Source organism: Tolypothrix sp. FACHB-123, assembly GCF_014697075.1.
In the GTDB taxonomy this organism is placed as follows: Bacteria; Cyanobacteriota; Cyanobacteriia; order Cyanobacteriales; family Nostocaceae; genus Aulosira.
Genome location: NZ_JACJRE010000040.1, coordinates 1 through 57,671 on the forward strand (window position 1 = coordinate 1; position 57,671 = coordinate 57,671).

At 40.6% G+C, this 57,671-nt stretch carries 44 protein-coding genes (1 of these 44 running past the window's edge); 21 read left to right on the plus strand and 23 right to left on the minus strand.

The window, feature by feature from the left end; all coding sequences use genetic code 11:
* The coding region (locus H6G41_RS23080; RefSeq protein ID WP_190748994.1) for an S-layer family protein at positions 1-4,542 on the plus strand (4,542 nt) is incomplete at its 5' end.
* 169 nt (positions 4,543-4,711) lie between these two features.
* Here H6G41_RS23080 and hpnH read toward each other — a convergent pair.
* The 3 genes from hpnH to H6G41_RS23095 all read right to left on the minus strand — a co-directional run bounded on the left by hpnH (position 4,712) and on the right by H6G41_RS23095 (position 9,517).
* Positions 4,712-5,728, minus strand: coding sequence for an adenosyl-hopene transferase HpnH (hpnH, locus tag H6G41_RS23085; RefSeq protein ID WP_190748996.1), 1,017 nt, complete (start codon positions 5,726-5,728; stop codon positions 4,712-4,714).
* A gap of 118 nt (positions 5,729-5,846) precedes the next feature.
* Positions 5,847-6,830, minus strand: a complete 984-nt coding sequence (hpnA, locus tag H6G41_RS23090) for a hopanoid-associated sugar epimerase (protein WP_190749086.1) — start codon at positions 6,828-6,830, stop codon at positions 5,847-5,849.
* Positions 6,831-6,838: 8 nt separating this feature from the next.
* Positions 6,839-9,517 carry an efflux RND transporter permease subunit gene (locus H6G41_RS23095; RefSeq protein ID WP_190748998.1) on the minus strand — a complete coding sequence of 893 codons (2,679 nt, stop codon included), beginning with the start codon at positions 9,515-9,517 and terminating at the stop codon, positions 6,839-6,841.
* A 186-nt stretch (positions 9,518-9,703) separates the two neighbouring features.
* On the opposite strand from H6G41_RS23095, the gene H6G41_RS23100 reads away from it, so the two are divergent.
* Positions 9,704-10,426, plus strand: a complete 723-nt coding sequence (locus tag H6G41_RS23100; RefSeq protein WP_374939443.1) for a phosphorylase — start codon at positions 9,704-9,706, stop codon at positions 10,424-10,426.
* Between the two features lie 1,959 nt (positions 10,427-12,385).
* On the opposite strand, the gene pstS is transcribed toward H6G41_RS23100, so the two are convergent.
* The 5 genes from pstS to xseA form a co-directional block, all read right to left on the minus strand.
* Positions 12,386-13,438, minus strand: a complete 1,053-nt coding sequence (gene pstS, locus H6G41_RS23110) for a phosphate ABC transporter substrate-binding protein PstS (protein WP_190749000.1) — start codon at positions 13,436-13,438, stop codon at positions 12,386-12,388.
* 289 nt (positions 13,439-13,727) lie between these two features.
* Positions 13,728-15,128: a cytochrome c biogenesis protein gene (locus H6G41_RS23115; RefSeq protein WP_190749002.1), complete on the minus strand. Its 1,401-nt coding sequence runs from the start codon at positions 15,126-15,128 to the stop codon at positions 13,728-13,730.
* A gap of 3 nt (positions 15,129-15,131) precedes the next feature.
* A complete protein-coding gene (locus H6G41_RS23120) occupies positions 15,132-15,872 on the minus strand; it encodes a cytochrome c biogenesis protein CcdA (protein WP_190749004.1) in 741 nt (246 codons plus the stop codon).
* 527 nt (positions 15,873-16,399) lie between these two features.
* Complete coding sequence (gene xseB / locus H6G41_RS23125) at positions 16,400-16,633, minus strand: exodeoxyribonuclease VII small subunit (RefSeq protein WP_190749006.1); 234 nt, start codon at positions 16,631-16,633, stop codon at positions 16,400-16,402.
* The gene (gene xseA, locus H6G41_RS23130) at positions 16,630-17,862 is read right to left on the minus strand and encodes an exodeoxyribonuclease VII large subunit (protein ID WP_190749008.1); all 1,233 of its coding nucleotides are present in this window, start codon (positions 17,860-17,862) and stop codon (positions 16,630-16,632) included. The genes xseB and xseA overlap by 4 nt, the downstream gene beginning before the upstream one ends.
* Before the next feature lie 172 nt (positions 17,863-18,034).
* Here xseA and H6G41_RS23135 point away from each other — a divergent pair, with 172 nt between their 5' ends.
* Both H6G41_RS23135 and H6G41_RS23140 read left to right on the plus strand, forming a co-directional pair.
* Positions 18,035-18,187, plus strand: a complete 153-nt coding sequence (locus H6G41_RS23135) for a hypothetical protein (protein ID WP_190749010.1) — start codon at positions 18,035-18,037, stop codon at positions 18,185-18,187.
* Entirely contained in the window at positions 18,114-19,667 is a 1,554-nt protein-coding gene (locus tag H6G41_RS23140) for a YcjF family protein (protein WP_190749012.1), read from the plus strand. Before H6G41_RS23135 ends, H6G41_RS23140 begins: the two co-directional genes overlap by 74 nt.
* A gap of 180 nt (positions 19,668-19,847) precedes the next feature.
* Here the strand turns inward: H6G41_RS23140 and H6G41_RS23145 are convergent, their stop codons facing one another.
* The 4 genes from H6G41_RS23145 to H6G41_RS23160 all read right to left on the minus strand — a co-directional run bounded on the left by H6G41_RS23145 (position 19,848) and on the right by H6G41_RS23160 (position 21,863).
* On the minus strand, positions 19,848-20,177 hold the full coding sequence (locus H6G41_RS23145) for an SH3 domain-containing protein (protein ID WP_190749014.1): 330 nt from the start codon (positions 20,175-20,177) through the stop codon (positions 19,848-19,850).
* A 197-nt stretch (positions 20,178-20,374) separates the two neighbouring features.
* Positions 20,375-20,701, minus strand: coding sequence for an SH3 domain-containing protein (locus H6G41_RS23150; RefSeq protein ID WP_190749016.1), 327 nt, complete (start codon positions 20,699-20,701; stop codon positions 20,375-20,377).
* An 81-nt stretch (positions 20,702-20,782) separates the two neighbouring features.
* Positions 20,783-21,094, minus strand: a complete 312-nt coding sequence (locus tag H6G41_RS23155) for an SH3 domain-containing protein (RefSeq protein WP_190749018.1) — start codon at positions 21,092-21,094, stop codon at positions 20,783-20,785.
* Positions 21,095-21,137: 43 nt separating this feature from the next.
* Positions 21,138-21,863, minus strand: coding sequence for a L,D-transpeptidase (locus H6G41_RS23160; protein ID WP_190749020.1), 726 nt, complete (start codon positions 21,861-21,863; stop codon positions 21,138-21,140).
* A 917-nt stretch (positions 21,864-22,780) separates the two neighbouring features.
* On the opposite strand from H6G41_RS23160, the gene H6G41_RS23165 reads away from it, so the two are divergent.
* Entirely contained in the window at positions 22,781-24,508 is a 1,728-nt protein-coding gene (locus tag H6G41_RS23165) for a serine/threonine-protein kinase (RefSeq protein WP_190749022.1), read from the plus strand.
* A 94-nt stretch (positions 24,509-24,602) separates the two neighbouring features.
* On the opposite strand, the gene H6G41_RS23170 is transcribed toward H6G41_RS23165, so the two are convergent.
* Complete coding sequence (locus H6G41_RS23170) at positions 24,603-26,732, minus strand: tetratricopeptide repeat protein (protein WP_190749024.1); 2,130 nt, start codon at positions 26,730-26,732, stop codon at positions 24,603-24,605.
* Between the two features lie 408 nt (positions 26,733-27,140).
* Here H6G41_RS23170 and H6G41_RS23175 point away from each other — a divergent pair, with 408 nt between their 5' ends.
* Entirely contained in the window at positions 27,141-29,678 is a 2,538-nt protein-coding gene (locus H6G41_RS23175; protein WP_190749026.1) for a type II CAAX prenyl endopeptidase Rce1 family protein, read from the plus strand.
* Positions 29,679-29,891: 213 nt separating this feature from the next.
* Here the strand turns inward: H6G41_RS23175 and H6G41_RS23180 are convergent, their stop codons facing one another.
* Positions 29,892-30,935: an adenosine deaminase gene (locus tag H6G41_RS23180; protein ID WP_190749028.1), complete on the minus strand. Its 1,044-nt coding sequence runs from the start codon at positions 30,933-30,935 to the stop codon at positions 29,892-29,894.
* A 195-nt stretch (positions 30,936-31,130) separates the two neighbouring features.
* Entirely contained in the window at positions 31,131-33,665 is a 2,535-nt protein-coding gene (locus tag H6G41_RS23185) for a PAS domain S-box protein (RefSeq protein WP_190749030.1), read from the minus strand.
* A gap of 734 nt (positions 33,666-34,399) precedes the next feature.
* On the opposite strand from H6G41_RS23185, the gene H6G41_RS23190 reads away from it, so the two are divergent.
* The 6 genes from H6G41_RS23190 (at position 34,400) to H6G41_RS23215 (ending at position 39,941) form a co-directional block, all read left to right on the plus strand.
* Entirely contained in the window at positions 34,400-35,743 is a 1,344-nt protein-coding gene (locus H6G41_RS23190; RefSeq protein ID WP_190749032.1) for an adenylosuccinate synthase, read from the plus strand.
* A 217-nt stretch (positions 35,744-35,960) separates the two neighbouring features.
* Positions 35,961-36,257 (plus strand): 50S ribosomal protein L25, encoded by a 297-nt coding sequence (gene rplY / locus H6G41_RS23195; RefSeq protein WP_190749034.1) that lies wholly within the window; start codon positions 35,961-35,963, stop codon positions 36,255-36,257.
* A gap of 429 nt (positions 36,258-36,686) precedes the next feature.
* Positions 36,687-38,228 (plus strand): AAA family ATPase, encoded by a 1,542-nt coding sequence (locus H6G41_RS23200; RefSeq protein WP_190749036.1) that lies wholly within the window; start codon positions 36,687-36,689, stop codon positions 38,226-38,228.
* A 16-nt stretch (positions 38,229-38,244) separates the two neighbouring features.
* Positions 38,245-38,748, plus strand: a complete 504-nt coding sequence (locus H6G41_RS23205) for a hypothetical protein (protein ID WP_190749038.1) — start codon at positions 38,245-38,247, stop codon at positions 38,746-38,748.
* A 68-nt stretch (positions 38,749-38,816) separates the two neighbouring features.
* Positions 38,817-39,608, plus strand: a complete 792-nt coding sequence (locus tag H6G41_RS23210; RefSeq protein WP_190749040.1) for a YdcF family protein — start codon at positions 38,817-38,819, stop codon at positions 39,606-39,608.
* Positions 39,609-39,719: 111 nt separating this feature from the next.
* Positions 39,720-39,941, plus strand: coding sequence for a hypothetical protein (locus H6G41_RS23215; RefSeq protein ID WP_190749042.1), 222 nt, complete (start codon positions 39,720-39,722; stop codon positions 39,939-39,941).
* Positions 39,942-39,946: 5 nt separating this feature from the next.
* On the opposite strand, the gene H6G41_RS23220 is transcribed toward H6G41_RS23215, so the two are convergent.
* Together H6G41_RS23220 and H6G41_RS23225 are read right to left on the minus strand one after the other, a co-directional pair.
* Entirely contained in the window at positions 39,947-40,219 is a 273-nt protein-coding gene (locus H6G41_RS23220) for a ferredoxin-thioredoxin reductase variable chain (RefSeq protein ID WP_190749044.1), read from the minus strand.
* 633 nt (positions 40,220-40,852) lie between these two features.
* On the minus strand, positions 40,853-42,772 hold the full coding sequence (locus H6G41_RS23225; protein WP_242038021.1) for a PP2C family serine/threonine-protein phosphatase: 1,920 nt from the start codon (positions 42,770-42,772) through the stop codon (positions 40,853-40,855).
* A gap of 223 nt (positions 42,773-42,995) precedes the next feature.
* Between H6G41_RS23225 and H6G41_RS23230 the strand changes: the two genes are divergently transcribed.
* Complete coding sequence (locus tag H6G41_RS23230; protein WP_190749047.1) at positions 42,996-43,430, plus strand: NfeD family protein; 435 nt, start codon at positions 42,996-42,998, stop codon at positions 43,428-43,430.
* Between the two features lie 141 nt (positions 43,431-43,571).
* Positions 43,572-44,549, plus strand: a complete 978-nt coding sequence (locus H6G41_RS23235) for an SPFH domain-containing protein (protein ID WP_190749049.1) — start codon at positions 43,572-43,574, stop codon at positions 44,547-44,549.
* A gap of 151 nt (positions 44,550-44,700) precedes the next feature.
* On the opposite strand, the gene H6G41_RS23240 is transcribed toward H6G41_RS23235, so the two are convergent.
* The 3 genes from H6G41_RS23240 to H6G41_RS23245 form a co-directional block, all read right to left on the minus strand.
* Positions 44,701-46,512 carry an autotransporter outer membrane beta-barrel domain-containing protein gene (locus H6G41_RS23240; RefSeq protein ID WP_190749050.1) on the minus strand — a complete coding sequence of 604 codons (1,812 nt, stop codon included), beginning with the start codon at positions 46,510-46,512 and terminating at the stop codon, positions 44,701-44,703.
* A complete protein-coding gene (locus tag H6G41_RS35845; protein ID WP_277878177.1) occupies positions 46,505-46,636 on the minus strand; it encodes a hypothetical protein in 132 nt (43 codons plus the stop codon). Before H6G41_RS35845 ends, H6G41_RS23240 begins: the two co-directional genes overlap by 8 nt.
* 422 nt (positions 46,637-47,058) lie before the next feature.
* The gene (locus H6G41_RS23245; RefSeq protein WP_190749052.1) at positions 47,059-47,463 is read right to left on the minus strand and encodes a Fur family transcriptional regulator; all 405 of its coding nucleotides are present in this window, start codon (positions 47,461-47,463) and stop codon (positions 47,059-47,061) included.
* Between the two features lie 145 nt (positions 47,464-47,608).
* Here H6G41_RS23245 and purS point away from each other — a divergent pair, with 145 nt between their 5' ends.
* The 6 genes from purS to H6G41_RS23275 all read left to right on the plus strand — a co-directional run bounded on the left by purS (position 47,609) and on the right by H6G41_RS23275 (position 53,459).
* The gene (gene purS / locus H6G41_RS23250; RefSeq protein ID WP_096642903.1) at positions 47,609-47,887 is read left to right on the plus strand and encodes a phosphoribosylformylglycinamidine synthase subunit PurS; all 279 of its coding nucleotides are present in this window, start codon (positions 47,609-47,611) and stop codon (positions 47,885-47,887) included.
* A gap of 226 nt (positions 47,888-48,113) precedes the next feature.
* The gene (gene purQ, locus H6G41_RS23255; RefSeq protein ID WP_190749054.1) at positions 48,114-48,791 is read left to right on the plus strand and encodes a phosphoribosylformylglycinamidine synthase subunit PurQ; all 678 of its coding nucleotides are present in this window, start codon (positions 48,114-48,116) and stop codon (positions 48,789-48,791) included.
* Between the two features lie 133 nt (positions 48,792-48,924).
* Positions 48,925-49,179, plus strand: a complete 255-nt coding sequence (locus H6G41_RS23260; RefSeq protein WP_190749056.1) for a TIGR02450 family Trp-rich protein — start codon at positions 48,925-48,927, stop codon at positions 49,177-49,179.
* 1,082 nt (positions 49,180-50,261) lie between these two features.
* Positions 50,262-51,128, plus strand: a complete 867-nt coding sequence (gene bchL, locus H6G41_RS23265; protein ID WP_190749058.1) for a ferredoxin:protochlorophyllide reductase (ATP-dependent) iron-sulfur ATP-binding protein — start codon at positions 50,262-50,264, stop codon at positions 51,126-51,128.
* A 31-nt stretch (positions 51,129-51,159) separates the two neighbouring features.
* Complete coding sequence (locus H6G41_RS23270) at positions 51,160-51,903, plus strand: DUF5331 domain-containing protein (RefSeq protein WP_190749060.1); 744 nt, start codon at positions 51,160-51,162, stop codon at positions 51,901-51,903.
* 152 nt (positions 51,904-52,055) lie between these two features.
* A complete protein-coding gene (locus tag H6G41_RS23275) occupies positions 52,056-53,459 on the plus strand; it encodes a ferredoxin:protochlorophyllide reductase (ATP-dependent) subunit N (RefSeq protein ID WP_190749062.1) in 1,404 nt (467 codons plus the stop codon).
* A 263-nt stretch (positions 53,460-53,722) separates the two neighbouring features.
* On the opposite strand, the gene H6G41_RS23280 is transcribed toward H6G41_RS23275, so the two are convergent.
* A complete protein-coding gene (locus tag H6G41_RS23280) occupies positions 53,723-53,956 on the minus strand; it encodes a hypothetical protein (protein ID WP_190749064.1) in 234 nt (77 codons plus the stop codon).
* A 577-nt stretch (positions 53,957-54,533) separates the two neighbouring features.
* On the opposite strand from H6G41_RS23280, the gene H6G41_RS23285 reads away from it, so the two are divergent.
* On the plus strand, positions 54,534-55,523 hold the full coding sequence (locus tag H6G41_RS23285) for a cyanophycin synthetase (protein ID WP_190749065.1): 990 nt from the start codon (positions 54,534-54,536) through the stop codon (positions 55,521-55,523).
* Between the two features lie 208 nt (positions 55,524-55,731).
* Here H6G41_RS23285 and H6G41_RS23290 read toward each other — a convergent pair whose 3' ends face one another.
* Both H6G41_RS23290 and H6G41_RS23295 read right to left on the minus strand, forming a co-directional pair.
* Positions 55,732-57,114 carry a protein kinase gene (locus H6G41_RS23290; protein ID WP_190749067.1) on the minus strand — a complete coding sequence of 461 codons (1,383 nt, stop codon included), beginning with the start codon at positions 57,112-57,114 and terminating at the stop codon, positions 55,732-55,734.
* Between the two features lie 56 nt (positions 57,115-57,170).
* A protein-coding gene (locus H6G41_RS23295) for a serine/threonine-protein kinase (protein WP_190749069.1) crosses the window boundary here: on the minus strand, positions 57,171-57,671 show its final stretch. Its footprint extends 819 nt past the window's final position; the window shows 501 of its 1,320 coding nt (coding positions 820-1,320); its start codon lies beyond the right edge, outside the window — the gene reads right to left on this strand; its stop codon occupies positions 57,171-57,173.

Sequence of the window (57,671 nt, forward strand, 5' to 3'; positions counted from 1 at the left end):
ATAGCCGACTTGACAGCAACTAACGGCACATTGGAAGACAACGGTAATGGTAATTACACCTTCACCCCAAATGCCAACTTCAATGGTAGAGTTGACCTCACCTACAATGTAGTTGATGGTAAAGGTGGTACTGTTGCGGCAAATCAATCCTTTGAGATTACTGCTGTCAACAATGCACCCACAGGTACAGCCAGTGCAACCTTAGCAGATGGCACAGAAGATACCCCTTACCCCATTGGTATTTCAGATTTACTCCCAGGATTTAGCGATGTCGATGGCGACACTCTCTCAATAGCCGACTTGACAGCAACTAACGGCACATTGGAAGACAACGGTAATGGTAATTACACCTTCACCCCAAATGCCAACTTCAATGGTAGAGTTGACCTCACTTACAACGTAGTTGATGGTAAAGGTGGTACAGTAGCTGCAACTCAATTTTTCCATCTGGCTACGGTGAATGATGCACCCACAGGTACAGCCAGTGCAACCTTAGTAGATGGCATAGAAGATACCGCTTACACCATTGATGTTTCAGATTTACTCTCAGGATTTAGCGATGTCGATGGCGACACTCTCTCAGTAGCCGACTTGACAGCAACTAACGGCACATTGGAAGACAACGGTAATGGCACTTATACCTTCACCCCTGATGCCAACTTCAACGGCACAGTTAACCTCACCTACAATGTAGTTGATGGTAAAGGTGGTACTGTTGCGGCAAATCAATCCTTTGAGATTACTGCTGTCAACAATGCACCCACAGGTACAGCCAGTGCAACCTTAGTAGATGGCACAGAAGATACCCCTTACCTCATTGGTATTTCAGATTTACTCCCAGGATTTAGCGATGTCGATGGCGATAATCTCTCAGTCGCCGACTTGACAGCAACTAACGGCACAGTCGTCAAAGATAATGTTGGTAATGATTACACCTTCACCCCAAATGCCAACTTCAACGGTAGAGTTGACCTCAGCTACAACGTAGTCGATGGTAATGGTGGTACTATTGCGGCAACTCAATTTTTCAATCTGGCTGCTGTGAATGATGCACCCACGGGTGTTGCCAGTGCAACTTTAGTAGATGGCACAGAAGATACCCCTTACCCCATTGATGTTTCAGATTTACTCCAAGGATTTAGCGATGTCGATGGCGACACTCTCTCAATAGCTGACTTGACAGCAACTAACGGCACATTGGAAGACAACGGTAATGGTAATTACACCTTTACCCCAAATGCCAACTTCAACGGTAGAGTTGACCTCAGCTACAACGTAGTCGATGGTAATGGTGGTACTATTGCGGCAACTCAATTTTTCAATCTGGCTGCTGTGAATGATGCACCCACGGGTGTTGCTAGCGCAACCTTAGAAAATGGCACAGAAGATACCGATTACCCCATTGATGTTTTAGATTTACTGCTTGGATTTAGCGATGTCGATGGCGACGACACTCTCTCAGTCGCCGACTTGACAGCAACTAACGGCACATTGGAAGACAACGGTAATGGCACTTATACCTTCACCCCTGATGCCAACTTCAACGGCACAGTTAACCTCACCTACAATGTAGTTGATGGTAATGGTGGTACTGTTGCGGCAAATCAATCCTTTGAGATTACTGCTGTTAATGATGTACCCACAGGTGTTGCCAGTGCAACTTTAGTAGATGGCATAGAAGATACCCCTTACCCCATTGATGTTTCAGATTTACTCCAAGGATTTAGCGATGTCGATGGCGACGACACTCTCTCAGTCGCTGACTTGACAGCAACTAACGGCACATTACTCAAAGATAATAATGGTGATTATACCTTCACCCCTGATGCCAACTTCAACGGTAGAGTTGACCTCACTTACAATGTAGTTGATGGTAAAGGTGGTACTGTTGCGGCAAATCAATCCTTTGAGATTACTGCTGTCAACAATGCACCCACAGGTACAGCCAGTGCAACTTTAGTAGATGGCATAGAAGATACCGCTTATACCATTGATGTTTCAGATTTACTCCCAGGATTTAGCGATGTCGATGGCGACACTCTCTCAGTAGCCGACTTGACAGCAACTAACGGCACATTGGAAGACAACGGTAATGGCACTTATACCTTCACCCCTGATGCCAACTTCTTGGAAGACAACGGTAATGGCACTTATACCTTCACCCCTGATGCCAACTTCAACGGTAGAGTTGACCTCACTTACAATGTAGTTGATGGTAAAGGTGGTACAGTAGCTGCAACTCAATTTTTCCATCTGGCTACGGTGAATGATGCACCCACAGGTACAGCCAGTGCAACTTTAGTAGATGGCACAGAAGATACCCCTTACCTCATTGGTATTTCAAATTTACTCCCAGGATTTAGCGATGTCGATGGCGATAATCTCTCAGTCGCCGACTTGACAGCAACTAACGGTACATTGGAAGACAACGGTAATGGTAATTACACCTTCACCCCAAATGCCAACTTCAACGGTAGAGTTGACCTCAGCTACAACGTAGTTGATGGTAAAGGTGGTACTGTTGCGGCAACTCAATTTTTCAATCTGGCTGCTGTTAATGATGCACCTATTGCGAGAAATGATGCCTTCACTATTACTATTGTTCAAAATCCAGCCATTGAAATCAGTGCAGCTACATTACTCAGCAATGATAGTGATGTCGATGTTACAGATGTCTTAAGTATTATTTCTTTTAGCCAACCTAGCCAAGGAACTTTAGTTAACAGCAATGGCGCTTACATTTACACTCCCGTTACTGGCTATTTTGGTTCTGATAGCTTCACTTACACTATCAGTGATGTATCAGGATTCACCAGTACTGCCACTGTCAACTTGACCATTAATCCTAATTTCAATGTGATTAATGGAACTTCAGGCACAGACAATTTAACTGGTACTACGCAAAGAGATATGATCTCGGGACTTCAGGGTAATGATACAATCTCTGGGCTGGATAATAACGACCTCCTCAATGGTGGCGATGGTAATGATAGCCTAGTTGGCGGTTCTGGCAATGACAGTTTGTTTGGAAACGCAGGTAACGATACCCTAGTTGGTAGTTCCGGCAATGACACCTTAGTTGGTAATGACGGTAACGATAGTCTAAGTGGTGGCACAGGCAATGATATTCTTGATGGTGGATTAGGTAATGATAATTACGCCGTAGATAGTATCAATGATGTTGTAATTGAGGGTGTAGATGCTGGTACGGATTTAGTTAGATCCTCTGTAACCTGGACTCTAAGCGCAAATTTAGAAAATTTGACTCTGAATGACAGTTCAGCGATTAATGGTACAGGTAACAATCTCAATAACTTGATTACGGGGAATAGTGCGGCTAACTCTTTAAGTGGTGCAGATGGGAATGACACCCTAGTTGGTAGCGGAGGTAATGACAACTTAGTTGGTGGTGACGGTAACGATAGCCTAGATGGTGGCACAGGCAATGATATTCTTGATGGTGGATTAGGTAATGATAATTACACCGTAGATAGTATCAATGATGTTGTAATTGAGGCTGTAGATGCTGGTACGGATTTAGTTAGTTCTTCCATAACCTGGACTTTGGGCAATAACCTGGAAAATCTTACTCTCACTGTTAGTTCAGCGATTAATGGTACAGGTAACAATCTCAATAACTTTATTAGGGGCGGTACTGGGGCTAACGTCCTGAGTGGAGGAGATGGTGATGATACCATAGATGGTAACTCAGGTAATGATAATTTATCTGGCGGTGTAGGTAATGATAGTCTGCTCGGTAACTCTGGGAATGATATCTTATCAGGTGATAACGGTGACGATCGCCTAGATGGTGGTTCCGGTAATGACACCTTATTTGGCGGTGATGGTAACGATTTCCTTGATGGTGGTTCTAATCAGGATAATCTCATCGGTGGTTTAGGTAATGACACTTATGTAGTCAACAGTAGTAGTGATGTAATTACTGAAGAATTGAATGCGGGTACAGACTTAGTTATGTCTTCTGTCAGCTGGACGCTGGGTGCTAACCTGGAAAACTTAACTCTAACTGGAACAGCTAACAACAGTGGTACAGGTAATACCCTCAACAACATCCTCTCTGGTAACTCTGGTGCTAACTCTTTGAGAGGACTAGATGGTAACGATAGTATCTTTGGTGACAATGGCAATGACACTTTGCTCGGTAGCACTGGTAATGACACCCTAGTTGGTGGACTCGGTCAAGATCAGCTAAATGGTGGTAGTGGTAATGATAGCTTTTATCTAATTGATACCCGCACTGGTGGAGTCGATACTATTATTGACTTTAGTGTTTCATCCGATAAGATATTTATTTCCGGTACAGAATTCGGACTGAGTCAACCGCAGAACACTATCCTTGATTCTAGCCTGTTCCAACTCGGTACAAGTGCTACAGCGGCAAATGTTCGCTTTATTTACGATATAAATACAGGTAACCTATTTTTTGATGCTGATGGCGTTGGGGGTGCAACACAAGTTCAAATTGCACAATTATCAAATCGAATATCACTGAGCAATACAAATATTAATGTCATTGCCTAAAATCAATTTGCAATTGAGAAACTAAGATGTAGCTATAATTTTCTGACATAGAGCTTTTGCGTTGTTTTAGGTAATTTGGATTGCTTTAACTAGCAAAGATATTTGAACCAAGAAAATTAATGGGTGGGTAATGCCCACCCTACTTTTTTAATTTGGTGTTGCAGATCTATTATTTACCAAACACGGTACCCAAGGAACGGGCAATATTTTGCGGTTGCATTGCATCCATTGCGGCTGTTGGTTCATAGCCGCAGTGAACCATGCAATCGGCACATTTGGGATTACCGCTAGCGCGGCCGTATTGACTCCAGTCGGTGTCTTCTAGTAATTCTTTAAAGGTGGCGTAATAGCCTTCATTTAAAAGATAGCAAGGTCTTTGCCAACCGAGAACGCTATAGCTAGGGCTACCCCAAGGTGTACATTCATAGTCTTTTTCGCCGGTGAGGAAGTCTAGGAATAAGGGGTTGTGATTGAAATTCCAGTTTTTCTTACCAGATTGATGGGGTGCAAGAATTTCTCTAAATAAGGCGTGGGCTTGTTCACGTTTGAGAAAATGCTCTTGATCTGGTGCCCATTCGTAGCTGTAACCTGGGGAAATCATCATTCCATCAGTATTTAAGGTTTCCAGGAAGTCGAAGAACGCCTGCATTTCTTTGGGATCAGTATCCTTAAAGATGGTGGTGTTAGTTGTGACTCGGAAACCTTGGGCTTTAGCGGCGCGAATGGCTTTGACAGCAATATCAAAAACGCCTTGACGGTCAACACATTGATCGTGTAACTCACGCATTCCATCTAAATGGACGCTGAAAGTTAAGTAAGGGGAAGGTTGGAATTTATGCAGACTTTTCTCTAGTAATAAACCATTGGTACACAAGTAAATATATTTCTTGCGTTGGACTAATCCGCGAACAATCTCATCAATTTGCGGATGTAGTAAGGGTTCGCCTCCCGGAATGGAAACTACTGGTGCGCCGCATTCTTCCACAGCAGCAAAGCACTGTTCTGGGGTGAGGTTTTGCTTGAGGATTTCCGGCGGATGTTGGATTTTACCGCAACCATTACAGGCAAGGTTACAGCGAAATAGCGGTTCTAACATTAATACTAAGGGAAAGCGTTTGCGTCCTTTTAAACGCTGAGTTACCAAATATTTCCCGATATCTATAGCTTGTTGTAAATTAATTGCCATTGACTTTGTTCACTCCTCGATTAAGTAGAAAAACACCACGAAAAGCTCACTCCCTTTTAGGGGGCATTGGGCATTGGGCATTGGGCATTGGGCATTGGTATTATCGGTTAGGTTTGCCTTAATTGACGTATCCTTTACTCGTAAACCAATTAACAGCATCTTGTAGTGCTGTTTTTAGGGAAGACTGAGGTAAGCCCAATTCTGTGACAGCTTTTGCTGGATTGTAATACATTGGTTGTTGCGCCATGCGTACACCGTCTAAAGGGACTGAGGGTGGTTTACCCAAGGGTGCGAGAATTTTTTCATCAATCCAAGCAACGCTCAGGGGTAGCCAACTAGGTACGGCGGTTTGTGGTGCTGTTAAACCTGTAATTTCGGCGAGTTGTTCTAGCAGTTGCTTGAGGCTGAGATTTTGATGTCCTAAAATATAGCGATCGCCTTTTTTACCTCGCTGTAAAGCTAGTAAATGTCCCCAGGCTACATCTCGTACATCAATGAAATTCAGCCCTGTATCTACATAAAATGGCATTTGTCGCCGCAAAAATCGCAGAATAATATCACCTGTTGGCGTCGGCTTGATATCCAATGGCCCAATTGGGCTGCTAGGATTGACTACAACGATTTCCTGACCTGCAATAGCTGCTTGCATGGCTACTTGTTCTGCCAGAAATTTGGACTTTTTGTAGTCACCAACCAATTTTTCTAAGGGACTCTGATGAGCTTCATCTACGACTTTACCAGATTCCCCGACCCCAATGGCAGCAACGGAGCTTGTATATACTGTGCGTTCAATCCCCGCTTGTTGGGCGGCGGCGAGTATGTTGCGCGTACCTTGGACGTTATGCTTGTAAAGTAGCTCTTTATCTGTTTGCCACAGAGAATAATAAGCAGCGACATGAAATAAATATTGACAACCTTGCATTTTTTCAGCGAGATTGGCATCATTTAAATCGCCCTTGACAAGTTCCACATTTAACCCTTGCAAGTTTTCTAGGTTGCTGCTAGGACGTACCAGTGCTTTGACTGTATATCCTTCTTGCACCAACAGGCGAACTACATGGGCACCAATAAAACCAGTTCCGCCGGTGACAAAGGCTTGCATCAAGGAATCTACCTCTTTTTAAATCGGGGAAACCAATCATCTAGAATGGCGTAAACTACAGGCACGACAATTAAACTGAGAACTGTAGAACTGACTAACCCGCCAGCAATAGCTACCGCCATAGGCGATCGCAATTCTGAACCTGCACCAAATCCTAAGGCGATGGGAAGCATCCCTAAGATAGTTGAAGCAGTGGTCATCATAATTGGTCTCAGGCGCACTACTCCAGTTTTTAAAATCGCTTCGGTACGCTCTAAGCCAGATTGACGTAGCTGATTGATGTAATCTACAAGCAAAATCGCATTTTTATTTGCCAAACCCAGCAAGAAGACAAAGCCAATCAGCGAGATCATGCCAAAGTCACTTTTAGTCATGAGTAATGCTAGTAATGCTCCTACTAGTGCTAATGGCAAAGAAACACCAATCACTACCGGGTCTACCCAGCTTCTAAACAGCAAAATCAGTACTCCAACAATACACAGTGCTGATAAAACTAGAGTAGTGGCAAAACTACCCACCACTTCACCCAAGCGGGCAGAATCTCCTCCCAAATCTAAAGAGACGCTAGGGGGTAGCACCGCTTTAGCTGCTGCTACTACTTGATCGGTAGCGTCACCTAAGGACAAATCTTTGCCGAGGTTGGCGCTGATATAAGCTACTCGTTGATTATTCAGTCGCTCGATTTGAAAAATTTGCTCATTTTGATTGTTTTCACCTGTCACAGTTACATCAGCAAATCCCGGTAATTTGACTACTCGGTCTTTAATTGCTTTGGCTGTCTGGCTGAGTTCTTTGAGGTCATTACCTCTTAGTGCCAACTGTAAGGGTTTTTGACCACCAGTATCAACAAATTGAATATCTTCCACACTGGTATTGACATTGGGAAGACTGGGTAAAGAAGTACGAAATTGCTCTTGTAATTCCGCAGTTGTAATTTTGCGGTCTTCTTTGAGTTTGACATAAATTGTGCCTTTGTTTGGCTCGCCTTCACGAGAACCCACAGTAGTAAATACTGTTTGCACATCTGGTGATTTTCTCACCACCTCTTCTATTTTCTTCGCCACTTGCAGCGAATCTTCTAAAGGGTTAGGAATAGATGAAGAATTTCCTCCCCCTTGTCCCCCTAAAACTAACTGCGCTGCTGCATCTGCGGCTGAACGAAAAGCATCAGGTACAGTGAAAGGAGTGGTGTAAGTAATATTAAATTCGCCGCGATCGAGTTTGGGAATAAAACCTTTGGGAATGAGGGGAATCAGTGCCGTACCGCCAATTAAGCTGAGTAAAGCTAATCCAATAACTATCTTCCTGTGAGTTAAAGACCACCGCAGCAAGTCTCTGTAAAATTGGGTAAAATTCACCCAAATTTTTGCTTCTTGGTGTGGGGAATGGGAAGGTTTAGGTTTTAGCCAGTAGATAGCCAAAACTGGTGACAAAGTCCGAGCAACTAATGTAGAAGCAATAAAAGCACCGGAAACCGTGATTCCAAATGGCTTAAAAAATTGTCCAACTACCCCACCCATCAAACCTATTGGTAAAAAAACTGCTACTGCTGTAGCAGTGGTGGCGACAACTGTTAATCCAATTTCATTTGTAGCTGAATAGGCGGCTTGGCGAGGACTTTCCCCATCATCAATGTGGCGCATGATGTTTTCTACATCAATGATCGCATCATCGATGACGCTGCCGATGACTAAAGCCAAGGCTAACAGTGTAATCGTTTCTAGGTTAAAACCAAAAAACGCCATGATGATAAATGTCGCCAACAAAGAGGTGGGAATCGCCAAAGCAGAGATGAGAGTTGCTCGCCAATTCCACAAAAAAGGAAAAATGACGATGATTGACAACACCACAGCTTCAATCAGCGCATTGATTGTTGACTGGGTGGCGTTGTGGATATACTCGGCTTGAGTGGCGGCTAAGGTGAGTTTGACATCCTTGAGGGAAGATTGCAGCTTTTGAACTTCATCTTCCACCCGGCTGACAACTTCTAAAGTATTCGCCGTCCCCTTTTTAATTACCTGAAAGGCTAAAGCATCTTTACCATTAAAGCGGATTAAAGTTGCTCCGCCTACTGGTAAAGCTGCTGTATCAGCTGCTAACTGGGTTGGAGAATTACTCGGTTCGCCTAACAATACAACTTTTAGCACTCCTGGCAATTTAGCGATCGCTGGCACAATTTTATCCTTTGCCAACTTCGTTAAATCCGTGAGATTCCCATTTGGACTCTCAATTGCATAACTAATTGCTGCTGACTCATTTAAATTGAGGGGAATAATCTTATATTTTGCCCCCTCAGTTAGAGTCAAATTCTTGATTGTATTCTCGACTTGGCGCGTCGATGTTTCTAAGTTTGTACCGACGACAAAAGATAAACTAACAGCCGTTTGTCCTGGATAAGTAGATGAGCGAATATCCTCAACTCCTTCCAAGGATTTTAACTGCTGTTCCAGTGGTTGGGTAAGTTTTGTCTCTGTATCCAGGGCTGTGGAGATGGGAGCAGTCGCATTGACTACCACCACCGGAAAGGTAATATCTGGAAACAAAGCATACTTGAGGGAACTGAAAGCCAAAAGTCCAGCTACCGTCACAGCAATCCAAAAACTTACCGTCAGCCACGAAAATTCAATCGCCAACTTAGAAATATTGAAGCGTTCTCGTGCAGATTTTGAGCTATTAGGCTTGACCATCTTGGAAAATCATCGTGCGGGTGACACAATTATTGTCATGCTACAGTAATCACTTGCAGTTTGCGAGTTCGGGTACTCCCCAATCAGCATTATTGCTGAATTTTCTCACTTTGGTTCTGTTGACGGTTGACAAATGACAAATGACAACTGTACGGGCGAGTTCACAAATATCTACGCTAAACAATGATGATCTCAATAAACCCGCCCCTACTGCAAATGACAAATCCCCAATTAATTCTCGTAGCCCAAGGCGCAGAGTATCAGGCTGTATGTCGTGGTTTAAGTCATATTACTGACAGAAAACCAACTGTAATTCCTATTCCTATGGGTATAAAACCCTTAAATACATATCTGCATAAATTGCAAGATGATAAAGTGTTTCTCAATCATCCACAGCCAAAAGTGCTGCTGATGGGTTTGTGTGGCAGTTTATCCCCTAGTTACCCAATAGGAAAAATTGTATTGTATGAAAACTGTGTTTATCAGGGAAAAGTGCAAGAGTGCGATCGCTCTTTCACAGCAGAGTTACACTCACAGTTACACTCACAAATTAATTTAGTTAAGGGATTAACAAGCGATCGCGTTGTTTGTTCCGCAGCCGAAAAACGCCAGCTTGGTGAGACTCTAGGCGCTGATGTTGTCGATATGGAAGGATTTGCGGCGTTAGAGTTTTTCCATTCCCTGGGTGTGTCAGTCGCAATGTTGCGCGTAGTCAGCGATGATTGTCACCATGATATCCCCGATTTAACATCAGCCATTAGCCCCGATGGTTCCCTGCGTCCTTTACCTTTAGCAATGACATTTATTAAACAACCGATTGCGGCTAGTCGTTTAATTCGCGGTTCTTTACAGGGATTAAAAGTATTAGAAGATGTCAGCAAAAACATCCTTCTCACTTACCCAAAATAACGCCCACAGGCTAAAGCCTGGGGCTATCGTTACCAAGCCCACAAAGGTGGGCTTTGTTCTATTAGCCGCAACCTTCTAGGGTGACGGCGTTATTTCGGTATCAGCCACAAGCACTTAGGGTCTAAGTTGTCATCGATAATAATATATATATGCAGTACAGTCGGTGAGCAAAAAACCGGGAATTATCCTTATGACACCACTTACATTAAACCTCAATTCTGTAATTAAATTAACTTCAGATGTGCCCTATGCTGTACCTGGATTTCTCACCAAATTTTTCAATACCTAGATTTCTCTTTGTCCAGAGGTCGTAGGGGCGGGTTAAGCGAGATAGTCGTGAATAATGGAATCATATCTGTGAACCCGCCCCTACTGCTTGTGAGAAATGCGGGTGTAGTGCATCATAGCGATCGCACTACGAATTTTGACGATAACTAAGGGCGATCGCACTTCCCATATTGCCTAAATTACCCAAAATAACCGTTACTATGGTTAAAAAACACTATTGAAACTACTTAGGCGTTCACATGGCAACTATATCTAACGTTTAGGTGACAATTTCTCTGGCTGGGCTGGATTTAGACGATGAAGAGTTACAAGCCGAAGTGCAAAACTTACTCCCTCCAAATATCAAACCGAGTCGGATAGCTTGGTAGCCTGTAAAGTCGAACAGTTGTCCGATTCATTAATACTAAAACAAAATCCACAAAAGCATTGATCAAATCGATAAATGCTGATGTGTAATCGAATTACGCTTAAGCGAAACTCATTTAGGAGTTGATCAAATCGATAAATGCTGATGTGTAATCGAATTACGCTTAAACAAAACTTATAAATGGGCTAAGCTAATCGATTTACGCTTAAACAAAACTTATAAATGAGTTGAGCTAATCGATTTACGCTTAAACAAAACTTGTAAATGGGTTGAGCTAATCGATTTACGCTTAAACAAAATTTGTAAATGGGTTGAGCTAATCGATTTAATCCCAATTAAATTTGAAGTTGCACATATTTAAATCCTTCTACATTTCCCTTAAAAAGAGAGACTTTAAGAATTTTTCCCCCTTTTTTAAGCAATACCCAATACATCAAACAACAACACCCAAGCTGCGACCTGCTTAGTGATTTCCTCTGTTTACTCATGACATCTGGGGCTACAATTCATAATTACATACTCGCTATGTAATTAATGTTTATTTGTATGACCCCCTCTTTACCAGATTGAGGAAATATTAGCTTTCGAGTTGGGTGTTGTTGTTTGTTGACGAGACAGACTATATAACAGCTTTTTTACCTCTTAACTAACGTGGACTCTGTCAACTTGGCTGTTGTATCTGCCAGGGAAGCTCTGTAGCTTCAATCATTAAAATAACACCATTAAATTCTGATATTTCATACTGAAATTAAACTTTACTCCTGCGAGAATTAACACTCATTAATTGCAACGATTGCTTTACATATTTTCTAATGTTATGTTCGCTAAACGCAGTTCCTGACACATTAAGCGGCACATTAATATATTCTAGAGATTTGGTGTCAACTTAAGCTAGAAATAGCCTCACTGTCTCACTGTAAGCTTCCTAGCCTGCCTTTCGACTTCTCCTAACGGAGAGGCTGCGCGCTAAGCGTTGGCGCAGCCTCTCGTAGAGAAGCTATACCGCAGGCTTTACGCTCAAGGCTAATAACCCAAGTAGGGGCGGGTTAAGCGAGATAGTCGTGAATTATTGGAGCATATCTGTGAACCCGCCCCTACTGAAGTAGACTCAAGATTTTGAGGATATTTAGTCATCTTGAGATGACTTTGACTATTAGCAAGGAACTTCAGTTCCTTGTGGTAGAAGGGTTTCGCATTAAGTTGACACTAATGGGCATTACCATTTGCCTAGCATCTGTCACATTCTTTTTTCAAATTACTATCACAACAAACATAAAAACTTTTCCCCCTAGCCCCTAATTAAATTATTTCTGAATATTCTTCGCCGCAGACTGGACTTGACTCACTACTTTAGCGGACAAAGGAATATATCCTAGTTCTAAACTAGATTTTTGTCCTTCAGTCACAGCCCAGTTGACAAAGTTTTGAAGTGTTTGAGCTTTGGCTGGATCTGAATATTTTTTATAAGTTAACAGCCAAGTATAAGTAACAATTGGGTAAGATTGGGCGGCTATAGGATCGGCAATAAAAGCAATCAAGGTATCGGTGGGTAACTTTACGGCTTCTAAAGTTTTAGCTACCGACTCTGGCGTAGGGATAATATAATTACCAGATTTATTTTCTAACGCTGCTACAGGTAGCTTGTTGTGTGTAGCGTAGACATATTCAACATAGCCAATCGCCCCTGGAGTTTGTTGAATTTGGGCGGTAACGCCTTCATTTCCCCTAGCAGCAATTCCTACTGGCCATTGTATAGATCTACCAGCCCCGACTTTGGTTTTCCACTCTGGACTAATAGCACTGAGGTGTTCTGTTAAGACGCTGGTAGTACCGCTACCATCAGTTCTATGGATGACTTGAATTGCTAAATTCGGTAATTGTATCCCTGGATTAGCGCTGGCTATGCGGGGATCGTTCCAATTTGTAATTTTGCCTAAAAATATATCTGTATAGACTTGGCGTGATAGCTTGAGATGATTTTGTATATTGGGTAAATTATAAGCTAGCACTACCGAACTAGCAGTCATAGGTAAAGCGATCGCTCCTTTTTTGACTTTCGCTGCTTGTTCGTGGGTAATTCCGATATCACTGCCAGCAAAGTCTACAGTACCATCAATGAGTTGCTGTATACCGACACTGCTACCTAGAGATTGATAGTTAATTTCCACATTAGGATTTACCTGGTTGTAATCTGCAATCCAGCGCTGGTATAGAGGCGCGGGAAAACTTGCGCCAGCACCTATCAAAGAAACAGTATTGACGTTTTTAGAATCAGCTGTACAGGAAGTCAGACTTAATGAGACAGCTATTAATGGTAGAAGACTAGGCGATCGCTTAAATTGAAGATGAGATAGCATAAAAATTTATAGCTTCAATAGTGAATAGTCAATATTCAACGGTCAGTAGGGGCGGGTTTATTGAGAATTCTCGTGATCGGTTAGGATATTTGTGAACCCGCCCGTACAGTAGGGGCGGGTTTATTGAGAATTCTCGTTGATCGGTTAGGATATTTGTGAACCCGCCCGTACAGTAGTCAACCGTCAGATGATTATAGTAGTTGATTAAAAAATTTGTGATAGTTTTCTATGTTAGTTTGGTGGGCATTACTCACCAAACTAAAAATTCGATTGTAGTATATCGCAAATATCAAGACGATAGGCTACTAGCTTGCGTTTTAACTTTACTTTCTGAGGGATTATTCAACTGCTCTAAAATATCCAAAACTTGTTGTTCAAAAGCGACTTGGGCGCGATTTGTTTTACCACCAACAAACAAGCGATCGCCTTGTTTTAATGCCCAAATTTGAGAATGGGAAAAGTAACTCATTACCACACCCAACATTAGTAAAGCAAAGCCTGTATAAACAATTGGTATACCGGGGTCAGCTTTAATTTGTAAACCCGTACTACCAATTACTTCTAAAATTTTTAATCTCACCCCATTCACTTGGGTAGACATTCCCGCACGCACGGTATCTACTAATTTACCAGTCTCATCGTAAATTAATACCATTCCTTGTAAGTCTTTAGCGATTAAAGAAACGCCTTGACTTAAATCTGGTTTGGTGGGAATCCATGTACCCCAAATTCGCCCTGCACCTTTGGTATCTAATTGTGCCATTGGTAATTGAAACACGGGGCTGTTATTAAATTGAATCTTAACACCAGAAAGTCCCCAGTCAGTTTGATAGAATGTGACGCCATGATAACGCAGAGGTTGGTTGACAAAAATCTTTTTATGGTCAACTTCTTGTCCCTGTTGATCTAACACGGACATATCAGAATAAAACTGATCGATTCCCCCGGAAGGAGTGTAATCAATCCAAAAGCGATTAACCCGAACAGACCAATCTTTAGGCACTTGTGATAATGCTAAAGGCCCCGCATCGATAATATTTTTCACCTGAAATGTAGAACCACTGGGAACCATTTCTTGCGCCATAAAACCAGTCATTGCGCCCCAAATCCCCCCTAAGAGAATGGTGACAATGCCAATATGCACGATAATCGGGCCGATGCGTCCAATTATCCCCTTACGCGCATAAAGAATATCGTCTTTTTCTTGAAAAATTTTATAACGCTGATTTTTTAATATTTGGCTGAGGCTATCTAAAGAACCTGTTTCTAATTCTGCACTCAAAGCTAATTTTTGAAATTGGCGCGGTTCTTCGTAATATTTCCAACGCTGGGCTGCTTTTAATGCGGGGAGTTGGCGAGTAAAAGTACAAGCAGTCAAGCTCGTACCAAATAAGACGAGTATGCCTAAAAACCACCAGGTACGATATACATGGTCTAATCCTACTACCTGGATGACTTTCCAAGTCAGGAAACCAAATAAAGCAGGATGTTCGGGGTAATTAGCTTGGTAAAAAGCGGGTGTCTGACCTTGTTCAATGACAGTACCGCTAATACTAAATAAAGCGATAATCAGTAAAAGTGCGATCGCTAAACGCAAATCTGTAAGTACAGGTAAAAATTCTCGCCGCAAGAAGCGAATAGGTAATGACCACCAACTTGTTTGTGTGGTGGGTGAATTGTCTGTTGTCATTGCTTAAAAACTTCCCAAGGGAATCCGCGAAATTAACGAAAATACACCAAATCCTACCAATAGCACACCGCTAACTGGATTAATCCAACCAGACCAGCGGCGCAATTCCAACAGCTTTTTAATTGCAGCAGTAAAAGTACCAGCCAAAATTAAGGGCGCAACATAGCCTGCTGTATAAGCAATGAGTAAAACAGCCCCTAAAATTAAGTCTTGGCTACTCGCCACCCAACCCAGTAAACTGGCTAAAACTGGGGTACTACAAGGTGAGGCGACTAAACCAAAAGTTAAACCCAAAGCGTAAGAACGGACTCCTGGCGGTAAATCCGTCGAAATCCAATTTGTTTCGCCTAAAGAAGGAAATTGTAGGGGTAAAGCTTCTAATAAATTCAACCCCATGAGAATGGCGATAATACTCACAATAATTGGTAAGCCAACTCCCACTTGACCGTAAACTTTGCCCACAAAAGCGGCGATAATTCCCAATCCGGCGAGTGTGGTTGCTAATCCCAGCGCAAACCAAGTAGATTGAGCTGCGGCTTGGAGACGGCTTTTTGCTTCATAACCGCCGATATAACCAATAGTAATCGGCAGCATAGAAAGCATACAGGGCGTGAGGCTGGTAAGTAAACCAGCTAGAAAAATAATGCCAATACTCACCAAGCTGAGGTGTCCGAGTTGGTTAGCAACAAGGGCGTTGGCAAATTGTTCGAGTTTGTAAAGTTGGATTTGCAAAGTCTCAAGCATGGGGCATCTTAGGCAGGGAATGCTTACTATGCTTGAATTTTAGCTTACTTTGTGGTGTTGGGCATGGGGCATGGGGCATTGGGCATTGGGCAAAATGCGCCAGCTTTATCATTTACACATAAATAAGTACTCATTTTTATATTTTTAGTAAACAAAAAAGGCGATCGCTTTCTGATTTATCGAAATCAAGTACTCATTTTCCTGTTTTTAGTAAGCAAAAAGCCATTTCACCTTCTCGTTAAGCCTTTTCACTTTCTCATTATTGTGTTTTCCGCAAGTGAAATACCATTTCACCTACTCATTAAGCCTTAACGCTTACTCATTTCGGTAAATCACGCACTCATTTTGGTGTTTTCCGCAAGTGAAAAGGTATATCGCTTACTCATTTCGGTAAATTACGCACTCATTTTGGTGTTTTCCGCAGTTAAAAAGTTATATTGCTGGCTCAAAAATTGCGATGTTTGACCGAGACAATTTTAGATTTTCTCTAAAATCCAAAATCCAAAATCCAAAATTGATTGACCATTTCAATCATCGCTCAAGGTTTCAAGTAACAAATCTACCTGCTGTTGTCGCTGCTGTAAAAAAGTCTCGCATTGACGTAAATATTCTACAGCAGTTGTAAATTGAGCAAATACTTGTTCTAATTCCAAATCGCCTGTTTCAATGCGAGTAATGATTGTTTCAATTTCCGCCACTTTCGCTTCATAATTCCCCGCAGTCATTGCTTCAGAATTCTCAGCTTTACCACGTTTAATCATTCTTGTACTTCCGTAACTTTAACTTTAGCTTCGCCCTGACCTAATTGAATCAATAATTCATCCCCAACAGCTAACTCAGCAACGGAACGGGCGATCGCGCCATTTTCTTGTCTAACTACGGCGTAACCACGCTGTAATACGGCTTTGGGGTCAAGTGTAGCTAATTTTTGCCGCAACATTTCCAAATGTTGGCTGGCTTGCTGCGATCGCCTTTTTGTCGCTTGAATTAATTGCTGACGTTTCCAAGCTAACTTTTCTACTTCTTGCTTTACTTGTCGATCTAAGCGTAAATGCCGCAATCGATTTTGCAACACCTGTAATTTATTTTGTGCAGTGTCAACAGAGTATTGCATTACCTCCTGTAACACTGCCACTCGCTGCCGATGTTGAGTATACAATTCTCCTAGAGCGGGGACAACTATCTCGGCTGCGGCTGTCGGGGTGTGGGCGCAGACATCTGCTGCTAAATCGGCTAAAGATTCATCTCGTTGATGACCAATTCCCGTAATTACAGGTATAGAACAATTAGCAAGCGATCGCACTACTCGTTCATCATTAAAGCAAGCTAATTCTTCCACCGCACCACCGCCCCTAGCTAAAATTATTACCTGGGCACGACCATCTTTTTCTACCCGTTCAATGGCTTTAACTATAGATTCTGGCGCTTGCTCACCTTGTACTGTTGCGGGTGAAAATAATATATGTAAACCTGGATACCTATGTTTGAGAGTTTTTTGGATATCACCCCAAGCCGCAGCCGTTGGTGAAGTGATGACAGCGATAGTTTGGGGATGTAAAGGAAGCGATCGCTTTCTTTCGGGATCGAACAATCCTTCAGCCAGCAGGCGATTTTTTAACTGTTGATAGCGTAACGCTTGTAAACCCGCACCAGCCGGAAAAGCTTGCCAAACAGATAGCTGATATTCTCCCCTTTGCGGATAAACCCTCAGACTACCTAAAATAATGATTTGCTCCCCCGGAACTGGTATTTGCGCCAATTTTGCCAATTGCCCATTCCAGGCTACACACTTAATTCCCGCCGTACCATCAGGATCTTGCAACGTGAAAAATAAACCACTGCGATGGTGATTAGCGCTAGAAACCTCTCCCACCACCCAAACTTGACGCAGGTGTTCATCCTGTTCCAATAGCAAGCGGATATAGTCAGTTAATCCAGCGACAGATAGGGCAGTCTGAGGAATTACAGAATTGACAAAATCGGAAGTCATCGAAGACGCCTAAAAAAGATACACCAGCAAGGACTATTCAAATGGTAGCAGGGGGTAGGGGGACAAGAAATTTTGGATTTTGGATTTACGTTAGCGAGTTCGCGAGCGTCTTTTGGATTGGAATTCAATCTAAAATCCAAAATCTAAAATCTAAAATTGTTTCCAATGCCCAATGCCCAATACCCATGCCCAATGCCCAATACCCCATCAACCTATTAAGATTAAAAGCATCCGCCTACTGAATACCCGTTATGCCTCTGTCACGGATAGTCACGCTGATTGTTGGTTTGATAGTTATTTTGGGGCTAAGCCTGTGGCTGATTGATTCCCTTTCCCGTCTTTACTGGCAGTTATCCTATTCGCCACTGCTGGGCAATTTGCTGTTGCTGCTGTTAATTGTGCTGATTGCTGGTTTAGTTGCAGCTTTTGTTTACTATGTCATGGTGTTGCAAGCAGGTGAAACGCGATCGCGTCGTCAACGTCCCCGCGTCACACCTGCGCAAATTCCCGCCGCTAAATCTGATGCAGCTTCAACAACTTTAAAAGCTGTACGCCAACAAGTAGCACAAATTCAAGATGAAGTGGCAAAGCAAGCTTTACTCAGCCGCTCGCGGGAAATTGAAGTCAATTTAGCTAGGGGAGAAATTCAAGTTGTGATATTTGGTACAGGAAGTGCTGGTAAAACTTCTCTGGTAAATGCCATTATGGGGCGCATGGTAGGCGAGGTAAATGCACCGATGGGTACAACCCAGGTAGGCGAAACTTATTGTCTGCGGTTGAAGGGATTAGAACGGAAAATTTTAATTACCGATACACCAGGGATTTTAGAAGCAGGGGTAGCGGGAACGGAACGGGAACAACTCGCCAGGGCATTGGCAACGGAAGCCGATTTACTGTTATTTGTGGTGGATAATGATTTACGCCGTTCCGAATATGAACCATTACGGGGTTTAGCAGAAATTGGGAAGCGATCGCTGTTAATTCTCAACAAAACTGATTTATACACCGACGAAGATAAAGAATCTATTTTGGCTAGATTGCGTCAACGAGTGCGAGGATTTATTGCGACTAACGATGTCGTCGCGATCGCTGCTAATCCCCAAAGCGCCCAACTAGAAACCGGCGAAATTTACCAACCAGAAGCAGATATTGTCCCCTTATTGCGGCGGATGGCGGCTATTTTACGCGCTGAAGGTGAAGATTTAGTGGCAGATAATATTCTCTTGCAATCTCTGCGCTTAGGAGAAGAAGCCCGCAAACTCATCGACGCCCAACGTCGCCGCCAAGCCGATAAAATTGTCGAAAGGTTTCAGTGGATTGGTGCGGGAGTAGTATCAGTTACACCTTTACCCGTAGTAGATTTACTAGCAACTGCGGCGGTAAATGCCCAAATGGTCGTAGAAATTGGCAGAATTTATGGTTGCGAATTAAACATGGAACGCGGGCGGGAGTTAGCTTTATCCTTAGCTAAAACCATCGCCAGTTTGGGAATTGTTAAAGGTGCGATTCAATTATTATCAACAGCTTTACAAACTAATCCAGCTACTTTTATTGTCGGGCGAGCAGTTCAAGGTGTAACAGCCGCTTATTTAACCCGAATTGCGGGGAAAAGTTTTATTGAATATTTCCGTCACGATCAAGATTGGGGTGATGGGGGAATGACAGAAGTTGTCCAACGACAGTTTCAAATGAATCGCCGGGATGAGTTTATCAAGGCTTTTGTCCAAGAAGCGATCGCACGAGTAGTCAAGCCTTTGCAAGCCAATATTGAGGTAGTTAAAGAAGATACTGAAGCGAATAGTTAGGATATTTTTTTAAAAATGATGCAATTATCATAATTAAAGAGACGTTACATCATAAAATAACGTCTCTTCAATATTTATTTAGTTTTTACTTAAAAGTAAGTAAATCTGTGATTTCTCCAAACAGTTTTACTAAAGTAAATAAAATTATAAATATCATCAATGACAAATGAGAAAGCTCATTTATTCATTGTACAGAGAATTACAAACGTAGTCAGAGCGTACCCATCCACGACTATGTTTGTAGGAAATTTTAAACCAATCAAAACCATCTTGACTTCTTCTAGTATTTAATACCCTGATACTTCTTCCTGAAGGAATTTGTTGAATCTCGTCATGATGTTGTCCTGGGCCATTACGTAAAGCCAATTTACCACTAGGATCGTTAGTACATACAGAGGCAGAATAACCTTCTGAACGAGATATCTGACCGACTCCGGGGACTACTTCTCCTGCGGTTACAGGTAATGCTGCTGCTAAGATTAATCCACTCGCTATGAGCAATTTAGACATCGTTTGAAACTCCAGCTTTAATTAGCTATTTTGAAATGGATAAATGTATTTATGCTGTTTGGGTTATCTCCCATGTGAATATTTGAGAAACTAAAAATTAGCTGGAACTGAGCAGTAACTAAGTTAATAATTAAACCAATTTGCTAATTATAATTATTAACTTAGTCACCAATATTTCGCCCAATTCCATTACTTAATTACTCACCATCATGAGTGCAAACGTAATCAGAACGAACCCATCCTTGTTTATTGTTATGAACAACTTTAAACCACTCAAAACCATCACTACTTCTGGTAGAGTCCATAACTCTAATATTGTTGCCGGCGCGAATTTGTCTCATCTGTCTATAGTTTTTACCAGGGCCAGTGCGCAAAGTTAGAGTACCACCAACATCATTAGTACATACATAAGCCAAATAACCTGTCGAACGAGTTGTACGACCAACTCCAGGGCCTACTTCTTGTGCGCCTACGGGTAATGCTGCTGCAAAGATTAATGCACTCGCCATGAATAATTTAAACATGATTTGGAACTCCTTTGGGAATTTTTGAATTAACTATTCTGAAATTGCAAAATCTAGTTAAGTGCTTAAATAATCAGCAGCTTAGTAATTACAAACGTAGTCAGAACGAACCCATCCCTCTTTCTTTCTAAAGTTAACTCTAAACCACTCAAAACCATCACTACCTGTGGTATATCCGATGACTGTAATCTTGTTTCCTGCGGGAATTTGGCGAATCTTTTTATAGTTTGTACCAGGGCCAGTACGCAACGTTAAAGTACCACCAACATCGTTAGTACATACATAAGCAACATAATTTTGAGATATACGAACAGATCCAGAACGGACTTCTTGTGCGCCTACAGGTAGTGCTGCTGCAAAGATTAATGCACTGGCCATTAAGACTTTAAACATGATTGGAAACTCCTTTTTGAATTAACAGTTTTACGAGAAAAATTTACCGAATGACGACATCTAGGAACTGAAAATTGTAATTACGGACGTATTCCAAAACCTTGCTCAAATCATCTCGATTAGTTAAGGCGATACATCCCGATGTGCCATCTTCACCGTTATTTTTTTCATAGGATGGATCGTAATGAATGCCTAAAGCAGTACGACCTGTGCGGAATTGTGGTTGTATGGCCAAAAATCTATCGCCAGCTTCAGCAATGGTGCCGCGAACTACTCTTTTTGCCACTTGATATCTTCCATCTGGTAGCGGTGCTTCTGTTCCAGAGCGATGGCGGTCTCTATTTTGGGTATGCGCCCGTCCAGAGACAGTCATAAATGAATCGATTTGTTGCCCGTTAACATAAAGAATCAGCGCATATATAGGGTTTCCCATCTGATTGACATCGTTAGTCCGAACTAACTGCATGTAAGTACCCCCTGTAGCAGATGAGTATTGATTGGGTTTGAGATTACCCTTACTCAAGCTCTGTTCATCAGGATGAGCAGATATATTTGTTAAATTGCCTACAGGTGCAGCAAAATTATCTATTTCACTGGGCTGGGGAGTTTTAACAGTATTAGTGCTGCTTAGTTTATCTGTATTAGCTGAGATTAATTTCTCGGTGGCTTGTCCTTTATTTGAAGTTTCTGGTACTTTAATTTCAGCATTAGCGCTGCAACTTGCAGTGGCTACACAAGTTAAACTTATTAAGAGTAATCGAAGCAACATTTAACGTTTCGGGTTATTTATTTTTTGAATATAATCGCCATTTTTAGACAAAAACCTGAGAAATAACCCTTAATTTTATATTGCTTACCAATTGCGTAAAATCTAGTATTTTTAACTTAAAAATATATTAAACACCAATAAATTCTGATAAGCCAGAAAATTTATTCGGCTTATTGCTGGTAATTACACCCATGAATTTTATTAAATAACTTCACTAAATTTAAGCCAGCAAATCATGGGTATTGTCTTGAGCTAGATAGAACTCAGCATTTATTTACCAAAATAAACTTTGATACATTTATAATTAATTCAGGGTAGTTACTGAGAAATAAAAGTATATTTTGTCAAGCGATCGCCTGTCGTAAGACACTGATAAATATTGCTACTGGTTCTGTATATAAAGCTGGTACGAAAAAAATTAGTATCAATTGGCTATATTTAATTTTTGTTACATACTATGGTTTTTTCGTACTTCTTAATTTATACAGAAACTCCAAAAAAGAAATTATTTCGCTTCAGATCGTTGACTGTTGACTGCGCCGGACTGAAGCTCAATCTTACTCCTGCAAAGAACAAAGCTACGCATAAGCGTCCCGCAGGGAAGTGTTGATTGTTAACTATGAACCGTAAAAGGTAATACGGAAATAAACTCTAAATTTGAAAAATTTATGCAAAAATATCTCCGCGTCTCTCACTCTCCCTCTACGCAAGAAATTGGCACTATTTAATACAAAGCGCGTCAATACTATAATTTTGTATAAAAACCTTAATATATTAATTTTTTTAGTAAAAATTACTTAAACACCTAAGTTTGCGATTCCGGGAGGCATCCCTCCGTAGAATTAATTATCAGGCATTCCGGAAACAGAGGTAAAAACTGAGAAAACCTATATCAGGACTTACTCAGTAACCAGCTCATGACCCACCCCATGATCGGTAAAGTACTACAAGCGCGTTACCAAATTGTCCAAAGCCTAGGTGCAGGGGTATTTGGACAGACATACATTGCTGTAGACATAGAATACCCAGAAAATCCCAAATGTGTTGTCAAACAACTCAAGGTTAACAATTTGCACCCCAGTTATCTAGACGACTTAAGACTGCGTTTTCTCACGGAAACGGAAACTCTTAAGCGCCTGGGACGACACGAGCAAATTCCGCAACTGATCGCCTGTTTTGAAGAAAATGAGCGATTCTACTTAGTGCAAGAGTTTATTGAAGGACACGCACTGACAGAAGAATTACCTATTCATAAACAGTGTGGGGAAATTTGGAGTGAGAGCGAAGTTATCAAATTTTTGGAAGATGCTTTGGGAATTCTTGAATTTGTTCACTCTCAAGGGGTGATCCATTGCGACATCAAACCAGAAAATTTGATTAGACGGGCTTTTGATGACAAATTAGTGCTGATAGACTTTGGCTCAATCCAGCCAGTTGATTTTGGTGATGAGACGGAATTACCTATCCATTCGGTTCCTGTTACTTCATTGGGATACATTCCGCCAGAGCAATTTATTGGTCAAACACAACCCAATAGCGATATTTATTCCTTGGGTATAATTGCTATTCAAGCTTTAACAGGTTTATCACCACTACAATTTAAATTAGATCCCTATACCAATGAGATTATTTGGCATTCTCCACACATAGCAGTTAATGATTATTTAGCGGCTATTCTCAGCCAAATGATCCGCTACGATTACCAAGACCGCTTCCAATCGGCGACGGAGGTTTTGCATATACTCCAGGAAATGCTATGGGAAACTCATTTACCACCCATAGAAGCAGAGAATAACTTACCTCTAGAGAAACCAGCCAAAGTTAGTCAATTACCAGAAAACTATACATCGCCAAAATCAGCTCCTCTATTAACAGGAATGAAAGTAGGGATAGCGACTAATTCGGTTTTGCTAGGATTGGGGATGTATTCTGTATTTACTAATTCTCCAGCTTATTCAGAAAAAGAAACTTTATATAAAGCGACAGAAGAATATCAAGCAGGAGATTTAAAACAAGCGATCGCTCTGGTTAAATCCATTCCCTCAGATAGTAAAATTTATCCAGAAGCCCAATCCACAGCAGAAGAATGGGAAGAGCAATGGCAAGTTGCTGCTGAACAATATCAATTAGTTGAAGCTGCTGCTGTTGCGGGTAGATGGTCAGACGTACTGCGGATTGCTGCGAATGTACCAGATATTTTATATTGGCAATCGAAAATTGATAAACTAGTTGCCCAGGCTCGCACTTATGTGGAAGCACAAACACAAGAATTATTAGCAAAAGCTTACGCAAGTGCTAACAAAAAAGAGTTTTCTGTGGCTATTGAGTATTTGCGCCAAATTCCTATTAACAGTTCCGCTGGTGCTATTGTGCAACAGAAATTGGCTGAGTACGATCAAAAGCAGAAAATTCGCGCTACTTATTTTTTACAAAAAGCCTATAATAAAGCGTCTACTGGCGAATTTGATGATGCGGTAAAATTTCTGCAAAAGGTTCCCAAAAATACGCCTGTATATGCACAAGCACAACTCAAATTAAATGAGTATACTCAAAAGCAACGTCTGCGATCGCAATCTAATAAAGTAGCTATATCAAAAATCAATTCTGCGTCCAAAAAATCTCACTCAGATAGCCGTTACTTTTAATCCAAGATGAGATATCAGCTCACCGTAGGGTGGTTACTGTGCGCCATTTGCTAGTTTTGGCGCACAGTACCCACCCTACGTGTTTATTTAGGGACTAACGCGGTGTTTGATTGGGAAACAAGGAATTAGGAATAGGAATGACTGGTACAACTACAGGCTGTGGTTTTTCTGTTTGGAGTTGATTCTGGGCTTGCTGTTTGGCGGTGATGGCTTGTTGATAGTCTGGCTTGTATTTGATGGCTTGGGTATAAGATGCGATCGCTTCTTGATAGCGGTTTAAATTTACTAGCGCATTGCCCCTACTATACCAACTTTCATAGTGTCCTGGCTTGTAACGAACTGCGCGATTATAAGATGCGATCGCGTCTTGGTATTTCTGTAAATTATATTGAGAATTTCCTAAGTTATACCAAGCTTGATAGTCTTTTGGCCTCAAGGCTATGGCTTTATTATAAGATTCAACTGCTTCTGGATAGCGTTGACTTTGATGTAGACCCCAACCTCGGCTATACCAAGCTTGGTAGTTATTGGGATTATATTTAATTACTTGATTAAAAGCTTCAATTGCTTCAGGATAACGCCGTAATGTCATCAATACATTACCCTTAGATAACCAAGCCTGATAAAAATCTGGTTTATATTGTACAGCTTTATCATAATCTCTAAATGCATCCTCGTAGCGGTTGATATTTACTAGAGAATTGCCGCGATTATACCAAAATATTTCATTACTTGGTTTTAATTCTATAGCTCGATCGTAAGCTGTAATTGCTTCTTCATAACGTTTCAAATTATGTAGTGCTAACCCCTTATTATACCATGAAACATAATTATCTTTTTTGAATTCCAGAGCTTGGTCATAAGCTTGAATTGAATTTTCATATTGTTTTAAATTACTCAAAGCCTCGCCTTTAGCATTCCAGATTTCAGGAGAGTTATTTTCTAATTGTAGAGCTTTATCAAAAGAAGCGATCGCTTCTTGGTGGCGCTGTAATTTTCCTAAAATAAAGCCGCGGCTACTCCAAGCTTCCAAGTAATCAGGCTCAATTTGAATTGCTTTATCATATGCTATTAGCGCTTCTTGGTATTGTTTTAAAGCAGAGAGAGTATTACCCCGACCATACCAACCTTCAGCATAATCTGGGCGGATATTAACTGCTCGATCGTAAATATTTAGTGCATCTTGATAGCGTTGCAATTCAAATAAAGTATTGCCTTGTTTATATAATTCTGTAGCGTTCTTAGTCTGCACCCCATCTATAATAAATAGACCTGCGGTACTAGTAAGAGCGAGAATAAATATACCTCCTAAAATTTTGGGAATTATATCTTTTTTATATGGCAATTTATTTAAGTTTTTAAATGGCAATGCGGGAACCAACGCTATTGTTTTAGGATTTGGCTGTATTAACTCTTTTATAGCCTGTAATGTATCTGTTGCCGAATTGTAGCGTTGACGGAAATCATAACATACCATTTTGTTAATAATTTGGGCGAACTCTGGCGAAACTTTTGTCTGATTCTGCCAGATAATTTCATTAGTATCAGCATCTTTTTCTAATTGTTCTGGTGGTAATCCGGTCAAAGCTTGAATAGCAATTATCCCCACTGCATAAATATCACTGCTAAATTTAGGATTTCCTTGCGCTTGTTCCCCCGGAAGATATCCAGGAGTACCTATAGCCACAGTAGCTTTAGTGTGACCTTGGGGAGTAATGACTTGGGTGGTAATTTGTTTAACTGCACCAAAATCAATTAAAACTAACTGATTATTGGACTTACGTCTGAGTAAATTACGGGGATTGACATCGCGGTGAATTACCTTTTGTTGATGCACAAACTCTAAAATTTGTAAGATTTCTGTGATTAAAGAAATGACCTCATCTTGACTCAAAGTTTTGCCTGAGATTAATTCTTGACTCAGGTCATGTCCTTCAATAAATTCTTGTACTAGATAAAATTCGGCTTTCTCCTCAAAATAGGCTAAAAGTTGGGGAATAGAATCATGAGTACCTAATTTATACAGAACTTGTGCCTCTGTATCAAATAAACGTCTCGCAGTCTCTAAAGTTACTGGGTCATTGGCTTGCGGCTTGAGTTTTTTCACAACACATTGAGGCGAACCTGGTAATTGAGTGTCACAAGCCACAAAAGTTTCACCAAATCCACCTCCTCCCAAATGGCTAATAATTTGGTATCTGCCAACAAGTGTGTTTCCCAGCATCTGGTTTGCCTAGTTGAGTGCGATAATATCTGATTCCAATCTTGGCACAAGCTAACCGGATTCAGAGTCCTATGAAAATGATGGGGATGGTTGACGGTTGACGGTTGACTGTTGACTGTTGACTGTTGACTGTTGACTGTTGACTGTTGACTAGATCATGAAGTAATTGAGTATTCTGGGGAAACGATAGAAAAAGCGATCGCTCATTTCTATTAGCGGAGGCTGCCCTGATGGTAAGCTCTTTACAGAATGCAAAACTTGTACTGACCTTGTGGAATTATTCAAAATTCAACATAAATATAGCGTTAGAGTTTCAGTGATTTGCTCAGTGTTACAGAAGAATAAGACGCAACTATAAATGCGCGATTTAGAGTAAGATTATCGAGAAATGCAACTTTTTGTGTGTATATGAATCGGCGTGGATTAAATCGCAAAACCAGGCTCGGATTTATCAAATTTTTATTGCTAGCATTCATCGCTTTAATTGCTGTGTGGCAACTCTCCCCAAGATTAACTCAAGCCGCCGAAAAACAAAGTAATTACGCAATACATATTCGCCAAAATTTTAATCAATCTGCTTTTTATCCTCTAACCCAAATTCCCTCAGCACAAGTTTATAAACCCATAGCAGATTGGGTAGGCAGATTAATTTTACCAACCAAAAAAGAATTACAAGATGGCCAGGATTGGGTATGGATGGAAGTGCAATATGCACCACCTAACGCCAAAAATTTGCTAGGTAAAATTGTGCGTTTACAGTGGAAGAATAATCCAGATGTTCTGAATTATGTTCAAGCTGTCACGCAAGAGATAAATTTCACTCCTGAAGTAATTCAAAGTCAACAAAAAGGAAACATCCATCCTTCCAGGTTGAATGGAGTAGGTCAGGTAGGCGTTTTACGTTCTCTCGCTGGTGCTAATCCTGATGATGAGGCAATTGTTGCTTTAGATTCTACTACCAATATCGCGATAAACGATAAAACAAATATTTTGCAAATTGAGCATGAACCTATTTTAGTAACTGGGAGATTTTATGGCTTAGTCAAAATACTTAATCCTGCGAAAAATATTGATATTGATATCAATATTTTAGCTTCCCCAAACAAGCAGGCAAATGATTATTTTTTAGTCCAACACTATAACCCTAGTTCAAATAAATTTGATGGTCTACAAGAAACTATTCGTATTCCTCAACAAACAATCGATCAAAGAAATTTTGCTCCTTCCAGCGTGCAACAAATTGAAAATTCACCTGCGGGTAAAGATGGGTGGTATATTTATGGTGCTCAAGATGCTAAGGGTATATTTACAGTAGGCGCACTTGCACCTCGTTCTTTGTTGCAAATTCAACCCCGTCAAATCATTAATAGCAAGCAATTAGCAATCAATTATATTAAAGCTATAAATTGGCGCAATACTGAAGAAAATAAAGGTCAATTTCATACTGTATTGTTAGATTCAACCAATAAGCCCAATCAATCCATATTACAATGGCAAGCAGGCGATCGCGCGATCGCACTCCATTTGTTCGGGGGAATTGGCGGACGTAAAGCTGAATCTTTGGGAATACCTTATACTGTCACTGGACATTTTGCTTTTGGCATCACAGAAGTGATTCGCGACGAATTTACTCAAGAATTACGCTTCGAGACTAAATATTTTCAAATTTATACCCATAATCCCGATGGCATTATTGCCGCCAAGCATACATGGGCCGATTATATGGGTAATTTATATCGTGGCTGGTTAGCAACTCGTCCAGTATCAGATATTCTCATCAAATTCCCACCTGTAACCCAAGATTACAATTTTGATGGCATTCAAATTTCCCCTTTAAAAGAATTCCAGCAACAATTACAAGTCACAATGGCGCGTTATCGAGTTGGCGATGGTACTGGTGGGGCAGTGGTATCACCTGCTACTTCATGTATTCAAGACTCCAGCCAAGCACTTTTTGCTGCTATCCTCGCAATTAAAAACCAAGTAGCGACAAATAATCAAATTCAAACTTGGTTAAAAGCAAACTCCAACCACCCCCAAGCATTACGCTTTCAACAACTAATTAAATTAGGCGAATCTCTAGATAGACAATTAGCACCTTTGGGGATAGTTCGTGCTGATTGGCAAAATCAAGCTGGTATACTAGCGGCTACAGAAAGAGACAAGACAAGGAAAGTATTTCAAGATAATAGTGTTTGGGCTGGTTTAACAACATGGCGAACAATTATGCCCAGACAAGCACATGAAGACTTGGCCACAATATTTTTAAAACATGGGGCGATAATGCAAGTATTGCGAACCAATCAAGTGGGTGGTTGGCAAGCTGATATTACACCTATTGCACCGACAATATTTTTAGGAAAAATTCTGATTCCCTTTTCCGATATCGCACCACTGTCAATTCTGTTAAATCGCTTTTTAGCCTCATTAACAATTCCTACACATCAAGATTGGTTAGTCATTGTTTTAATGTTACTAATTTATAGTATTATTGCCATACCTTACGGCTGGAAATCTAAGTTTTTAAATATAGAAATTTGGTCGGCAAGCTGGATTAATAAAATCTTATTAATATTGCGTTGTTTATTTGCACCCGCGCTAGTAGAAGAACTCATTTTTCGTGTTTTATTGATTCCCCATCCTAGTGAACATACCAATTGGTTTGGATGGAATTTGTGGGCAATGGTAAGTTTATTATTATTTATTGTTTACCATCCATTCAATGCTAAAACTTTTTTTAAAGCTGGATATCCCACCTTTTTTAAACGTGATTTTTTGACTTTAGCTTCCTTGTTAGGAATTATCTGTAATCTTGCCTATATGCTCACAGGATCTTTATGGGTTATAGTTTGTATTCACTGGGTTGTAGTTGTCGTTTGGCTAATCATTTTTGGTGGGATATCTAAGTTAGGTAATCATCAAAAATTGCAAAAATCTCGCGTTTAAATATTTTGGTTTTAGTCCAATAAAGTTCAGTTAAGCATTGATTGTTTCTATTTCTTCTTCTCTCTACGTTCTACCCGTTCGGAAAGTGGCTGCGCGTCTCATACGTCTTAGCAGTTCATTAAAAAATTGACTTTAACGCCCGCCTATTTGGGACATAGGGCATTGGTAGCTTTTTCCATGCCCCATACTCCATGACCTATGCCCACTAAGAGCTTAATCTCTCATTGCCAAAACTTTTGGGAGTTCAGGTTTTAGCAATTCGTTGAGTAAGGATACAGGACGTTCGCCGTGAGGCCAAGCAAAAGCATGGCGAAACGCAGCATCTTGACAAGCTTGCAACTGTTTAAAGTTAATAATGTCGTATGTTAAAAGATTTTCATACTCAAATGGCAGACGTACATTGTGTAACCCGGCGTTATCAGTACAGATAGCAATATCTACCCCAACTTCAAAACAGCGGTCAAAAACTAACTTCAGTTGCCGTATATCTTTTAAAGTCCCAGTTTTTAGGTATGTTGTCGGACAAACCTCTAAACATTGTCCCCTTTTCGCCACATCTGGTAGTAATTCAGGATGCAGTAAGGGTATTTGAATTCCGTGACCAATCCGCTTGAGATAAGGTAAGAGTTCGGTGTAACAACCGGCTGTGGTTTCGTAAAGATGTCCTGTAGTGTTAATACCTAGAGAGCAAGCATACTCATACAGGCTAATCCATTCTTCCATGCGCTCAGCATAGTAGCTATCACCTCCAGCGATATCTACTGCACAAACATACTGTTTGCTTTGCGCCGCTAAGTCAACAATTGCTTTATTAACTTCATAAGGTAGACGCGAGTGCATACAGAGAATTTGGCTAGTTACAATAGGATACTCTTCTAACTGACTAGCACGCCCAACAACTTCAACAATTTCTGCCATCTTATCAATTCTGGCGGATTGAGTTAGATGTTCTGGTGTTCGCAGATAGGGGGTGTAGCGCAGTTCTAAATAAGCCAAATTTTCAAATATATAAGCACCCCGCAATAAGCGATAGATAAAGTAAGGTAAGGTTTCTACAGTCTGTACACTTTCTACTAGGGTATGCAACTCTAAATATTCATCTAGGGTATTGCGCGGCCTGGTATAAAAGTCTTCAAATTCTGGATAGTTCGCAAATCGGGAAATTAACTCTGATGCATGTCTCTCGAAATATCGCCATAACACACGAGGTACAACCGAACCGCCCAGATGCCGATGCAATTCAGCGTATAAAGCCATAATGGTGTTTTCCGGAGAAATTTTAATAATCTTAACAATAGGATAGCGAAAAAAATCTTTGTCTGTAGGAATATTCGTAAAGGTATTGTTAATTTATGACATTGGATATGGGGCATGGGGCATTGGGCATGGGAAAGAGTTATTAGTCTTCCTTGTCCTCCTTGTCTTTCTTATCCAGCCTGGTGATGAGTATTTTTATTGAGGAATGTTAATTGCACTAATTGCTTGTAATAATTCGTTGACAGTGCAGGGTTTGGATAGAAATGTTCTGACGCCTATGTTAGCGATTTCTCTTTTATTGTGATTTGATAACAGTCCGCTCATGACAATGATTTTGATGTGGGGATTAATTTCTTTGAGATGGCGCATAGCGATCGCACCATCCATTGCTGGCATCATCATATCTAGCAGTACTATACTTATTTGCTGTTGGTACTGAGCGTAAATTGCTACTGCTTCTTCTCCATTACTAGCAGTTAAAACTCGATAATTATATGTTTCTAAGGATGATTTGGTAATTTGCCGAATTCCTGCTTCATCATCTACTAGCAAGATTAATTCACCATTACCTGTAGTTATGTCCAATTCTTTTGTCTGGACTTGGGGAGTGCGTTCGTCTTTGAGGTTGCCGTAGGCATCGCCTACCGCAGGTAAGTAAACTTTAAATGTGGTACCTTTGCCGATTTCACTATCAACCTGCACAAAACCATTGTGGTTTTTAATAATACCTAATGTGGTAGAAAGTCCTAAGCCTGTACCTTTACCTAGGTCTTTAGTAGTAAAAAATGGTTCAAAAATTCGCTCTTGAATTTCTGGCGACATACCTACGCCTGTATCAATAACAGAAATAGCCACATAGCAACCTGCTTGAGCATGAATATTTTCTGCGATCGCTACATTCTCTAATAAAATTTTCAATGTACCGCCCAATGGCATGGCATCACGGGCATTAACTACCAAGTTCATTAATATCTGATGTAGTTGGGTGATATTTCCTGATACATACCAGATATTTTCTGCTACTTCTACATCACAAATAATAGATTTAGGAAAAGTTTGGTTGACAATTTGCTCAATTTCGTGAATTAAATGCCTAACTTGGACAATTGTGCGTTTACTTTCAATACCGCGTGCAAAAGATAAAACTTGTTTGAGCAAATTAGCGCCGCGTTTAACATTATTTTCGAGAGTTTGCAGTACTTTCTGACTCTGTTGATCGGGCAATTTCATCTGCAATAACTCAACTGACATTAACACTGGTGCAAGGACATTGTTCAAGTCGTGAGCAATTCCCCCAGCCAGAGTTCCAATACTTTCAAGGCGTTGCGATCGCAAAAGTTGGGCTTCTAGTTGTCTTTTTTGAGTGATTTCTGTACTGACACTGAGGATAGATTTTGGCTGATTTTTGTCATCGCGCATCAGTGTCCAGCGGCTTTCAACGATAATTTCCTCACCATTTTTTGTGATCTGCTGTAATTCGCCACGCCATTCTCCTTTATGGATGACTTGAAAAAAGGCATCTTGTAGCTGTGGTGAAGTATTTTTATATAAAAGCTCGACAATATTTTTACCTAAAGCTTCATCGCTTTTCCAGCCATAAAGCCTTTCTGCACCTTGATTCCAAAATAATATTTGATTGTCGATATTTCTTACTAAAATTGCATCAGTTGCTACATCTAAAAGTGCTGCTTGCTCGCTGATTTTTTGTTGTGCTTGCTGGCGCTGGGTAATATCTCGCGTCACCGCCAAATGTAGAAATTTACCATCAGTTTCATTACGCAGTGGTACAGCATGAGTTTCCAGCCAGCGACGAGTACCTTTAAATCCCACAACCTCATACTCTAAAGTACCTTTTTCACCTTGACAAACACGCTGATGTAGTTCTGCAAAAGCTTCTCTATATTCAGGTGCGATCGCGCCATCAATTGGTTTACCAATCAGGCTTTCCGCCGTTTCTACCTCCAACATCCCTAGTCCGCAAGCATTAATTTCTAGCAGCGTTCCATCTCTACCTATTAACTTGATACATTCCGGTTCTGCATCTATAATTGCTCGCAGGCGATTTTCACTTTGGCGTAAATCTAGTTCTGTGTGCTGAAGTTTGTTGACATAACGCCACAATAAATCATATAACAAAGCAACTATTAATAAATCGATAAAAGCAGCTAAGAAAAATATGGTAATTGATTTGTTAACGTTTCCTTGTGATTTTTGATTTTGCTGTTGTAATATGTTTTTTTCTGCTGATATATTTTTCTCAATTAATTGTTTAATATCCTCAGTGAGTGAATGCTGTTCATGAAATAAAAATAAAGGACGCACAGCGTCTAAGCCTCGGTTTTGAATAACAGAAATTTCTGCTTGCAGAATGTTGAGTTTTTCGGTAATTTTTTCTGCTAGCAAAGAAATTAGCTGCTGATTTCCCCCCGTCTGATTTAAATGCTTTAGAACTTCGAGATTGCTATTTGTCTGTTCTTTTGCTTGCAAGTAAGCTGCTAAATCATCAGTACTTGCTGTCAGTAAGTATTTACGCTGAGCAATTTCCGCATTCTGCAATATGGAATTAAGGGTAGCAAATTGCATCATAACTTGCTGGGATGATATCGCCGATTGCTGATTGTGTATCAGCTTCATCGTGGTGCTATAGGAAACTACAGCATTAGTAAATAAAACTGCCAAGACTAAAATAAATAATGCTCTCAGCTTTTGAATGACAGACCATTTCATCATGCGATCGCCCTTTATGTGGCAGATATCACCTATTAGTTAAAATTCCAGATTAAAAACAAACACTTACCATAATTTGAGCTTCCGGGCAACAGTAGTAACACAAGAAAATCTCTGCTATCTACCAATAAATAGACTCACATAGTTAATAGTTAGAAAAATTCTTAACTATACCTATTTAAGGTAATTGGGAGACCCAAAATTTACTAAAAAAGTTCCTTTTAAGAGCTAAGAATAATTTACATAGCAACTTTATGTCTTTTAAAAATGACATTTTAGCTACATTTACTCCCATAAATATATTTTTTTAACAAAAATTACTTTTTACCAAAGATTACTTTGCAATAACTATATTTGGCTTGTAAAAATTGCTATATATAATATTTGGTTACACTTAATTGTTGCCGATAAAAATTAAAATAAAAATGCAATAAATCCAGTTGCTAAAGATTTTGGTTAAAAATTACACTAACCAACCAAGCAAGCAAGAATGTACTGCCATGTTCTTATTTAGGAAACTGGAAAATAATTTAACTCAGGTGTCGAATACAACCACTTAACAAAATCTCTATTCTCTGTCACCTGTCAACCGTTAACCATCAACAACTATGCTAACTGAGTAGCTTTGAGTCGGCTGTTAATTTTGTTTTTATAACTATTCTTTAATCTGCTTGACATAAATTACATAGTATGTTGATAATTATTGTTTGTGGAAACTTTACCTATAATATAAAAGCTTGGCTAACGTCATTGTCATAGGTGCCCAGTGGGGCGATGAAGGAAAAGGTAAAATAACTGACTTACTCAGCCGCTCCGCAGATGTTGTTGTCCGTTATCAAGGGGGCGTCAACGCCGGACACACAATTGTAGTAAAAGATCAGACTTTTAAACTACATTTGATTCCTTCTGGGATTTTGTATCCAGATACCGAATGTATTATCGGCTGTGGTACAGTTATCGACCCGAAAGTTTTGATAGCAGAACTCGAGCAGCTAGAAAGCTTAAATATTTCTACGAAAAATCTGCTAATTTCTGAGACAGCCCACGTTACCATGCCTTATCATCGATTGATTGACCAGGCATCGGAAGAGCGACGAGGAAGTCATAAAATCGGCACTACTGGCAGAGGCATTGGCCCCACCTATGCTGACAAATCTGAGCGCACAGGTATTCGGGTTCTAGACTTGATGGACCCGCAAGGGTTACGCGATCAGCTAGAGTGGACGATTAATTATAAAAACGCAATATTAGAAAAGCTTTACAACCTGCCACCCCTAAACCCAGAAGAAGTAATTCAAGAATATCTGGGGTATGCAGAACGCTTACGTCCTTATGTTGTTGACAGTTCGCTCAAAATCTATGATGCGATTCTCCGACGACGGAATATTTTGTTTGAAGGCGCACAAGGAACACTCCTAGACCTAGATCACGGTACTTATCCTTACGTCACCTCCTCCAATCCAGTAGCCGGGGGGGCTTGCGTTGGCACAGGATTAGGGCCGACAATGATTGACCGGGTAATTGGGGTGTCGAAAGCCTACACAACAAGAGTTGGGGAAGGGCCTTTTCCAACCGAACTACAAGGTGAATTAGGTGAATTGTTGTGCGATCGCGGTGCAGAATTTGGTACAACTACTGGCAGGAAGCGTCGCTGCGGTTGGTTTGATGCTGTAATCGGTCGCTATGCTGTCCGCATTAACGGTATGGACTGTATCGCCATTACCAAACTAGATGTCCTCGATGAATTAGAGGAAATCAACGTTTGTATCGCCTATGAAATTGACGGCGAACGCTGCGAACACTTCCCCACCAGTTCGCGTCTATTCGCCCGGTGTCGTCCCATCTACAAAACCTTACCAGGCTGGCAAGTATCCACCAGTCACTGCCGCACCTTGGAAGACTTGCCCAAGCAAGCATTGGACTATCTGAAATTCTTAGCTGAATTGATGGAAGTCCCGATCGCGATCGTCTCCTTAGGAGCTAGCCGCGATCAAACCATAATTGTAGAAGACCCAATTCATGGGCCTAAACGTGCTTTGTTACATCCTGACGGCACACCTGTATCCTTAATTAGCGCTTAGCGCTAGTTATGAGGCGATTTCACAGAAAAGAATATATCAAGCGTTTGGCTTCAACTGCGCTCAGCCAACCTAGCACCCTACCCTACGGGAACGACCACGTCGAACGACTTCGCTCAGGGTGCGATCGCATTGGTAAAATTATTTTCTGGAAATCTCCTAAATCATCAGTCATCAACAACTGACAACTGACAACTAACAACTCACAACCTGTATTTGTATGGCTATCACAGTCGAATCGAAAAAGCGCCCAGAAGGTACCAAGGCAAACGCTTTGCGCCGTTCTGGATTAATTCCTGCCAATTTGTACGGACACAAAGGTGCCGAATCCATTTCTCTCGTAGTTGATGCTAAAGCAGTTGAGCGTCTGCTCAAGCAAGCTGCTGTCAACAAAACAGAAGTTGAACTCAGCATTCCTGAACTTGAATGGACTGGTAAAACCGTAATCAGAGAAGTTCAATCCCATCCAGCAAAAGGCACAACTTACCACATTAGCTTTTTTGCTGCTAAAGCTTAATTACAGAAGATTATTCGTCTTCGTTGTAACTTAAAGTTGGAAATAATTAGCAATCGAGCCAGGGGTAACACCCTGGTTTTTTGTTAAGCTATCAACGGTCACTAATTTACAAATACAAAGTTTATCTGTATTCATCAACGGTTATTCCATCTAAATCAGATGCGTAGGTTGGGTTGAACGAAGTGAAACCCAACATATACAAGGCTTTGGGGTGTTGGGTTTCGTTCCTCAACCCAACCTACATTTGTAGCGATCATTCTTCAAATTGGTATTATTTCTATATTTGCCAATTCTGGGGGTATATTTATTTTTTGGTATTCCTCAATATCGAGAGTCAAAATTATCCATGCTGATAAATGCCAATGATTTGAGATAATTATCAGCATTTATTTGTATTCATCAACGGTTATTCAATCTAAATCAGAAATTATGACAGAAGCGACTATTCCCGCCTTGATTCAGCAAATGTTGCAGCCTGGGTTTTATCCTCATGCAGTCGTAGAACCAATTGAACTGATTCAAACTCACGGTTCTTATGTACTGCTGACAGGTGATTATGTTTATAAACTGAAAAAGCCTGTAAATTTTGGCTTTTTAGACTACTCCACCTTAGAAAAGCGGCAACATTTTTGTCATGAAGAATTGCGGTTAAATCAGCGCGGCGCTGGAGAACTATATTTAGAAGTTTTACCCATAACTTTAGTTGGCGAGCAATACCATCTCGGCGGAACCGAGGAAGCTGTAGAATATGTGCTGAAAATGCGCCAATTTCCTCAAGAAGCTTTATTAAGTAGCTTATTTGCCCAAGGTAAGTTAAATGAAGCAGATTTTGAGGAATTAGGAAAAGTTGTCGCCCAATATCATGCCAAAACTGAAACAAATGATTATATCCGCAGTTTTGGGGAAGTACCAAAAGTTCGCGAGGCTTTTGACGAAAATTATGAGCAAACCGAAAAATATATCGGCGGGCCTCAGACTCAGCTACAGTTTGATGAAACTAAAGCCTACACTGAGCGTTTTTTTGCAGAACGCGGCGAATTATTTGCCAATAGAATCCAAAATAACTATATTCGCGAATGTCATGGAGATTTACATTTAAGAAATATTGCTTTATTGCATGACAAAATCATGCTATTCGATTGCATTGAATTTAATGAACCGTTTCGCTTTGTCGATGTCATGTTTGATATCGCCTATGCGGTGATGGATTTAGAAGCACAACAGCGTCCAGACTTGAGTAATGCTTATTTAAATACTTATGTAGAGCAAACTGGCGATTGGGAAGGGTTACAAATTTTACCTATATATTTAATCCGTCAGTCATACGTCAGAGCAAAAGTAACTTCCTTTTTATTAGACGATCCTGGTGTACCCCCAGCCGTTAAGGAAGAAGCTGCAAAAACCGCAGCTAAATATTACACCCTGGCTTGGAATTACACTAAACCCAAACAAGGACAACTAATTTTAATGTCTGGTTTATCTGGTTCTGGTAAAAGTACGACAGCAAGATATTTAGCTCGTCAACTAGGTGCAATTCATATTCGCTCAGACGCAGCGCGCAAACATCTAGCCGGAATTCCCTTATTAGAACGGGGTGGAGATGAAATCTATACACCAGAGATGACCCAAAAAACTTATGCTCGACTGTTGGAATTAGGAATTATACTGGCTAATCAAGGTTTTTATGTAATTCTGGATGCTAAGTATGACCGACAAGATTTACGCCAAGCAGCAATTAACCAAGCTAATAACCATCAAATACCCCTGCAAATCGTACAATGTACAGCGCCTCTAGAAGTTGTACAAGAGCGTTTGCATAACCGGACTGGGGATATTGCTGATGCTACCGTTGATTTATTGGCTTCTCAGCTTAAACAATTTGAACAATTTACGGATGCGGAAAAACCCTACGTTAAGATTTGGGATACAACTCAGCCACTAGAGGCACAATTAACACTAATCACTAGCTAATAGGCTTGTTGATGTTATGGCACAGAAAAAAGAATTTTTGAATCTTTCGTCTAGTTTCCTATCACAGCTGATATTTGGGTTAATTTTAACCATTGTATTATCGATGACAGGGTCTTCATTAGCCCTAAGCATCTTTTTAGGAATCATCGGCGCTTTCACCTTAGGCTGGATCACAGCCGCAGGTAAAAATAGCGCCCAAACCCAGTCTGTAGACTCTTCCGAAGGTATTGATGCAGCCTTGAAATATTGGTTATTGTTCCTAATCGGCTTTAGCTGGTTAGGTTATCCAGCACATATGAGTATCTTATTGGGCGCTTTAGGTGCTATAGGTGGGGGCTGGATGATTGCTTGGTGGAAAAGCACTGAAGAAACTAGAACTCAATTACCAATGGAATCGACGGAAGAGGCTGTAGAAGAACAAGCAAGCAGTAGAAGTACTGTTAAGCGCAGACGAAAAAATACCAGGCGATTCCGTCGTACACCGGGAGGGGGTATTAATTTGAGATTTTGGGAAAGGTAAGATTTGTCATTGGTCATTTGTCATTGGTCATTTTTATTTACCCTAGCCCCTAGCCCCTAGCCTCTATTATGTTTTTATATCTTTCTAAGTTACTACCGCTATTTTTCTATCCTTTGGGATTAGCTTCGATTAGTTTGGTGGTAGCTTTGATTACGTTATGGAAACGACCGCGCACCGCAGCTGTTGCTATAGCTGTGGCTTTAATTTTATTGTTATTTTGCAGCAATGCTTGGGTTTCTCAATGGTTGGTGCGATCGCTCGAATGGCAAAATACTGCAACTAGCCAAATACCTCAAGCACAAGCAATTGTAGTCTTAGGTGGTGCGACTAAATCGGCGTTTTGGCCGCGTCCTGGTGCGGATTTAAGCGAACAAGGCGATCGCGTAATTTATGCTGCTCAACTTTATCGCCAACAAAAAGCGCCTTTAATTATCCTCAGTGGCGGGAGAATCGATTGGCGGGGTAGCGGTGACTCAGAATCAGCTGATATGTCCAATATTCTTACATCCCTGGGTATACCTGCTGAGGCGATCGTTCAAGAACCTGATTCGCTGAATACATATCAAAATGCGGTAAATGTCAAGCAGATTTTACAATCTCGCAATATTGATAAAGTATTATTAATCACTTCGGCAATGCACATGCCGCGATCGCTTAAAATTTTTCAGCGTCAAGGAATTGCAGCGATTCCTGCACCTACTGATTTTCTTGTCAGTCGCGGCGAAATGCAAGAACTCGGCAGTAGCCCCAAAGCCGCTATCCTCAATTTATTACCTGATAGCGACAACTTAGACAAATTTACCAGGGCTTTAAAAGAATACGTTGGTCTTTTTATCTATAGCTTGCGCGGTTGGCTGTGACTTGAGTAAATACTATAGGTATTTTGAGAAGTTTAATTTGCAATCGCTATAATTTCAGTAGTTACAGAGTTTTAATTTTAAATTTCTCAGGATTCAGCACTTCCTGGCATTATGTCTAAAAATTTACCTTATATTATCCCGGCAACGTCCAGCGAAGTTGACGAAACCTTTGCCACTTATCAAACAACTCACCAGTTTTACCATGAAGTTAGGGAGCGCTCAGAATTTCAGCAGCATTGTGATTGGTATGACACAACAGCAATTCGTCACCGTCAAGAACTAGAAAAAATGCGCGGCGAACTAAATATTTTGCGCTGGTTTCGCCGCTCTTAAAGAAATTAGATGACTTCTAATTCATTTTCACGGAGATGGGCTTTAAACTTTTTACTAAACTGAACTAACAATGGCAAATTAGCACTAACAGGTCTACTTTGCCATTCGGTAACAATAGCTGAAATTTCGCCTTCTGAGCCTTTGAGGTCAAAAGCCTGACCGCGATGTTCAGGATGATGGTAAACTACTACCGACTCTTTAACACGAACGCGATCGCCAACTTTCATAACAACATTTACACCTAGCTTTTCCTTGTCCACAACTATCTCCACAGCCATCCCTCACTGAACTTGCTTTTTTGAAAAACAGACTGCTGGTAACAGCCACGCTTCGCATCTCATCTGAACAGACTGGCTGTTGAGTGCATCCGTAACTGCTATACGAACAAAGCCTGCCCATGCAGGCTTGGTAGCTAATCGATTCATAACACTAGATTTACCTAGCGTTTTAGCAACAGGTCTAATCCTTTGACTGTCAATTAACTTTTTATCTTCCCATAGTTAAACAAACTCTCACAATGAGTTTGTTTAAGATAGGGTTTACCAATATGGCTGTTGATGGTTAGGAAAACCCTTACCATCATTGATTCCTCACTGCACTTGTCCACTTTTAGGGGTGTCTCAGAGGCGCTTTTTTTGAGGATGAGCGGCCCTCACGGGCTAGGAAAACCCGTTTTAGCTCTTATGGCGCGGTTTCACGCCAAGTTCAATTTTACAACAAGATGACACTTTCCCCGCAAGCCGCCTTGTTGTTGCATTAGGGACGCGGGGGGGAAGGGGGACAAGGGGGACAAGGGGGACAAGGAATTTTAGATTTTAGATTTTAGATTTTAGATTCAAAGCCAATCCAAAATCGCAAATCCAAAATCCAAAATTGAATTGCCCAATGCCCAATGCCCAATGCCCAATGCCCTATTCATTACTACTTGACGAACATAGGGACTGCAATCCAGGGGGTAGTTGGCGACACATTTGCTGGAAGGATTGGGGCTGAAGTTGCCACCACAGTAATAATCCTAAAGTTGCACTACCCAAAACTATCGATAATGCACCAATGATTACTAAAGATTTACGTCGCCTTGGTTGTTGGACTGGGATAGGTTCTGGTTCTGGGGTAATATCCAAATCTATGAGTACGGGCGAACTTTCTTCTAAATAGTAGTCTTCTGGTTGTTCTACTTCAATAATTTCTACTTGGGGCTGTGCGTAAGTTAAGGAAACGTAGTATTCGCGAGATACGTTGCACAGGGTCATGACTACTGATGTATTATCATGACCATTTTTCTGATTGGCAAATTTAATCCAACGCTGTACTGCATCTTCTATATCTAGTTGCTTATTCAGCACCTTTAAGGCGAAATTCCGCCATGATTGTTCAACCCAGTCATGGTCACTTAAGCCATCAGAACACAACAATAATATGCCATCTTCCTCTAAAATAAACCGCTTGATTTGCACCCGCAGAGCATCTGCATCTCTGGTTCCCAAGGCTTGAGTTAAGGCTGTTGCATCCGATCGCATTAAGGCTTGACGATAGAAATTGCGGGTATAGCGGACTTCCCGTGCCGCGACATCATCATCTACTGTGAGTAGTTGACAGTAATTTTGTGTAATCCAATAAGCACGGCTATTGCCAACACTAGCTAAATAAAGTTCATGGGTAGTTGCTGATCCTTTAGTGGATTTAGCCTGCATTCGTTGGGGAATTTGTAACGCCATTACCAAGGTTGTCGCCATGCGTTCTCTACCTTGGCGATTTTGGGCGTCGTTAGTGGCACAAATTACGTTATTCACTACCCGCAAACTAGCTTCTAGTTGATCTATCCACAAATCGGGGGTAGTGAGTTCAGTTTGTGTGGTTAACTCGGAGAATAGGGCACGAACCTGCAATTTTATCGACTGTACTGCTAATTGACTGGCTACTTCACCGCCTTGATGTCCGCCAATACCATCACAAACAATGGATAGATGTGGGATTAATGGATCTTTGAGGTCGTTAGAATTCGCTGGGAAGCAAGCATCTTCATTGCGTGTCATGACGATTCCCGCATCGGTTGCACCTGCTACTTCCAGGTTTAATGGTAATTCTGCCGCAGATGAGAGTAACAAAGTATTGAGTTGATGGGAAATAGCTTCAAACTCAACTTCTGCGCTACACATCTGCTTGACGATGTTCTGTAAACTAGGAGCGATCGCCGGTTTAGCAGAACTGAGTAAAGGCTGCCAAGATTCACCTAGATCTTTTAAACTCAGGCTTTGTGTTGTCTGGTACAGTTCCAAAAGCCGCACGCACCAACCTTGCACCCGCAGGTTGTTAGACATGAGTAAACTGCTGGCTACACCTTGTTCTAATAAAGGTTGCCAAAGTTGGAGAATCTGCCATAACCAGTAAACTTGTCTAACCGCCGTGGATTGTTCCCAAGCATTGGCGATCGCTGGATAAAGTTTACCATTCTCGGCTATGGGAACGTTTTCTAGCAACAAAATCTCATCCCCGCTACCCTCACCAGCGCGCACATAACCATAAGCTTGGGGCAAGTGCGATCGCTCATAATATAATCGCAGGTAAGGAATCACAGCCTGTGGCAATTCTGCGGGAATGTCAGGTAGTAGCCCTGGTTGTGTATCTAACCAAATTTGATGCGTAATTGCCTCATACCTATTTGCTACCATCGTCCCTGGTGGAATTTTCGCGGCTGATGACCCAGTAGCCCAAATATAGCGATGCACTAAAGAAGTTTGACAATTGGCACAAACACGACTTCCCAAGGGATTAACAGGGTTTGTACAGTCTGGATTGATGCAATAGACGATCCGTTCAGTAGTAATCATAAACTAATTAATTTCATCTCATTAATTTCGATTAAATATACCTGGCAAATACTTGAAGGCTAGAATAGACTGTTTTTGTGTACCCTTGGCTACAACTTGTTACTGAAATTCATCAAAATTGATGGTTAAAATACCATATTTAGCTTTCCGTAAACACTAAGCCAGAGGGTGGATCTAGTTAAGAGAAAGAGATTTACATAAATGTAGTGTCTAGGATGGCGCTATGCCAAGTTATACCGTAATCTGGCTCTTAGCAGGATCAGTTTTGTGTTTAATGGAACTGTTCTTGCCTTCTGCTTTTGTCGCTTTCATGATGGGAATTAGCGCTTTTATAGTGGCGCTACTGTCTGGGTTTATTTTAGGTAGTTTGTGGTTGCAAGTTGTAGCTTGGCTGTTGCTGTCTACATTACTAGTTTTGGGTTCCCGTCGATTTGTGCAACCGCGACGACGTAACACAAAAATCCAAAATGCAATTACGGCTGAAACTTTAACAGAAATTCCTGCCGGTAAACCAGGGCGGGTACTATACGAAGGAAATTCTTGGCAAGCAAGATGTGATGATGAAAAACTCAGCATCCCATCCCATCAAAGAGTGTATATCGTCCGTCGAGAAGGCACCACCCTAATTGTGATGCCGGAAAATCTGTTGCATTCATAAGTATGGGGTATGGGTCATGGGGTATGAGGTATGGGGCATTGGAAACAATTTTGGATTTCAATCTAAAATCTAAAATTTTTTGTTGTCTGCTCCTTTACCTATCTTTAATTATTTCAATATTAAAAAGTTAGGAGAATTACAATGGAACAGTTCTTTTTGCTAGTATTTTTGGCACTTGGGGGTTCTGCTTTAGTAGGTTCAGTTAAGGTTATTAATCAAGGCGATGAGGCTTTGGTGGAAAGATTGGGTAGCTACAACAAAAAGCTAGAACCAGGGCTGAATGTGGTTACACCTTTCCTCGATAAAATTGTCTACAAACAAACGATTCGGGAAAAAGTTTTAGATATTCCGCCACAACAATGCATTACCCGTGACAACGTTTCTATCACTGTGGATGCTGTAGTTTACTGGCGGATTATGGATATGGAGAAAGCTTATTACAAAGTAGAAAATCTTCAGTCAGCAATGGTGAATTTAGTGCTAACTCAAATTCGTTCGGAAATGGGACAATTAGAGTTAGATGAAACCTTTACTGCTCGTGCGCAAATTAATGAACTTTTGTTGCGGGATTTGGATATTGCTACCGATCCTTGGGGTGTGAAAGTAACACGGGTAGAACTGCGAGATTTGATTCCATCAAAAGCAGTGCAGGAATCGATGGAATTACAGATGTCAGCAGAACGTAAAAAACGAGCATCTATTTTAACTTCTGAAGGCGATCGCGAATCAGCAGTAAATAGCGCCAGAGGTAAAGCCGAAGCCCAAGTTCTCGATGCAGAAGCCCGTCAAAAATCTGTGGTTTTGCAAGCGGAAGCTGAACAAAAAGCAATTGTTTTGAGGGCACAAGCTGAACGTCAGCAGCAAGTTCTCAAAGCCCAAGCGATCGCTGAATCCGCAGAAATTATTGCCCAAAAAATCAAAACCAACCCCGAAGCCCAAAAAGCCCTGGAAGTTCTATTTGCCTTGGGTTATCTAGATATGGGCACAACAATTGGTAAAAGCGATAGCAGCAAAGTCATGTTTATCGATCCCCGCACTATTCCTGCTACTTTAGAGGGCATCAAATCTATTGTTGCAGATGGACAGGAGATACCAGGGGTAAATAATCATCGCGGTTAGTTGCAGAGCAGGTAGGGCGCAGGGCGCAGGGCGCAGGGAGGAGATAAATAACTTTTGCCCAATGCCCAATGCCCAATGCCCAATACTTCGACTTCTCCCAAGGGGAGACGCTGCGCGAACGCTCAGTACAAGTGCCCAATGCCCCATAACATCAAATTCCCCAATTAAGACTGAAACCAAAGTTAGTACCGTCTGGTTCTGCGGTTAAGCTTCCTAAGCCACTTTGTCCAATTGCATTGCCTGCAAATAAGTCTAATCCGAAGCCAGAACTGGGCAGAAAGCGCAAGCCTGTACTCCAAGTACTTTTTTTGCCATCTAAAACGGGGGTATATTCACCAATTAATTGCAAATTATCCCCAATTGCCTGGTTAATTCCTATACCTAAACCTATACGCCTCGTGTCTCCAAAAAATGCGCCTTTGGGGTTAATAGATACTGCTGTTTGGGGACTAATTTGATAAGCTATCGGTAACTCTACGTACAAGGTTCCGTTGAGTCCACCTTTTTGCAACTCTGTATCACTGATTCCCGCCAGCTTCACACTGAGAGTAAGGCCATCACCGTGGATTTGGTCTAAGAACTTGAGTTTTATTGCGCCCCCAATTTTCACTCCCGGCCCGGATATATCTTGTTCAGAAAAGCGATCGCTTGACGCAAATTGATCTACAGTCAGTTCTAGCTGTGAATCATCGGTTAAACCATAAGCTAGAGCAAAACTAGAACTACCACCTGTACCCAACCCGCCTCTGAGTTGGAATCGTCCAGTTGGTAGGGTGTTAGCACTAGAAAGTGTCAACCCATCAAATAGTAAAGAGCGATTGCGATAAGAGAGTGATATTGGGGGACTATTAGTAAAATTAGCTGCATACCCTTGACCAAAATCAATGGCGTGTTTGAAGCGAACTCCTAATAATAAATCTTCGCCATCAGGTATAAAGCTCAACAAGCCTGTAGTCGGTGTTGCACCGTAACTGTTGGTAGCATAAACTTCTGCGCCCATTTTGGGATTGAGAGCGTAATCTATACCAACAGTCCAGAGTAATTTGCTGGTAATCGAACGGTCTTTAGCAATAAAAGTATTACCTCCAGGCCCCAAGGGAGTTTGAATATTAGCAAATAAATTGACTCTTTTGGATGTTTGCCAACTAAACCCCGTACCAATATTGAAAAAAGTCCCAAAAAAATCTCCTCCCGCAACTTTATCTGGAAAAACAACGACTCCAGGTGTGAGGTGTAATTGCAAATTTGGAGAGGCTTTATAGGTAATTGGTATCTGCAAAGCGCCAACTGGTCTAGCCACAAAAAATGGTTGATTGGGATTGTTGTTAAAAACTCCAGAATTGGACGATATATGTAGTAATTGAAACGTCCCTGCAACACCTACAGCCCAACGATTATCGTTAATAAGTTGATATTTTAATTTAGTGCCATAACTTACAGTAGTAAAGTAAGGGCATTCGCTTCTAACTGGACATTTAAGATAATCATCAAAAATATCACCTGTAAAACCTATTTGTAGATTGTCTGTAATTCCCCAATCAATATTTAACTGATAGGTTTGTAAACCTGTGCCTGAAATAGAATTATCTGTTGGTAGAACTTGTAAAAAACCACCTTCTATCTGAACTTCACCCTGTCGTAGTTGGTTCCCTGTTTCTAAGTTATGCAATTGGGTTGGCGGTCTTTGCAATGGTGAAAGCTGCACCTGTGTTGGCAAATTTTCACCTGAATTGTTATTAAGCGATCGCTGTTGTAACAGTTCCTCTGATGTGTTTTTTGGAAGAATAAGCGGTAATTCTGTTTGCAAATCTTTGGCTTGACTACTAGCAGGCGATCGCGTTTGCGGAACTTCTTTTGTAATAATTTCTCCTGAAGGAATCGAATCTACCACCTCAGAGGCATAACTTAAACTACCAAAAGATAGATAAAGCAAACCACAAGCAAGAATTTTAATTTTATGCATATTTTTTCTGGGGCGATCGCTCTAATTCCAGATAAAAAATAGTATAAAAAAAATCCAATTTTTTAGCGATCGCAATTAAAAATGCTGACAATGAAATTTCACCTATTCCCGCAAGGAGGCTCACACTGAACCTGTACTCAGGTCAGTGCCCTTGAGGAATTGCGGATTAAAAACGAAACGTTAAGTGAATAATTTGTATAGACATGAAAACAACGTAGTGATAAAACTTCATATCAGCTACGCTGTTGTTGTTGTTGTTATTTAGAATTTAATAAGACATAAAACGGAGCAAAAAATATTGCTGCTATTGGGGTGAATTTTGTAAACTCGCCCAGAGGCTCGAACTGTTTGTGCTGTACTTTGTGTACGGATAGTTCAGGGCTACTAAAAGCCTACACTGTACGCTTCGCGTCAGTTTAGGTAGTTTACTGTCAGCTTATTCATAAATTTCATCAAGCTATTAACAGGCTTGCTATTTTTTAGTCTCCTCTTTGCCATTTTTCCATGAAAGCGATCGCCGGACTATGGAACAAAGGAGACAAATGACTAATGTCTTATCTCTGCTGCTTGCTCACTTTGGCATCGGTTACACAACCCAAAAAACTCTAGAGTATGGTAAAAAACTTTAAACTTATGGTTGACTTCTAACTTGTCTTCTAGGTCATGTACTGGACATTGATTAATCGGAATTGAGATCCCACACTGCAAGCAAGTGAGGTGATGTTTGTCTTGTTGCGCTAGACTATATAGGGCTTCGCCATTCGCTAAAGTCCGTACTTGTACCATTCCTTCTAATTTTAAGGCTTCTAAGGAGCGGTAAACTGTTGCTAATCCCATACTTTGGTTACGGTTACGTAATTCCACGTATATATCTTGTGCGGAAATTCCTTGTTTGATGGTTTTCAACAGATTTAGAATCCTCTCCTGACTGCGGGTGCGTATGGCTCTCATAAATAATTTTTTTAATTTGCCGCTGTAGTTGAAGCTCTCATACAGGCTAACTGAATAAATTAACTATAATCGCTTCATAATCTTATTTTTACTCAGTTGGAACAGAAAGTTATAGTATAGCGATCGCAGCATTTAGCGATCGCCCATGCAAAGGAAGTATTTAGCCAAAATTTTCGTGACACTTCGTCCTTCTGTTTTAGACCCAGCTGGTGTAGCTGTGCAATCTGGTCTCAAGCAACTCGGATATGACAACGTTGAGCAAGTGCGGATTGGAAAGTACATTGAATTGACCATTACCTCAACCCAAGAAGCCAAAGCCCGTCAAGACCTAGATCGCATCTGCGATCAAATGCTAGCCAATCCGGTAATTGAAAATTATCGTTTTGAATTGATAGAAGTCGAAACACAGACAGGAGTTTTTTAGGGGCTAGGGGCTAGGGACTAGGGGCTAGGGAGGGGAGCAGGGGGACAAACAATTCAAAATTCAAAATTCTCTCTTGGAAAGTTCTGAGCGCCGGAAGCCGGCGCTCAGATTTTCCGCAAAATTCAAAATGTAAGAATTCTATTTGGCTTTTGCCCAATGCCCAATGCCCCATGCCCAATAACAAATGACCATTGACAAATGACCATTGACAAATGACCATTGACAAATGAAAAAATTTGGTGTAATCGTTTTTCCCGGTTCTAATTGCGATCGCGATGTTGCTTATGTAACCAGAGACGTACTTGGGCAACCGACTCGCATGGTTTGGCATCAAGAGACTGATATTGCTGATTTGGATGTGATTGTCATCCCTGGTGGCTTTAGTTACGGAGATTATTTACGTTGTGGTGCGATCGCCCGCTTTTCGCCCGTGATGCAGCAAGTGGTGGAACACGCCCAAAAGGGTAAGTTTGTTTTGGGGATTTGCAATGGTTTTCAAGTTTTAACGGAAGCAGGCTTGTTACCAGGAATCCTCACCAGAAATCAGGATTTACATTTTATCTGCGATCGCCTTCCACTCAAAGTGGAGCGTACTGATTTACCTTGGACGCAAGGCTACGCATCTGGTGAAATTATTACCATACCAGTTGCCCACGGCGAAGGTCGATATTATGCAGATAAAGCCACCCTGGCAGAATTAGAAGATAACGGGCAAGTGGTATTCCGTTACGCAGGTGAAAATCCCAACGGTTCCTTAAATAGCATCGCGGGGATTTGTAACCGTCAAGGCAACGTTTTAGGCATGATGCCCCATCCTGAGAGAGCATCTGACCCAATTTTAGGCGGTGAAGATGGTTTGCGGATGTTTCAAGGCTTATTAGATAAAGTAGCTGCGATCGCCTAGTTATCTGTCTCTAAACTTTTGTTAAGTTCGTAGTAAGCACTTTAGTGCCTCAAAATCGAGGATTAAAGTCCTGACTACGGACTTATTTTGTTACATAAATAACAAATGACTATTGACCATTGACCAATAAAAAATGCCTAAAAAACAGAAATTTCCTTATCTCCTGGGTTCTAAATGGACAGCCCAGCAAAAAGTAGATGGTTGGCGACATTTCCAAGTCGTCAATCGCAAAAATCAAGGTAATTGGGTTTACGCCGAAATGGTTGCAGCTTGCGATCCCAAAGTTCGGTTTTGGCTAAATGCCAAATTATTACAAGATAACTCCCAATGGCAAGCGGGCTGGCAACCACTCAAAGAAATCGCACAACTCGAAGATGAAGTCTCTTAAGAGAGGGACTAGGGTCTAGGGCGTGTTTGCAAACCCTTCCAGCTTTCAGGAAGAAATGCCTGAGGCTATATTAACAAAGCCCACTTCGATGGGCTAAAAAGCCTCACTTCTCTTAGTCCGCGCAGGCGGACTTGGTAGAGGTAGCCGCACCCTTATGGGGTGACGGCGACTTTGAAAAAACCCCTTAAGGACAAAAGGAGAGATTTTTATCATTGATTGGGTTTCCCATGAAGGGCTAACTTGCTTCAGTCATAAAGCAGAGCAGAGGTGGAGAATTAATCATTAACCAATGCCCAATGCCCACTAATTCAAAATTTAATAATTTGTTGCATATAAAAAGCAACTTCACCAAAAATTACTTGGTTAACATGAGACAACCTTTGAGGTTGCTCTTTATAAATGAAGCCCACATTCTTATGCTGTCAGGATTTCAGCATAAGAATGTGGGCTTTTTATCTCTAGATTCAGGCTTCTTCTGTTGCCGAGACTGTTTCCTCCAATCTGATCTACCCTATTAAAATTAGCCCTAATCCTTCCGGTGTAAAGACTTAGGGCTATCAAGATAAGTTTATTCAACGCTAAATACTGCATTTTATAGCTTAAATGCCACATAATAGCCTAAATTAAGGCATTAAACTCCTAATTTCATCTTCAGGAGCTTTCTAAAGCCAATCAAGTATTTTTCTGTGTTGTATATATACCTGAGGAACTCAGCCAGGGATCTCTTGATATTGACTTTGAGATACCCAGATCGGCATCATCCAAACTCACTATAAGTATTGACAAAACTATATATAATCATTTTGTCTATTGTTACTCTTTTTGTTTTAATACAAAACAAAATTTAAAAATTTATATTTTTAAAGCTTATAAAAACTTTTTAAAGGCTTTAATTCATCTAAAATCATATTTAGATTTATATAATTTAAATATCTCTATTTTGCATATTTCACGACCCTTTATTTTCCGTTGAATTTGGACAATAATGCAAACACAAGACCTCACGCATCGCCATCTCAGGCTAGGTGAAGGCAAATGTTTCAGCCAAAGGTTTGACAATAAACTATTAAGAGGCAAAAGCAGTGAAACTAGCAGTTTATGGAAAAGGTGGCATCGGTAAATCCACAACTAGCTGTAACATCTCAGTCGCCCTAGCAAAACGCGGCAAGAAGGTGCTGCAAATTGGCTGCGACCCCAAGCATGACAGTACCTTTACCCTCACAGGATTCTTAATCCCAACAATTATTGATACCCTGCAAGAGAAGGACTACCATTACGAAGACGTTTGGCCAGAAGACGTAATTTATAAAGGCTATGGTGGTGTAGATTGTGTTGAGGCAGGTGGGCCGCCAGCGGGTGCTGGATGTGGTGGTTACGTAGTTGGCGAGACAGTAAAATTACTGAAAGAACTCAACGCCTTTGACACATACGACGTAATTCTGTTTGACGTACTAGGCGACGTTGTTTGCGGTGGCTTTGCAGCACCACTCAACTATGCTGATTACTGCATGATAGTAACCGACAACGGCTTTGATGCTTTATTTGCTGCCAATCGCATTGCTGCTTCAGTCAGAGAAAAAGCCAGAACTCACCCACTACGCTTAGCAGGTTTAATTGGTAATCGCACCTCCAAACGCGATTTAATTGAGAAATATATAGAAGCGGTACCTATGCCAGTTTTGGAGGTTCTGCCTTTAATTGAAGATATTCGTGTTTCTCGTGTTAAGGGTAAGACTTTATTTGAAATGGCAGAATCTGACCCATCTTTGAACTACGTTTGCGATTACTATCTCAATATTGCCGACCAAATTTTGGCACGGCCAGAAGGTGTTGTACCAAACGATGCTCAAGATAGAGAATTGTTCTCTTTGTTATCCGATTTTTATTTAAATCCGAGTAAACCCCAGGTACGTAATCCGGAAGAGGAATTAGACTTGATGATTGTATAAATCATCAAATTCTCAGGATGGGGAAAATCTCATGGCTTTCTTTCACAGCTTTACAGAATCAATAAAGCAAAAATGGTTACTATTTTTCCAGACAAATCGTGACTGGATTACTCTCCACATGCAGGTGGAATCAGTTTACACCCCTGATGGAGGGAAGCGACCGCCTTCTTACCTCATCCTGGGAGTTGTTAATGCGCTGGAACCAAAATTAGCACAGTTAATGCTGCCTTTTTCTAAACTGAATGCTGACGCTGATACCCTAATTGAAGTACTGGATTTGCATTTCGACCCAGACATGGCTCTTGGTAACCGCTTTATTCCCAAAGCAGAGTCAGAGAACTACGGAAATGATGTAGTAGCAATCATTGATGAAAATCTCTCAGAAGAGACATCAACGAATACTCACCTCAACACCTTTGCAGATGCAGCGGTTGCTCAAGAATTTACAATTGTTAATTCAGCTCATCAAAGTACAAATGGACTGAACGGACAAAGCAAAAAAAATCAGTTCCAAAATACATCTAGTGGAGATTTAGATGAATTTGGCGAGATTTCCTTCGATACAACTGTTGCATCAGAAATCAAGTTAGATGACGAAGTACTTGAAGATTTGAACTCAACAGACGATAACGCTTTTAGCGATGTTTTATCAGATGTCTGGGGTGATGAAACATCACTAAACAAGGGTGATGACAACAACGAATTTTTAGGGGAAGAACTGCCAGCTGGCGTTTTTGATGAATCCGAAATTGCCCGTCTCTTCCCCAACGCTTAAATTATTAGCGTTCCTGTTGAATTTAGGGATTGCTGGCTGGTGCTATGTGCCATATCACTGGAATTTGGGGGAAGAATAATTCTTTCCCCACATACCTACCCTATTTTCACCTGCCTTGTTCGCTTTAAAAATCAAGGGGAGAAACAACCAAAATGACTATCGCTCAACAACCAGAAGCTTTAAACTTTGAGTGTGAAACTGGAAATTACCACACCTTTTGCCCAATTAGCTGCGTGGCGTGGTTATACCAAAAAATTGAAGATAGTTTCTTTTTGGTGATTGGAACTAAGACTTGTGGGTATTTCCTACAAAACGCGATGGGGGTGATGATTTTTGCGGAACCCCGTTATGCAATGGCAGAGTTGGAAGAGGGAGATATTTCAGCACAGCTGAATGATTATGAAGAGTTAAAGCGATTGTGCTTGCAAATTAAACGCGATCGCAATCCTAGTGTAATTGTCTGGATTGGCACTTGCACCACAGAAATTATCAAAATGGACTTGGAAGGCTTAGCTCCCAAGTTAGAAGGTGAAATTGGCATTCCCATTGTGGTTGCGCGTGCTAACGGTTTAGATTACGCCTTTACCCAAGGTGAAGACACTGTCTTAGCTGCAATGGCTAATCGCTGTCCTGATAAAGCACCTGTGGCGGAAACAGACAAAAACGAACGCAACGCTATTTCCAAACTGCTCAACTTTGGCAAGAAAAAAGAAGAAGTCGTTCAAGAAGAAGCTGAGTATGTCAATCACCCACCTTTGGTGCTTTTCGGTTCTCTTCCCGATCCGGTGGTGACTCAGTTAACTTTAGAATTGAAGAAGCAAGGTATTAAAGTTTCTGGCTGGCTACCCGCAAAACGCTTCACTGAATTGCCAGTGCTAGAAGAAGGTTATTACGTTTCTGGAGTTAACCCCTTCTTGAGCCGAACGGCTACTACCTTAATGCGGCGTCGTAAATGCAAACTCATCGGCTCACCCTTCCCGATTGGCCCTGATGGAACTCGTGCTTGGGTGGAAAAAATTTGCTCTGTGTTTGGTATTACCCCTCAAGGCTTGGATGAACGAGAAGCACAAATCTGGGCTGGTTTAGAAGAATACGTCAAACTCATTCGCGGTAAATCTGTATTCTTCATGGGCGATAACTTACTGGAAATTTCCTTAGCACGTTTCTTGGTTCGCTGTGGGATGACAGTTCCCGAAATCGGCATTCCTTATATGGATAAGCGCTATCAAGCTGCTGAGTTAGCGCTATTACAGCAAACTTGTCATGAAATGGGCGTACCCTTACCAACAATTGTTGAGAAGCCAGATAATTACAACCAAGTTCAGCGGATTTATGACTTGAAGCCAGATTTAGTTATTACTGGTATGGCACATGCTAATCCACTGGAAGCTAGGGGTATTAACACTAAATGGTCTGTAGAGTTCACCTTTGCCCAAATTCATGGCTTTGGCAATGCTCGTGACATTCTGGAATTAGTCACTCGTCCCCTACGTCGAAATAACAGCTTAAAAGATTTAGGTTGGGATAAGTTGGTTAAAGAAGAAGCGAAAATTTAGAATTTCTGATTAATTAAGCAACACCATAACAGTATTTGAGTAGAGGCGAACATAATGTTCGCCTTTTTTATCAAATTGCTAGGAAAATATCCTCAAGGATTTTTCTGACCAATTTTAACAATTTTGAATTTTGGATTCAGCTATTATCTCATCTAAAATCCAAAATCCAAAAACTAACATTCAGTGAGATATATCCTTACTCCAGGGAAAACGCGATCGCTAAAATATGATTTTTTTTAGCCTCTAGCAATGTTTTACATCTTTTAAACTACTACTTCATCACGTTGATAATCAACAATAATCTCGAAGGTAGTGTTAGGTATGACCTGGCGTAAGTGTCGCAAATATCCATCTGCATCAGAACGAGTGCGAAATCTAGCCACAATCACTGGTTTTGTATCAGGACTAATACGAGTGATTGCCCAAGCATTCAAGCGGTTTCTGTAAGCTTTTGCTTGATTTTCTGTTGTGGAATCGTAATCGGTATTTTGTGGCATGATCGAGATATCCCTACGAGTAAAAGCCAAGTGCGTTAGTAATTCTCTTGGCGGGGATGTTTTACTAACGCCTTTTAATTCTTGATGCACCCTTATTAATACATTATTTTTAGCTTGTCAACACTTAGTGTTAAATGTTTGGTGAAAATTGAAGATTTCATTAGTAGTACTTGATTATCCTACTGGTAGCAAATAAAGGGTAAGACCCCTCATCTGATTGTCAAAAAAGTTTCTTTGCTATCTTTGCCAGTCTTAGAGAAAATCATTGCTGGATAACTACTACAATGGGTGTGACCCCCTAGGAGTCAGAGGTATCATTATGTTTCTTCACAGAGAAGAAATTGCTATTTTTAACGAATTACTGAATAGATTTTAGACAAATAGCAGGATTGACAATTTAGTACATCACACTTGAATATATATGTGTCGATTTTTCACACCTAATTAATAAAACTACAAATAAACCTCAAAGCAACAGAGCCAATGTCACTAGGATAATGTCTATATGATTGTTAATTATAGCAAAAAATAGCCTAGATGTGTGATTACTTGCAGGTTAAAACTAAAAAGTATAAAAATGAAAACACCATTTATAGTGTCAATACTGCAAAGAGTTGTTGAACAAATAGGAGCAGTATTATTAATAGACCCAGAATGCAAATTTGTTGGACATATTACTTTTAAAAACGGCAAAACTACTGTTTTTCGCTCAACTCAATTTAATATTAATGGTTTTGGTGCAGCAGAAATTGCTAAAGACAAAGGTTGCTCTAGTTTTTTGTTGAGGAATTTTGGTTATATAGTTCCTGAAGGTAAAACATTTTTTAATGAGGGTTTATGTCAAAAAATAGCTACCTTAAGAAATGTTGATGAAGGTTTTGATTATGCTAAATATTTAGGTTTTCCTGTAATTGTTAAGCCGCTTAATCTTAGTCAAGGTACCTTGGTGACCAAGGTTTATAATAAACGAGAATATTATCAAGTAGCCAAAAAAATCTTTCAAATAACCTCAGGTTTTATTGTTGAAAGATTTCATTTTGGTAATGATTACAGAATTGTTGTCTTAGATGATGAAGTAATTATTACTTATCAAAGAATTCCTTTATTTATTGTTGGTGATGGTAAAACTTCTATTTGGGAGCTTCTGCAAAAGAAACAATTTTATTTGACTCAAAGTGGTAGGAGAATTATTGATTGTGAAGATTTTAGGATTCAAAAAAAATTAAAAAAACAAAAGCTAAATTTTGATAGCATACTTTCGCAAAATACTATTGTTTATCTGTTGGATAATGCCAATTTATCTAGTGGGGGTGAGGCGGTTGATTTGACTGAAAAAATTCATCCCGATTTCCAACAATTGGCGATTAAGATCGCAAAGGATATGAATTTAAGATTAGCAGGTGTAGATATTATTACTAGTGATATCACTCAGCCTATGGAGGATTATGTTCTGATTGAAGTCAATGGTTCTCCTGGCTTGCTTAATTATGCTTCGTTTGGTGAGTTACAGACTCAGAGAGTAGAAAATCTATATCTCAAGGTGCTGCAAACTATAGAGAATGAGTAATTGCTAATTCTGAGTTAGTCCCAGCCACATAAATATTGGATGAGGAAGAGATTTTTATAAAGTTTCTGTAATAAATCTAATTCATCCCGATTTGACAAAATCATGATGGATATAGAGATGGTAGATGCACCTTAATTTTAAATACAGTCCTCAGCTTTATGTTGGGGACTTTTTTTTATTTAACTGATAAGAGTAAGTTTGATATTAATTAGGTATATATCGTTGATAATGCAGCTAATAAAGCCTGCTTAAAAGTTATTGCATCTTTAAAATAAATTTCTGGTTTATCTATTAATGCTAAATCTATGACCTCTGCCAATTTTTGGGGAATAGTTGGGTCACGCTGGCGAATGGGGACGGGGTCATTTTGTAATACAGTCAAAAATGGATCGTTGCTTGTAAAATTGCGTGGGTAAGTTCCTGTAAGCATATTGTACAGACAAGCAGCAGTTGCCCAAATATCTACTTCTGGTTGCACATATTTAAAGTTTAACAATTGCTGTCTGGGCATAAAAACAGGAGTTCCTGCTTTAGCTCCTGTAAGGGTTTGACCACTTAAACCAGCTAAGTCAAATGCTTTAGCTAAACCGTAATCTCCAATTTTGGCTATTAATTTTCCTTCATTGTAGGTGAGAAAAATATTACTTGGTTTTAAGTCGCGGTGAACTAAACCTTTACCTTTACCAAAGCCACCATTACTTAATTTTACATAAGGAATTTCTGCATGATGGCTATATTCTAGTCCGTTAAGAATTTGCAGAGTAATTGGTACTGCAATATCAATAGGTAATTTACCACCTTGCTGTTCCATTAAATCGCTAACAGTACCGCCAGAACAATATTCCATTGTGAAGAAGAATATACCTTCAAAAAAGTCATAATCGATGATTTGGACAACATTAGGGTGCTGTAAAGCTTTGGTATTTTCTGTTTCGCGCAAAAATCTTTTAACTGCATTTTCATTAGCAGCGATCGCAGGTAATATGACCTTTAAGGCAACTAACTTACCAGAAGCATTGTGTCTTGCTAAATAAACCTCTCCAAACCCACCTTGTCCTAAGAGTTCAATTAGCTGGAAACCGCGAATGGTTTGTAATGTATCATCATTAATATTCGCCACGCTCAGCAAGCGCTTGGTAATTTCTAGAGGATTAGGTGGTTGTGTAAAATCTGGATTAGCTCTAGCTGTTGGTAGCAGATAGTTGGGGATATTTATTTCTTCAGGATTAGTCTCAATTTTAACAGCAAAAATTGTATTACCGAGTTTAATTCTATCTCCTGAATGTAAATCATATTCAGGAAATTCTAATTGTGCAGCTTCTTCTCTAGTTTGATGTGGTTGACGTTGACCGATTTTTTTACTGTTGACGTAAGTACCATTCTTACTTCCAAAGTCTCTAATTCTGATTGCTGGCGGGTTAATATCTAATAAACAGTGATAGCGAGAGATAGTTTTATGATCTGGATCGTTTGGTAGCTGAATGTTGCATTCTTGGCTTCTGCCAATAATACAAATAGTCCGGGAATCAAATATATATTGTCTTCCTAAAAGCTTGCCTTTGATAATCTTGAGGGTGACTTTGGCAGACATTTATTTAAATTGTCAGTTGTCAGTTGTCAGTTGTTCAATGCCCAATGCCCAATGCCCTATATGTTACATTCTTTCAGTCTTGATGTTAAAGAAGAGATATATTTTACTTTGCAATCATAGTCTACAAAATCCCATTTTTTATTTAAATAAATATGCATTATGGGGAGGTGTGCTTCTGGTGCTGTGAGATCAAATGTGAGGTCTTTATAGTACATCCATTTGCCATTTTTGCTCCACTGGACGCGATCCCAAAAAGCTTCCCAGGTGTCTATGTTAAATTTTTCGGTTCCACCGAGACTTTGATAAACACGCTTTTGGATTGAGAAGCCAAAGCGCCCTTGACTGTATTTTATCCATAGTTGGTCTATTGTCCGCAGGTCTTCACAGGGAAAGTTTTCGATGTCTTGAATATTAAGATAGTCTTGTGCTGTTTTTCCGGCTACAGCTAGCATGACTTGGCGTGTTTCTTCGTCTGCTTTTTGCCATTCGCCGACTGCGAGTAAGTCCCGCAGGCGAGTATAGTCTTGAGTAATAGTAGATTCAAGAGTAGCGATCGC

Excerpts from the sequence above, each read along its gene's own strand:
- hpnH (WP_190748996.1), bottom strand. The coding sequence starts at position 5,728 with ATGGCAATTAATTTACAACAAGCTATAGATATCGGGAAATATTTGGTA.
- hpnA (WP_190749086.1), bottom strand. The coding sequence starts at position 6,830 with ATGCAAGCCTTTGTCACCGGCGGAACTGGTTTTATTGGTGCCCATGTA.
- H6G41_RS23095 (WP_190748998.1), bottom strand. The coding sequence starts at position 9,517 with ATGGTCAAGCCTAATAGCTCAAAATCTGCACGAGAACGCTTCAATATT.
- H6G41_RS23100 (WP_374939443.1), top strand. The coding sequence starts at position 9,704 with ATGATCTCAATAAACCCGCCCCTACTGCAAATGACAAATCCCCAATTA.
- pstS (WP_190749000.1), bottom strand. The coding sequence starts at position 13,438 with ATGCTATCTCATCTTCAATTTAAGCGATCGCCTAGTCTTCTACCATTA.
- H6G41_RS23115 (WP_190749002.1), bottom strand. The coding sequence starts at position 15,128 with ATGACAACAGACAATTCACCCACCACACAAACAAGTTGGTGGTCATTA.
- H6G41_RS23120 (WP_190749004.1), bottom strand. The coding sequence starts at position 15,872 with ATGCTTGAGACTTTGCAAATCCAACTTTACAAACTCGAACAATTTGCC.
- xseB (WP_190749006.1), bottom strand. The coding sequence starts at position 16,633 with ATGATTAAACGTGGTAAAGCTGAGAATTCTGAAGCAATGACTGCGGGG.
- xseA (WP_190749008.1), bottom strand. The coding sequence starts at position 17,862 with ATGACTTCCGATTTTGTCAATTCTGTAATTCCTCAGACTGCCCTATCT.
- H6G41_RS23135 (WP_190749010.1), top strand. The coding sequence starts at position 18,035 with ATGCCCAATACCCATGCCCAATGCCCAATACCCCATCAACCTATTAAG.
- H6G41_RS23140 (WP_190749012.1), top strand. The coding sequence starts at position 18,114 with ATGCCTCTGTCACGGATAGTCACGCTGATTGTTGGTTTGATAGTTATT.
- H6G41_RS23145 (WP_190749014.1), bottom strand. The coding sequence starts at position 20,177 with ATGTCTAAATTGCTCATAGCGAGTGGATTAATCTTAGCAGCAGCATTA.
- H6G41_RS23150 (WP_190749016.1), bottom strand. The coding sequence starts at position 20,701 with ATGTTTAAATTATTCATGGCGAGTGCATTAATCTTTGCAGCAGCATTA.
- H6G41_RS23155 (WP_190749018.1), bottom strand. The coding sequence starts at position 21,094 with ATGTTTAAAGTCTTAATGGCCAGTGCATTAATCTTTGCAGCAGCACTA.
- H6G41_RS23160 (WP_190749020.1), bottom strand. The coding sequence starts at position 21,863 with ATGTTGCTTCGATTACTCTTAATAAGTTTAACTTGTGTAGCCACTGCA.
- H6G41_RS23165 (WP_190749022.1), top strand. The coding sequence starts at position 22,781 with ATGACCCACCCCATGATCGGTAAAGTACTACAAGCGCGTTACCAAATT.
- H6G41_RS23170 (WP_190749024.1), bottom strand. The coding sequence starts at position 26,732 with ATGCTGGGAAACACACTTGTTGGCAGATACCAAATTATTAGCCATTTG.
- H6G41_RS23175 (WP_190749026.1), top strand. The coding sequence starts at position 27,141 with ATGAATCGGCGTGGATTAAATCGCAAAACCAGGCTCGGATTTATCAAA.
- H6G41_RS23180 (WP_190749028.1), bottom strand. The coding sequence starts at position 30,935 with ATGGCTTTATACGCTGAATTGCATCGGCATCTGGGCGGTTCGGTTGTA.
- H6G41_RS23185 (WP_190749030.1), bottom strand. The coding sequence starts at position 33,665 with ATGATGAAATGGTCTGTCATTCAAAAGCTGAGAGCATTATTTATTTTA.
- rplY (WP_190749034.1), top strand. The coding sequence starts at position 35,961 with ATGGCTATCACAGTCGAATCGAAAAAGCGCCCAGAAGGTACCAAGGCA.
- H6G41_RS23200 (WP_190749036.1), top strand. The coding sequence starts at position 36,687 with ATGACAGAAGCGACTATTCCCGCCTTGATTCAGCAAATGTTGCAGCCT.
- H6G41_RS23205 (WP_190749038.1), top strand. The coding sequence starts at position 38,245 with ATGGCACAGAAAAAAGAATTTTTGAATCTTTCGTCTAGTTTCCTATCA.
- H6G41_RS23210 (WP_190749040.1), top strand. The coding sequence starts at position 38,817 with ATGTTTTTATATCTTTCTAAGTTACTACCGCTATTTTTCTATCCTTTG.
- H6G41_RS23215 (WP_190749042.1), top strand. The coding sequence starts at position 39,720 with ATGTCTAAAAATTTACCTTATATTATCCCGGCAACGTCCAGCGAAGTT.
- H6G41_RS23220 (WP_190749044.1), bottom strand. The coding sequence starts at position 40,219 with ATGGCTGTGGAGATAGTTGTGGACAAGGAAAAGCTAGGTGTAAATGTT.
- H6G41_RS23225 (WP_242038021.1), bottom strand. The coding sequence starts at position 42,772 with ATGATTACTACTGAACGGATCGTCTATTGCATCAATCCAGACTGTACA.
- H6G41_RS23230 (WP_190749047.1), top strand. The coding sequence starts at position 42,996 with ATGCCAAGTTATACCGTAATCTGGCTCTTAGCAGGATCAGTTTTGTGT.
- H6G41_RS23235 (WP_190749049.1), top strand. The coding sequence starts at position 43,572 with ATGGAACAGTTCTTTTTGCTAGTATTTTTGGCACTTGGGGGTTCTGCT.
- H6G41_RS23240 (WP_190749050.1), bottom strand. The coding sequence starts at position 46,512 with ATGCATAAAATTAAAATTCTTGCTTGTGGTTTGCTTTATCTATCTTTT.
- H6G41_RS23245 (WP_190749052.1), bottom strand. The coding sequence starts at position 47,463 with ATGAGAGCCATACGCACCCGCAGTCAGGAGAGGATTCTAAATCTGTTG.
- purS (WP_096642903.1), top strand. The coding sequence starts at position 47,609 with ATGCAAAGGAAGTATTTAGCCAAAATTTTCGTGACACTTCGTCCTTCT.
- purQ (WP_190749054.1), top strand. The coding sequence starts at position 48,114 with ATGAAAAAATTTGGTGTAATCGTTTTTCCCGGTTCTAATTGCGATCGC.
- H6G41_RS23260 (WP_190749056.1), top strand. The coding sequence starts at position 48,925 with ATGCCTAAAAAACAGAAATTTCCTTATCTCCTGGGTTCTAAATGGACA.
- H6G41_RS23270 (WP_190749060.1), top strand. The coding sequence starts at position 51,160 with ATGGCTTTCTTTCACAGCTTTACAGAATCAATAAAGCAAAAATGGTTA.
- H6G41_RS23275 (WP_190749062.1), top strand. The coding sequence starts at position 52,056 with ATGACTATCGCTCAACAACCAGAAGCTTTAAACTTTGAGTGTGAAACT.
- H6G41_RS23280 (WP_190749064.1), bottom strand. The coding sequence starts at position 53,956 with ATGCCACAAAATACCGATTACGATTCCACAACAGAAAATCAAGCAAAA.
- H6G41_RS23285 (WP_190749065.1), top strand. The coding sequence starts at position 54,534 with ATGAAAACACCATTTATAGTGTCAATACTGCAAAGAGTTGTTGAACAA.
- H6G41_RS23290 (WP_190749067.1), bottom strand. The coding sequence starts at position 57,114 with ATGTCTGCCAAAGTCACCCTCAAGATTATCAAAGGCAAGCTTTTAGGA.